This is a genomic window from Pseudomonas sp. FG6 (assembly GCF_057809015.1).
The window spans coordinates 1-57,010 of sequence record NZ_JBMDJD010000005.1; the positions used below are offsets into that span (position 1 = coordinate 1).

General features: G+C 63.4%; 48 protein-coding genes (1 of these 48 cut by a window edge). 25 read left to right on the top strand and 23 right to left on the bottom strand.

Annotation, left to right across the window (positions count from 1 at the left end; genetic code table 11):
• Nucleotides 1-247: 247 nt before the first annotated feature.
• From ACODSJ_RS04615 to ACODSJ_RS04650, 8 genes are all read right to left on the bottom strand, one after another.
• Entirely contained in the window at nt 248-1,012 is a 765-nt protein-coding gene (locus tag ACODSJ_RS04615) for a PIG-L deacetylase family protein (protein ID WP_489100603.1), read from the bottom strand.
• Nucleotides 1,013-1,257: 245 nt separating this feature from the next.
• A complete protein-coding gene (gene glgX, locus ACODSJ_RS04620; RefSeq protein WP_489100604.1) occupies nt 1,258-3,417 on the bottom strand; it encodes a glycogen debranching protein GlgX in 2,160 nt (719 codons plus the stop codon).
• Nucleotides 3,418-3,537: 120 nt separating this feature from the next.
• The gene (locus ACODSJ_RS04625; RefSeq protein ID WP_489100605.1) at nt 3,538-3,876 is read right to left on the bottom strand and encodes a DUF2934 domain-containing protein; all 339 of its coding nucleotides are present in this window, start codon (nt 3,874-3,876) and stop codon (nt 3,538-3,540) included.
• 19 nt (nt 3,877-3,895) lie between these two features.
• Nucleotides 3,896-6,682 (bottom strand): malto-oligosyltrehalose synthase, encoded by a 2,787-nt coding sequence (locus ACODSJ_RS04630; RefSeq protein WP_489100606.1) that lies wholly within the window; start codon nt 6,680-6,682, stop codon nt 3,896-3,898.
• Nucleotides 6,679-8,757: a 4-alpha-glucanotransferase gene (gene malQ / locus ACODSJ_RS04635; protein ID WP_489100607.1), complete on the bottom strand. Its 2,079-nt coding sequence runs from the start codon at nt 8,755-8,757 to the stop codon at nt 6,679-6,681. The genes ACODSJ_RS04630 and malQ overlap by 4 nt, the downstream gene beginning before the upstream one ends.
• Nucleotides 8,754-10,556 carry a malto-oligosyltrehalose trehalohydrolase gene (gene treZ, locus ACODSJ_RS04640; RefSeq protein WP_489100608.1) on the bottom strand — a complete coding sequence of 601 codons (1,803 nt, stop codon included), beginning with the start codon at nt 10,554-10,556 and terminating at the stop codon, nt 8,754-8,756. The genes malQ and treZ overlap by 4 nt, the downstream gene beginning before the upstream one ends.
• Before the next feature lie 7 nt (nt 10,557-10,563).
• Entirely contained in the window at nt 10,564-12,135 is a 1,572-nt protein-coding gene (gene glgA / locus ACODSJ_RS04645; protein WP_489100609.1) for a glycogen synthase GlgA, read from the bottom strand.
• A 729-nt stretch (nt 12,136-12,864) separates the two neighbouring features.
• On the bottom strand, nt 12,865-13,311 hold the full coding sequence (locus ACODSJ_RS04650) for a DUF411 domain-containing protein (protein WP_489100610.1): 447 nt from the start codon (nt 13,309-13,311) through the stop codon (nt 12,865-12,867).
• 224 nt (nt 13,312-13,535) lie between these two features.
• Between ACODSJ_RS04650 and ACODSJ_RS04655 the strand changes: the two genes are divergently transcribed.
• The gene (locus tag ACODSJ_RS04655; RefSeq protein WP_042731964.1) at nt 13,536-13,724 is read left to right on the top strand and encodes a hypothetical protein; all 189 of its coding nucleotides are present in this window, start codon (nt 13,536-13,538) and stop codon (nt 13,722-13,724) included.
• 9 nt (nt 13,725-13,733) lie between these two features.
• Here the strand turns inward: ACODSJ_RS04655 and ACODSJ_RS04660 are convergent, their stop codons facing one another.
• Complete coding sequence (locus tag ACODSJ_RS04660; protein ID WP_489100611.1) at nt 13,734-14,114, bottom strand: fe2+ zn2+ uptake regulation protein; 381 nt, start codon at nt 14,112-14,114, stop codon at nt 13,734-13,736.
• 443 nt (nt 14,115-14,557) lie between these two features.
• On the opposite strand from ACODSJ_RS04660, the gene ACODSJ_RS04665 reads away from it, so the two are divergent.
• Both ACODSJ_RS04665 and ACODSJ_RS04670 read left to right on the top strand, forming a co-directional pair.
• Nucleotides 14,558-15,589 carry an Ldh family oxidoreductase gene (locus ACODSJ_RS04665; RefSeq protein WP_489100612.1) on the top strand — a complete coding sequence of 344 codons (1,032 nt, stop codon included), beginning with the start codon at nt 14,558-14,560 and terminating at the stop codon, nt 15,587-15,589.
• 161 nt (nt 15,590-15,750) lie between these two features.
• Complete coding sequence (locus ACODSJ_RS04670) at nt 15,751-16,464, top strand: GntR family transcriptional regulator (protein ID WP_489100613.1); 714 nt, start codon at nt 15,751-15,753, stop codon at nt 16,462-16,464.
• Between the two features lie 82 nt (nt 16,465-16,546).
• Here ACODSJ_RS04670 and ACODSJ_RS04675 read toward each other — a convergent pair whose 3' ends face one another.
• Nucleotides 16,547-17,497: a PDR/VanB family oxidoreductase gene (locus ACODSJ_RS04675; RefSeq protein ID WP_489100614.1), complete on the bottom strand. Its 951-nt coding sequence runs from the start codon at nt 17,495-17,497 to the stop codon at nt 16,547-16,549.
• A complete protein-coding gene (locus ACODSJ_RS04680; protein WP_489100615.1) occupies nt 17,494-18,579 on the bottom strand; it encodes a Rieske 2Fe-2S domain-containing protein in 1,086 nt (361 codons plus the stop codon). The genes ACODSJ_RS04675 and ACODSJ_RS04680 overlap by 4 nt, the downstream gene beginning before the upstream one ends.
• A gap of 270 nt (nt 18,580-18,849) precedes the next feature.
• On the opposite strand from ACODSJ_RS04680, the gene ACODSJ_RS04685 reads away from it, so the two are divergent.
• From ACODSJ_RS04685 to ACODSJ_RS04695, 3 genes are all read left to right on the top strand, one after another.
• Nucleotides 18,850-19,275 carry a heme-binding protein gene (locus ACODSJ_RS04685; RefSeq protein ID WP_489100616.1) on the top strand — a complete coding sequence of 142 codons (426 nt, stop codon included), beginning with the start codon at nt 18,850-18,852 and terminating at the stop codon, nt 19,273-19,275.
• Nucleotides 19,276-19,544: 269 nt separating this feature from the next.
• The gene (locus tag ACODSJ_RS04690) at nt 19,545-20,381 is read left to right on the top strand and encodes an AraC family transcriptional regulator (RefSeq protein WP_489100617.1); all 837 of its coding nucleotides are present in this window, start codon (nt 19,545-19,547) and stop codon (nt 20,379-20,381) included.
• 52 nt (nt 20,382-20,433) lie between these two features.
• A complete protein-coding gene (locus ACODSJ_RS04695) occupies nt 20,434-21,036 on the top strand; it encodes a LysE family translocator (RefSeq protein ID WP_489100618.1) in 603 nt (200 codons plus the stop codon).
• Between the two features lie 3 nt (nt 21,037-21,039).
• Here the strand turns inward: ACODSJ_RS04695 and ACODSJ_RS04700 are convergent, their stop codons facing one another.
• Nucleotides 21,040-21,990 (bottom strand): class I SAM-dependent methyltransferase, encoded by a 951-nt coding sequence (locus ACODSJ_RS04700; protein WP_489100619.1) that lies wholly within the window; start codon nt 21,988-21,990, stop codon nt 21,040-21,042.
• 170 nt (nt 21,991-22,160) lie between these two features.
• Entirely contained in the window at nt 22,161-22,841 is a 681-nt protein-coding gene (locus ACODSJ_RS04705; RefSeq protein WP_489100744.1) for a murein L,D-transpeptidase catalytic domain family protein, read from the bottom strand.
• A 162-nt stretch (nt 22,842-23,003) separates the two neighbouring features.
• On the opposite strand from ACODSJ_RS04705, the gene ACODSJ_RS04710 reads away from it, so the two are divergent.
• From ACODSJ_RS04710 to ACODSJ_RS04725, 4 genes are all read left to right on the top strand, one after another.
• Complete coding sequence (locus tag ACODSJ_RS04710) at nt 23,004-24,566, top strand: L,D-transpeptidase family protein (protein ID WP_489100620.1); 1,563 nt, start codon at nt 23,004-23,006, stop codon at nt 24,564-24,566.
• 498 nt (nt 24,567-25,064) lie between these two features.
• On the top strand, nt 25,065-27,626 hold the full coding sequence (gene nirB, locus ACODSJ_RS04715; protein ID WP_489100621.1) for a nitrite reductase large subunit NirB: 2,562 nt from the start codon (nt 25,065-25,067) through the stop codon (nt 27,624-27,626).
• The gene (gene nirD / locus ACODSJ_RS04720; RefSeq protein WP_489100622.1) at nt 27,626-28,009 is read left to right on the top strand and encodes a nitrite reductase small subunit NirD; all 384 of its coding nucleotides are present in this window, start codon (nt 27,626-27,628) and stop codon (nt 28,007-28,009) included. Before nirB ends, nirD begins: the two co-directional genes overlap by 1 nt.
• A 202-nt stretch (nt 28,010-28,211) precedes the next feature.
• On the top strand, nt 28,212-28,652 hold the full coding sequence (locus ACODSJ_RS04725) for a CBS domain-containing protein (protein ID WP_489100623.1): 441 nt from the start codon (nt 28,212-28,214) through the stop codon (nt 28,650-28,652).
• 179 nt (nt 28,653-28,831) lie between these two features.
• On the opposite strand, the gene ACODSJ_RS04730 is transcribed toward ACODSJ_RS04725, so the two are convergent.
• Genes ACODSJ_RS04730 through ACODSJ_RS04745 form a run of 4 tightly spaced genes read right to left on the bottom strand, consistent with a single transcriptional unit; the run spans nt 28,832 to nt 33,451 of the window.
• Nucleotides 28,832-29,296 carry a response regulator gene (locus ACODSJ_RS04730; RefSeq protein ID WP_489100624.1) on the bottom strand — a complete coding sequence of 155 codons (465 nt, stop codon included), beginning with the start codon at nt 29,294-29,296 and terminating at the stop codon, nt 28,832-28,834.
• Nucleotides 29,293-31,605: an ATP-binding protein gene (locus ACODSJ_RS04735; protein WP_489100625.1), complete on the bottom strand. Its 2,313-nt coding sequence runs from the start codon at nt 31,603-31,605 to the stop codon at nt 29,293-29,295. Before ACODSJ_RS04735 ends, ACODSJ_RS04730 begins: the two co-directional genes overlap by 4 nt.
• On the bottom strand, nt 31,602-32,270 hold the full coding sequence (locus ACODSJ_RS04740) for a response regulator (protein WP_489100626.1): 669 nt from the start codon (nt 32,268-32,270) through the stop codon (nt 31,602-31,604). Before ACODSJ_RS04740 ends, ACODSJ_RS04735 begins: the two co-directional genes overlap by 4 nt.
• A complete protein-coding gene (locus ACODSJ_RS04745) occupies nt 32,267-33,451 on the bottom strand; it encodes a sensor histidine kinase (protein WP_489100627.1) in 1,185 nt (394 codons plus the stop codon). Before ACODSJ_RS04745 ends, ACODSJ_RS04740 begins: the two co-directional genes overlap by 4 nt.
• Nucleotides 33,452-33,622: 171 nt before the next feature.
• On the opposite strand from ACODSJ_RS04745, the gene ACODSJ_RS04750 reads away from it, so the two are divergent.
• The 13 genes from ACODSJ_RS04750 (at nt 33,623) to ACODSJ_RS04810 (ending at nt 50,523) form a co-directional block, all read left to right on the top strand.
• The gene (locus tag ACODSJ_RS04750; RefSeq protein ID WP_489100628.1) at nt 33,623-34,144 is read left to right on the top strand and encodes an SgcJ/EcaC family oxidoreductase; all 522 of its coding nucleotides are present in this window, start codon (nt 33,623-33,625) and stop codon (nt 34,142-34,144) included.
• A 212-nt stretch (nt 34,145-34,356) separates the two neighbouring features.
• On the top strand, nt 34,357-34,866 hold the full coding sequence (locus ACODSJ_RS04755; protein ID WP_489100629.1) for a sigma-70 family RNA polymerase sigma factor: 510 nt from the start codon (nt 34,357-34,359) through the stop codon (nt 34,864-34,866).
• The gene (locus ACODSJ_RS04760; RefSeq protein WP_489100745.1) at nt 34,866-35,810 is read left to right on the top strand and encodes a FecR family protein; all 945 of its coding nucleotides are present in this window, start codon (nt 34,866-34,868) and stop codon (nt 35,808-35,810) included. The genes ACODSJ_RS04755 and ACODSJ_RS04760 overlap by 1 nt, the downstream gene beginning before the upstream one ends.
• A 68-nt stretch (nt 35,811-35,878) precedes the next feature.
• Nucleotides 35,879-38,302, top strand: coding sequence for a TonB-dependent siderophore receptor (locus tag ACODSJ_RS04765; protein WP_489100630.1), 2,424 nt, complete (start codon nt 35,879-35,881; stop codon nt 38,300-38,302).
• A 315-nt stretch (nt 38,303-38,617) separates the two neighbouring features.
• Complete coding sequence (locus ACODSJ_RS04770) at nt 38,618-39,994, top strand: diaminobutyrate--2-oxoglutarate transaminase (protein WP_489100631.1); 1,377 nt, start codon at nt 38,618-38,620, stop codon at nt 39,992-39,994.
• A 152-nt stretch (nt 39,995-40,146) separates the two neighbouring features.
• On the top strand, nt 40,147-41,931 hold the full coding sequence (locus tag ACODSJ_RS04775; RefSeq protein WP_489100632.1) for an IucA/IucC family protein: 1,785 nt from the start codon (nt 40,147-40,149) through the stop codon (nt 41,929-41,931).
• Nucleotides 41,924-43,135, top strand: coding sequence for a type III PLP-dependent enzyme (locus ACODSJ_RS04780; protein ID WP_489100633.1), 1,212 nt, complete (start codon nt 41,924-41,926; stop codon nt 43,133-43,135). The genes ACODSJ_RS04775 and ACODSJ_RS04780 overlap by 8 nt, the downstream gene beginning before the upstream one ends.
• Before the next feature lie 32 nt (nt 43,136-43,167).
• Nucleotides 43,168-44,538: a DHA2 family efflux MFS transporter permease subunit gene (locus ACODSJ_RS04785; protein ID WP_489100746.1), complete on the top strand. Its 1,371-nt coding sequence runs from the start codon at nt 43,168-43,170 to the stop codon at nt 44,536-44,538.
• 16 nt (nt 44,539-44,554) lie between these two features.
• Nucleotides 44,555-46,420 (top strand): IucA/IucC family protein, encoded by a 1,866-nt coding sequence (locus tag ACODSJ_RS04790; RefSeq protein ID WP_489100634.1) that lies wholly within the window; start codon nt 44,555-44,557, stop codon nt 46,418-46,420.
• Entirely contained in the window at nt 46,414-47,187 is a 774-nt protein-coding gene (locus tag ACODSJ_RS04795; protein WP_489100635.1) for an HpcH/HpaI aldolase family protein, read from the top strand. Before ACODSJ_RS04790 ends, ACODSJ_RS04795 begins: the two co-directional genes overlap by 7 nt.
• A 6-nt stretch (nt 47,188-47,193) precedes the next feature.
• A complete protein-coding gene (locus ACODSJ_RS04800; RefSeq protein ID WP_489100636.1) occupies nt 47,194-49,077 on the top strand; it encodes an IucA/IucC family protein in 1,884 nt (627 codons plus the stop codon).
• A 19-nt stretch (nt 49,078-49,096) separates the two neighbouring features.
• Nucleotides 49,097-49,903 (top strand): IucA/IucC family C-terminal-domain containing protein, encoded by an 807-nt coding sequence (locus tag ACODSJ_RS04805; protein WP_489100747.1) that lies wholly within the window; start codon nt 49,097-49,099, stop codon nt 49,901-49,903.
• Nucleotides 49,900-50,523 (top strand): RraA family protein, encoded by a 624-nt coding sequence (locus tag ACODSJ_RS04810; protein ID WP_489100637.1) that lies wholly within the window; start codon nt 49,900-49,902, stop codon nt 50,521-50,523. The genes ACODSJ_RS04805 and ACODSJ_RS04810 overlap by 4 nt, the downstream gene beginning before the upstream one ends.
• Nucleotides 50,524-50,526: 3 nt before the next feature.
• Here ACODSJ_RS04810 and ACODSJ_RS04815 read toward each other — a convergent pair whose 3' ends face one another.
• The 3 genes from ACODSJ_RS04815 to ACODSJ_RS04825 all read right to left on the bottom strand — a co-directional run bounded on the left by ACODSJ_RS04815 (nt 50,527) and on the right by ACODSJ_RS04825 (nt 52,191).
• The gene (locus tag ACODSJ_RS04815) at nt 50,527-50,928 is read right to left on the bottom strand and encodes a hypothetical protein (RefSeq protein WP_489100638.1); all 402 of its coding nucleotides are present in this window, start codon (nt 50,926-50,928) and stop codon (nt 50,527-50,529) included.
• A gap of 155 nt (nt 50,929-51,083) precedes the next feature.
• Nucleotides 51,084-51,563 (bottom strand): nuclear transport factor 2 family protein, encoded by a 480-nt coding sequence (locus tag ACODSJ_RS04820; RefSeq protein ID WP_489100639.1) that lies wholly within the window; start codon nt 51,561-51,563, stop codon nt 51,084-51,086.
• A gap of 49 nt (nt 51,564-51,612) precedes the next feature.
• On the bottom strand, nt 51,613-52,191 hold the full coding sequence (locus ACODSJ_RS04825) for a TetR/AcrR family transcriptional regulator (RefSeq protein ID WP_489100640.1): 579 nt from the start codon (nt 52,189-52,191) through the stop codon (nt 51,613-51,615).
• A 325-nt stretch (nt 52,192-52,516) separates the two neighbouring features.
• Between ACODSJ_RS04825 and pssA the strand changes: the two genes are divergently transcribed.
• Nucleotides 52,517-53,860, top strand: coding sequence for a CDP-diacylglycerol--serine O-phosphatidyltransferase (pssA, locus tag ACODSJ_RS04830; RefSeq protein WP_489100641.1), 1,344 nt, complete (start codon nt 52,517-52,519; stop codon nt 53,858-53,860).
• An 11-nt stretch (nt 53,861-53,871) separates the two neighbouring features.
• Entirely contained in the window at nt 53,872-54,897 is a 1,026-nt protein-coding gene (locus ACODSJ_RS04835) for an AraC family transcriptional regulator (protein WP_489100642.1), read from the top strand.
• A gap of 4 nt (nt 54,898-54,901) precedes the next feature.
• Here the strand turns inward: ACODSJ_RS04835 and ACODSJ_RS04840 are convergent, their stop codons facing one another.
• The 3 genes in view from ACODSJ_RS04840 to arnE are tightly spaced (each overlapping or abutting the next) and all read right to left on the bottom strand, a layout consistent with a single transcriptional unit that may run on beyond the window.
• Entirely contained in the window at nt 54,902-56,278 is a 1,377-nt protein-coding gene (locus tag ACODSJ_RS04840) for a UDP-glucose dehydrogenase family protein (protein ID WP_489100643.1), read from the bottom strand.
• A complete protein-coding gene (gene arnF / locus ACODSJ_RS04845) occupies nt 56,275-56,676 on the bottom strand; it encodes a 4-amino-4-deoxy-L-arabinose-phosphoundecaprenol flippase subunit ArnF (protein WP_489100644.1) in 402 nt (133 codons plus the stop codon). Before arnF ends, ACODSJ_RS04840 begins: the two co-directional genes overlap by 4 nt.
• On the bottom strand, nt 56,673-57,010 hold the 3' portion of the coding sequence (gene arnE / locus ACODSJ_RS04850; protein ID WP_489100645.1) for a 4-amino-4-deoxy-L-arabinose-phosphoundecaprenol flippase subunit ArnE. Its footprint extends 7 nt past the window's final position; the window shows 338 of its 345 coding nt (coding positions 8-345); its start codon lies beyond the right edge, outside the window — the gene reads right to left on this strand; its stop codon occupies nt 56,673-56,675. The genes arnF and arnE overlap by 4 nt, the downstream gene beginning before the upstream one ends.

A 57,010-nucleotide genomic window follows, 5' to 3' on the forward strand; every position in this document is an offset into this window, starting at 1 on the left:
GAGAAACTGGCCTCGTGAAACCTTAACTGGTGTCCAGAATTACTTGACCAGTTCAAGCTTGCTCGCGATGGGTTCCCCGCACACTCAAGCGTTACACCTCCCCTGTGGCGAGGGAGCTCGCTCCCGCTGGCCTGCGCAGCAGGCCCCCGCATTGTTTCAGATAAACCGCATTGCCTGGGTTTACGACTGCTGCGCAGCCGAGCGGGAGCAAGCTCCCTCGCCACAGGTTTTGGGTGGTTTCAGTTATTCAGATAAAGACAATCTCATACGGCATGCCCATGCGATCCAGGATGACCCGCGGCACCAACGGTGAAATGCCGTTGGCGGGTTCGCCGTTGAGCTGGCTGGCGTAGGCATGCATCGCGTGGCGCTTGCGGGCGGTGGTCCAGACATCCAGGCGCAGCTTGCGGGCACGGTGCCAGGGTATTTTGTTCTGCTCGCGGATCGGCCAGTGCCAGGCCCACACCGGCAGTTCGTTGAACTGCGCCCCGACGTTTTCAGCCGCTTGGGCCCCGGCGTGGCCGACGGTTTCATGATCACTGTCGCCGTCCTTGCGCCAGGTGCTGAACACGACGTCGTCGGGGCGCAGGTATCGACCAATGAAGGCAGCCAGCTCGGCCTCGTGTTCGGCCAGGGCCTTTTCCGGGAAGCCGCCACGCACCCATTGCAGGCCATTGGCCGGCAGCCCCAGGCGGTGCAGGGCATCGACGCTTTCCTGGGGGTGAGGGCGGAAGCCACGCTGGCGTTCATCGGTCCACAACGGCGAGCCGGGGTGGCTGATGCTGCCGTCAGTGACCGAAATCAGCAGCACGGATTGGTCCAGGTTGCCCAGCAGTTGAAGCAGGCCGCCACAGGCGCCGATCTCATCGCCCGGATGCGGGGAGAGGATGACGGCACGGGCGCCGGCGGGCACGAGTGTCTGGGTACTGATGATGGGGATATCGGCCAGTTGTGGCGCGCTGTTCCAGATTTGAGGGTGCAGGCGGCCTTGCAAGCGAGAGGCGGGTTTCATCAGGGACGTCCTTGTTATATTCAATCTTGCAGCCGTGCACCAGGCTAACGGTCCGGCGATAGCCGAACGGCACGACTGCGATCTGCGGTGCTCCGAATCCTGGAATCACCCGCCTTCGAAGTATTGACCATGTCGGGTGATTCGTCGCGTTACAGGTGTATCTGAGCTGTATTTTTTTTGAGAATCTGATCTGGGATTCCACGTCCTTGTGGCGCCCCAGGGGCTGACCGTTTATCGCCAGGGCGCTATTCATCGTCCTCGCGTTGCAGCTCGAACAGCAGCAGCGAGCGGCCGGTCACGGAGTACTCGCTATCGAAATCGAAGCGTTCCTGGCCGCGCACCGCCGGTTGGTTGGTGTCGATCATGCAGGTCCAGAAACTGCCTTCCGGTACTTGCGGCAGGAGGAAATTGACGACGTCATGGTGCGCATTGACCACCAGCAACAGCGTCGCGTCGCCGCCCTTGCGGCGGATGCCGGTTTCCTGGGCGCGCCCGTCCATCAGCATCCCCAGGCATCGGCCATGATGGTCGTGCCATCGTTCGGTGGTCATTTCGCTGCCATCCGGGGCCAGCCAGGTCACGTCCTTGACGCCGATGTCCTCGTTGTAATTGCCCACCAGGAACCGTCCGCGCCGCAGGATCGGATAAGACAGGCGCAGCTTGATCAGGCGCCGGACGAATTTGAGCAGCGCCTCGCCGTCCTCGCTCAAGTCCCAGTTGACCCAGCCGATTTCGCTGTCCTGGCAATAGGCGTTGTTGTTGCCGTGTTGAGTACGGGCAAACTCGTCGCCGGCGACGATCATCGGTGTGCCTTGGGCCAGCAGCAAGGTGGCAAAGAAGTTGCGCATCTGCCGGTGACGCAGCGCATTGATCTGCGGATCGTCCGTCGGCCCTTCGACGCCGTGGTTCCAGGACAGGTTATTGTTGCTGCCGTCCTGATTGTTCTCGTCGTTGGCTTCGTTGTGCTTGTCGTTGTACGACACCAGGTCATGCAAGGTGAAACCGTCGTGTGCCGTGACGAAATTCACCGAAGCGTATGGACGGCGGCCGCGCTGGTTGAACATCTCGCCCGACGCGGTCATGCGGCTGGCGAAGTCGGCCAACTGGCCATCGTCGCCTTTCCAGAAGGCGCGCACGGTGTCACGAAATTTGTCGTTCCACTCGACCCAGCCCGGTGGAAAACGGCCCACCTGATAACCGCCAGGACCGCAGTCCCAGGGCTCGGCGATCATCTTCACCTGGCGCAACACCGGGTCCTGGCGGCAGGCGACGAGGAAGCTGTGGCGTTCGTCGAAGCCATCGTGGTAACGGCCCAGAATGGTCGCCAGGTCGAAGCGAAAACCATCGACGTGCATCTCCGAGGCCCAGTAGCGCAGGGAGTCGGTGACCATCTGCAAGACGCAGGGGTGGCTCAGGTCCAGGGTGTTGCCGGTGCCGGAATCGTTGATGTAGTAGCGTTTGTCGTCGGGCATCAGCCGATAGTACGAGGCGTTGTCGATGCCCCGCATCGACAGGGTCGGGCCTTGTTCGTTGCCCTCGGCGGTGTGGTTGTAGACCACGTCGAGGATGACTTCGAGGTTGGCATCGTGCAGGTGCGCGACCATCTCCTTGAACTCGGCGATCTTGCCGCTGGCCAGGTAGCGCGGGTCCGGGGCAAAAAAGGCAATGCTGTTATAGCCCCAGTAGTTGGTCATGCCCTTGTGCAACAGGTGCTGGTCGTTGACGAAGGCGTGGATGGGCAAGAGCTCCACCGATGACACGCCCAGCTTGCGGACGTGTTCGAGCACATCGTCCACCATCAGCCCGGCGAACGTACCACGCAGATGCTCTGGCACGGCGGGGTGACGCATGCTGAAGCCACGCACATGGGTTTCATACAGGATGGTCTTGTCCCAAGGCACGCTGACGCGATGGTCGTGGCCCCAGGTATGGGCCGGGTCGATCACCTTGCACTTGGGCACGAACGGTGCGCTGTCGCGTTCATCGAAACTGAGGTCGCCGTCGGGGTGGCCGATGGTGTAGCCGAACAGGGCTTCGGACCACTTCAGTTCACCCACCAGTTGCTTGGCGTAAGGGTCGATCAGCAACTTGTTGGGGTTGAAGCGATGGCCGTTCTCCGGGTCGTAGGGGCCGTAGACCCGGTAGCCATAGATCAGGCCCGGATGGGCGTCAGGCAGGTAGCCATGGTAAATCTCGTCGGTGTATTCCGGCAGTTCGATGCGTTCGAGCTCGACTTCGCCGGCGTCATCGAAAATGCACAGTTCGACCTTGGTTGCATTGGCTGAGAACAGCGCGAAATTGACCCCAAGGCCATCCCAGGTAGCACCGAGTGGAAAAGGCAGCCCTTCACGAATCCGCGAAGCCTCGATGACGGGCGGCGGTGTGGTTTTCTTGGGACGGGTCATGGTTGCTCCTGCAAAACAGACTAAAGACAGCGGCGTTGTTCAGGGGGGCTGAACGGGTGGCGAGGGGATGAACCCGTCGCCACGAAGAGGCGTCAGCTCGAGACCGAGGATGCCGGTGAGTCAGACCGCGGGTGGCTTGCGCGTGGCGCGGGGTTTCTTGTCGGCGGCCTTGTTCGCAGCTGGCACTGCGGTGGCAGTCGCAGCCGGCGGTTTGGCGGCAGGCTTGGCCTTGGGGGTGGTGTTTTTCGTCGCACTCTTGGCGGCTGCAGGCTTGGCGCCATCCAATTTGCTGGCCGTCGGTTTGCTCGCCGCCTTGGCTGGCTTGCTGGGTGCCAGCGCTTCGGCCTCGGCCAGCTTGCGCGCCATCTCCCAGTGGCGTTTCTCCTGGCCACTGGGCTGACCCTCGGACTCCCAGATCTGATACGCGAATTCGCGAATGCGTTTATCGTCGGTACTCATCGCTGTGCTCCTGACTGACTCAAGGTTGGATAAAGACGTTGACCGGGAACTCCCCCAATGCGGTGCTGAGCATCAGCTCCCCTTGGGGTGTGACTGCTTGGCTTGAAAAAAGTCCCTTCAGTTTTCCTTCCTCGGCGGCGAACGGTAACGACACGCGGGTATCGCCCCATTTCGACGCCGCCACCTGCGGTACGGCACCGTTTTCCAGCAGCGCGGCTGCATGGATCGGCACCACGATCACCGCCCGTTGTTGCCCGTGCTCACGCATGAACGCCAGGACCCGGTGAGCGTATTCGCCGATCACCTTGAGCGGCTGGTAGCGGCCCTGGCGAAACAGCATCGGGTATTCGGCGCGCAGGGCCAGCGTCCTGGCGATCAATGCCTGCTTGATCCGCCCATCGCGCCAAGCGTCGACCAGGGCCGGCGCACTGCTGTCGGCCTGCATCGCTTCGCGGCGAGCGTTGAAGTCCACCGGGCGGCGATTGTCTGGATCCACCAGGCTGAAATCCCAGAACTCGTTGCCCTGATACAGGTCCGGCACACCGGGTACGGTCATGCGCAGCAAGGTTTGCGCCAGGCTGTTGAGAGCACCTGCTGGCGCGATCGCTTGCACGGCTTCGGCGATGGCGCTGCGCAGCGGCAGCCCTTCATCGCATAGCAGGAGCCGTTCAAGGAACATCTGCGTCGCCTGCTCGTAGGCGTCGTTGACCGCCGCCCAGCTGCTTTGCAGCTTGGCTTCGCGCAGGGCCTTGCATTGCCATTGCCACAGGCGTTCGTTGTACTCGGTCAGGGCCTTGGGATCCTGGAGATCGAGGTCCAGGGGCCAACTGCCGAGCAGGGCCTGGTACAGGATCAGTTCGTCGCCGGCCGAGGGGGCCGCCGGGTCGCTGTGCAACGAAGGGGAGAGGATGCGCCATTGCTCCACGCAGGCGGTGTACCAGTCGGTGCGTTCGCTGAGTATCGCCAATCGGGTGCGGCTGTCTTCACCGCGCTTGTGGTCGTGGGTGGCGGTGGTCACAAGGTTGTCGGGGAAATGGGCAAGCCGTTGCGCACAGGCGTCGTGAAACGCTTGCTGGGCGGCGCTGAAGCATTCGGTGTTGAAACCCACGTCGTTGCGCGACAGCAGCACCGCCGAGCGATAGAGCGCCGTGTCTTCCACGGCCTTGGCGGCGGTCGGCGAGGTCAATTGCTGGAAGCGCACGCAGGCATGGCGCAAGCGCTTGCGCTGGCTGCCCCGAGGACGTTGTCGCCAGGGCAACCCGCCCAACCAGCCGGCCAGGCAGTCGAGCACCGGCCAGTCGGCTTCGCTGAGGGTTTGTCGGGCGCCTTCGAGCGCTTGTTGGAAGAACACTTCATCTTCGGCGCTGCGGCCCCGCGCGGTAATGTAGGTGCGATACACCGGAAAGTGCACGATCAATGCCTGCAAGGCCCGGCGAATGGCGCCCAGGGTCAGGTCGCGGGTCATGACATCGTCCCGTGCCACTTGCAGCAAGGCATGCGCGACGCTTTCGAAATCGCCGGCCAGGGAGCCGGCGAGAGTCTGCTGGCGGGCCAGGCGAGCTTCTTCGATGAAGTGCGCGGGCCGCTCGCTGTGGCGCGTCCAGAACTCGGCCAGGGGCGCGCTGCCGCCGGGCTCGTGCTGCAACAGCGAGATCTGGTTCATGAATTCGTAGCCGGTGCTGCCGTCGACGTTCCAGTCACGACGCAAGGCCTCACCCTCGCCGAGGATCTTCTCGACGAAGATCGGCAAGTGTCGCGACGGCGACAGCGAATCGACACGCCTGCGCAATTTCCGACAGTAACCGCGCGGGTCGGCCAGGCCATCGATGTGGTCGATCCGCAGGCCGTCCACCCAGCCTTGGTCGATCAGTTGGAAAATCTTGGCGTGGGTGGCTTCGAACACCGCCGGCCGCTCGACCCGCAGGGCACCCAGTTCATTGACATCGAAAAAGCGTCGCCAGTTGATGTCGTCCGCCGCCGTGCGCCAGCTGGCAAGTCGGTAGCTCTGGCGTTCCAGCAACTGGTGCAGGCGCTCGAACCCCGTCGGTTGAGTAGCATCGTAGCCACGCAGGTTGTCCTCGATGGCGGCGAGGAGGCTGCCCTGGGCTGCCAGATCGCTCAGTTCCGTCTGCAGCGGGCGGGCGAGGGTGTGGGCGTCGGTCTGGTAATTGAGCGTGGTGAAGCGCTCGGCCAATGCCTTGAGGGCCTCGGCCTGCTCGGTGGGCAGGTTCTCTGCAGGACGCAGCAGCTCGCCGTAATGCATCGGGCAGATGGGAAAATGATGTTCATAGTGCTCGACGTAGAAGCGGCCTTGGCTGGCGTCGAAACGCAGCTGCAAGGTCCCTTCCTGCAACGCCACCCCATAGTCGCTGCCGAGGAATGGCAACAGTAGTTGCCCCTCCATCAACGGGTCGGGGGAATGCCACTGGATGTCGAAGAATTCGCCATAGGGGCTCAGGCGACCCCATTGCAGCAGGTCCAGCCACCACGGGTTGTCGTTGCCGCCAACGGCCATGTGGTTGGAGACGATGTCGAGGATCAGGCCCATCCTGTGTTCGCGCAAGGTGGCAACCAGACGCCCGAGCGCCGCTTCACCGCCCAGCTGCGGGTTGACCTGGGTCGGATCGACCACGTCGTAGCCGTGCATGGACCCGGCCCGCGCCTTGAGCAGCGGCGAGGCGTAGACATGGCTGATGCCCAGCGAGGCGAAGTACGGCACCAGGGGAACGGCATCGTCCAGGGTGAAGCCTTTGTGAAACTGCAAGCGCAGCGTTGCACGCAGGGGAGGGATCAACGTCTGTTTCATCGGTCACGCTCATTCGCCTGAAGTCTCGCGCAGGCGAGTATTTCCAGACGTCGGGCAGCGTCCGGGTCATCCAGCAGCACCTGGCTTTCGTGCCCGAGACGGCGGCGCCAGTTGGGGTGGGTGTCGATGGTCCCGGGCAAGTTCGCCTGCTCTTCGATACCCAGGGCGTCTTCGAGCGGCAACAACACCAGCGGCGCGCGGGTGTGGCCGAGAAAGCGCACGCTCGCGTCGAGCACCTGGTCGGTTTCGCGATGCTCCTCGCGAAAGTTCTGCGGGTCCTGGTTCAACACCGCGCGCAGGCCTTCGCGTTCACGCTCACGGTGTTTGCGCCAGTCCATTTCCGTTGGCGAGTCGATCAGTTCGAGTCGGGCGGTCCAGTCGATATCGTGACCGTGCCACCAGCCATTGAGGGTCGGCAGGTCGTGGGTGCTGGTGGTCGCCAGGGCATTGTCCGGCCAGTCGAGGATCGGCTTGAAATGGGTGTTGTCCTGTTCGAACAGCAACACACGCATGCCCAGGATCGAGCGAGCGCTGAGCTTTTCGCGCAGGCCGTCGGGCACCGTGCCGAGGTCTTCGCCGAGCACGATCGCCTGGTGGCGGTGGGACTCCAGGGCCAGCAGGCGCAGCAGGTCGTCCAGTGGATAATACAAATAGGCGCCATCGCTGGGCGGGGCGTCGTTGGGAATCACCCAAAGCCGTTGCAGCCCCATGACATGGTCGATGCGCAAACCACCGGCATGGGCGAAGTTGGCGCGCAGCATTTCGATGAAGGCGCGAAAGCCGTTGCGTACCAGACCTTCCGGGGAAAACGCCGAGATCCCCCAACCCTGGCCGGAACGGTTGAGGATGTCGGGCGGGGCGCCCACGGTCAGTGATGCGAGCAGCTCGTCCTGGCGGCTCCAGGCCTGGCTGCCGGCACCGTCGGCGCCCACGGCGAGGTCGGCGATCAGGCCGATGCCCATGCCGCTGGACTTGGCCGCGCTCTGGGCGCGTTCCAGGCAACGGGCGATGAGCCACTGGCAAAAGGCGTAGTAACCGATCTCGTCGGCATTTTCCTCGGCGAAATGCGCCAACACGGCACTGCGCGGGTCTCGCCAGGTTTCCGGCCACTGGCGCCAATCGAGGCTTTCGCCACAGGCGGCGCGTTCGGCTTGCAGGGCTTCGAAGCGGCAGTGGTTTTCCAAGGCCTCGCCGCCGGCGTGGCGGAAGCTGGCGAAGTCTTCATGCAAAGGATGGGCGCCCTGGCTGAAACCGTCGTACAAGGCGCGCAGGATCTGCTGCTTGGCCTGGGCCGCCACCGGCCAATCCACCAGCGGCTGTTCTTCCAGGTGGCGCAGTTGCTCGGTCAGGCCGGTGGCATCGATGGCGGCGCGCAGGGCTCGCTCACCGAGGATCGCGCCTGGCGCGGCGTACAGACTGTTGAGAAACAGTCGGCTGGACGGCGAATACGGGCTGTATCGGCGGGTGTCGCTGCTGAACATGGCGTGCATCGGGCTGATGGCGATGGCATCGGCGCCGCGTTCGCCGGCCACCCGCGCCAGGTCTTCCAGGGCAAGTGTGTCGCCAAAGCCGCCGTCGCCGGGGCGTCGAAGCGCGTAGAGCTGTGCGCTGAAGCCCCAGGCACGCGGTGTCGGATCGTCCACCGCATCGGCCACGCTGTAGCAGCGGGCCGGTGCGACGGCCAGGGTGAAATGCTGGTCCTGGATGTGCACGTGCTGGTAACCGACCGGGATCATCCCGGGCAGCCGGGCCTGGTCATCGAGCTTGAGGTGCAGGGTCGCGCCGTCTTCAAGCTTGATTTCGCAAGCGGTCGCGGCCTCGAAATAGCGGCTCAGGTCCAGGCTCGCCCCGGCATCGATGGTGAGCAGGGGCGGCAGTCGGTGATTCTGTTGGGCCTGCTGCAACTGCAACAGGCTGGCGTCGATTTCCTGGGCCGTCCCGGCCGGATGGCCAAGGGCCGTGAGGACTGAGCGCAACACGGCCGGCGAGACTTTCTGGGGCCGGCCATTGGCGTCGATCCAGTCAACCGCCAGGCCCGCCTGGCTGGCCAGGATTTCCAGTTGCGCGTCGCTCATGGGCGCTCTCCGATGATGTTGGGCAAGATGGCCGCTTGGGTCAGGCTGACCAGCGCGCTGTAGGGCGTCAGGATCCCCTGTTGCAACAGACCCGTGGCCTGTTCCGGATGTTCGAAAAGAATACGTGCGTCTTCCGGGGCGGTGTGTTCGACAGGCTGGTCGCTGAGGTTCAGGTCGATGCGGAACACGCTGCCATCGCCCAGTTGCCAACGTGCACTGACAGCGCCGTGACCCAGCACCTCGGCGCCCAGGGCATGGGCTCCGGGCAGGCGCGGGATGATCTCTTCCCGGCGGATCTTCAGCAGGTGGCGATACATCGCCTCGTTGTCCAGCTGTTCCGGTTGCTGGGCCTCCAGGGTCGGGCGCGAGGCGTTGAAAGTACTGGCCGCGTTGGGGTCGGGAATCGCCTTGCGTTTTTCCGGGTCGGCGAATGCGCTGAAAGCCTTGAATTCGTTACGCCGGCCTTCGCGCACCCGCTCGGCCAGCTCGCCGTGGTGGCTGGTGAAGAACAGGAAGGGTTGCCTGGCGCCGACCTCGTCGCCCATGAACAGCAGCGCAATCATCGGCGACAACAGCAGCAATGCCGTCGCCGCCTGCAAGGCCTGGGGTTCGGCAAGTTGGTGCAGGCGCTCGCCCAGGGCGCGGTTGCCGATCTGGTCATGGTTCTGCAGGAACAACACGAAGGCGCTGGGCGGCAGGTGACCGCTGGGTTCGCCCCGGGCCTGGCCGTGGCGGTTGATGTGGCCCTGGAAAACGAAGCCCTGGCTGAGACAGCGCGCCAGTTGCTCGGTGGGTTGTTCGGCATAATCGGCGTAATAGGCGTCGGTCTCGCCGGTCAGCAGCACGTGCAACGCGTTGTGGCCATCGTCGTTCCACTGGGCGTCGTAGCCGTGTTCCAGCAGGCTGGCCTGGTTGTGCTCGTTTTCCACGGTCAGCCAGACATGCCGGCTAGGGTCTACCTGCTCACGTATCCGGGTCGCCAGCTCCTGGAGAAAATCCGGGTCCTCGATGGCGTGCACGGCGTCCAGGCGCAGGCCGTCGAAGCGGTATTCCAGGAGCCACATGAGCGCGTTGTCGATGAAAAAGTCCCGCACTTCGCGGCGTCGGAAGTCGATCGCCGCGCCCCAGGGCGTGTGCTTGTCCTCGCGGAAGAAGCTTTTGGCGTAGCGATGCAGGTAGTTGCCGTCGGGACCGAAGTGGTTGTAGACCACGTCGAGTATCACCGACAACCCATGGCCATGGGCGCTGTCAATCAGGTGCTTGAGCTGTTCCGGCGTGCCGTAGGAGGCTTGGGGCGCGTAGGGCAGGACCCCGTCGTAACCCCAGTTGCGATCGCCGGGAAACTGCGCCAGCGGCATCAGCTCGATGGCGGTGACACCCAGCCCGGCCAGGCGCGCCAGTTGTTGCTCGACGCCCTCGAAACCGCCGAGGGTGCCGACGTGCAGTTCGTAGATCACCGCTTCGTACCAGGGGCGTCCGGACCAGCGGGTGTGTCGCCATGGGTAAGCGTGGGGATCGACCACCACACTCTGGCGATCGATGTCACCGGCCTGGGCGCGGGAGGCCGGGTCCGGCACCTCCACTTCGCCATCGATGCAATAGCGGTAGCGGGTGCCGGCGGGGCAGCGGGTCTGGATCACGAACCAGCCGTCGGCTTGGGGCAGTAGCGGGATTGAATCCCCTGTGTCGAGTTCGACACTGACAAAAAAGGCATCCGGTGCCCAGAGGGCGAAGCGCGTGTGCTCGGCATCGAGCATGACCGCGCCATGGGTCCATGTATCTGGCGTCCTTGATGACATCGTTACCTCATGGTCTGGCCGATTTGCCCAGTGACTTGGCCACCAGCTGTTCGTAGAGTTCGGCGTAGGGTTCTACCGCCTTGCACCAGTTGAACGGCGCCGACATGGCTCGGCAGCGCATGGCGTTGAGCAGGCCGGGGAATTCGAAGACCTTGAAGGCCCGGCTCAGGGCTTGCTTGTAGCTCTGGACCGTGGACTCGTCGAAGAGGAAACCGGTGACGCCGTCCTCGATGGTGTCGGCCAAGCCGCCGGTGTTGCGCGCCACTGGCAGCGAGCCGAAGCGCTGGGCGTACATCTGGCTCAAGCCGCAGGGCTCGTAGCGCGAGGGCATCAACAGGAAGTCGCTGCCGGCGAACATCCGCCGCGCATCGGTTTCGTTGAAGCCGATGCGCACGCCGATCCGCCCGGGAAAGCGCAAGGCCAGCTCACGCATCGCCTGTTCTTCCTCCGGTTCGCCGCGTCCGATGATGGCGATCTGGCCGCCCGACGCAACGATGAAATCGGCGACGGCTTCGGTCAGGTCCAGGCCTTTCTGGTACACCAGGCGCGACACCACGGCGAACAACGGGCCGGTGGACTCATCCAGGCCAAACAGGTTGCGCACCTGGGACGCGTTGACCGCCTTGCCTTCCCAGTCGCCAATGGCGAAGTTGTGCAGCAGGTGCGTGTCGGTGGCCGAGTCCCAGCTCTCGTCGATGCCGTTGGGAATGCCGCTGAGCAAGCCTTGCTGGGTCTTGGACGCGAGGAAACCGTCGAGCCCGCAGCCAAAGGCCGGCGTGGTGATTTCCTGGGCGTAGGTGGCGCTGACCGTGGTGATGTGGCTGGAGTAGGCCATGCCGGCCTTGAGGAACGACAACTTGCCGTAGAACTCCATGCCTTCCTGTTGCAGGGCGTGCTCGGGAATCCCCAGTTCCGGGCAGGACGCCAGGCTCACCACGCCCTGGTACGCCAGGTTATGGATGGTGAACAGGGTCGGGGTGCGCTGCCCGCGCCAGTGCATGTAGGCCGGCGCCAGTCCGGCCGGCCAGTCGTGGGCATGGACCAGGTCCGGGCACCAGTGGATCTGCGCCAGGTTGGCGGCGATGTCGGCGGCGGCCAGGCCCAGCCGGGCGAAGCGGATGTGGTTGTCGGGCCAGTCGCGACCGTTATTGGCGCCGTACGGCGAACCTTCGCGGGCAAACAGTTCCGGGCAGATCAACACGTAGATGACCAGGCCGTCGGCCATGTCCATGCGCCCGATCTTGCACGGCGGCAATGCGGCGTGGCCACCCAGTTCGCCGATGATGTGGATCGGATTGCCGCTGTTCATGACCTGCGGATAGCCGGGGATCAACACCCTGACGTCATGCAGGCCGGCCATGGCCCGGGGCAGGGCGGACGAAACGTCGCCCAGGCCACCGGTCTTCACCAGGTCGGCGATTTCCGAGGTCACGAAAAGGATTTTCTTGCGATTGGGGTTCTGTCGAACGACAGGGAGCAGTGCCTTGCCTCCGGTGGACAGCACCGGTGCCGTCGGCGATTCGGCCGCCGGCGGGAGTTGCGAGCGGACTTGCTGTGGTTCCAAGGCAGCACTGATCATATATGACTCCTATTTTCGATCGGTTTCCGGCTAGCGCCAGAGCTGTTGTTTCATTGGCCGAATCCTGCGGCCAGGCGCACACACACATACTGCGCAAGGGGAGCAATGCACTGCCCAATGCGGCGAAGCAAAACAGGTGAAAGGGCTGCTTCATGGACTTGCAAGGACTGCACCAGCCACGGATGCCCTACCTCTAACCTGACCCGTCACCGTTGCGAAAAGTTTCGACTTTTTTTCATCGGGACGACCGGCCGGTTTTCCCCCCGGACAGGCAGTCTAGGTCAGAACCTAGAGCGGTGCGGCGCGCTTCGTCGCATTGTCGGACAATCGCGGTTTTTGTCGGCAATGTCTTACATGACAAAGGGAGATACGCGCCGACGAAGTGCATGGGGTTGAAACAAAAATGCGGTAGGGCGAGGGCGTTGTTCTATTGATGTGCGCGATGTGGTGGCCGGACGCACCATTACAGGGCGAGGCCCCCGTGGCTTTCGCCGAAGTCATGGGCGTCAGCCCGCAGTGCCTGACGAACTGGAGCTCCCGGGGCGTGCCGCGGCTACGGATGGGGCAGTTGGCGCGGTAGTCGTGAAACCGGACGAGGTGGCTCGGCTGAAGTAACGCGGGGGCCTGCTTTGCAGGCCAGCGGGAGTAAACTCCCTCGCCACGGGGGCTGGGCTCGGGTGGGAACGGATCGGTTGGCCGTTGGCCCAGGCCGAGGATCTGCTTGCCGCGTCAATGGGCCGGGTAATCGGCCACCACGGTTTGGCTTCCGTCCGGTTTCTGACCGATGACCTGATAGGCGTCGCTCATGCCGTCCATCTCCATGCCCGGTGAGCCCATGGGCATGCCGGGCGCCGCGATTCCGAGCAAGTCGTTGCGCTTGCTCAACGCCAGCACCTGGTCGGCCGGCACATGGCCCTCGACGAATTTGCCGTTGATCTCGGCGGTGTGGCAAGAGCGCAGGTTCGGTGCCACGCCCAGGCGTTGCTTGACCGAACTCATGTCGGCCTCGACATGGTCGTTGACCTTCAAACCATTGGCTTGCAGGTGGGCGATCCATTTCTTGCAGCAGCCGCAGTTGGCGTCGCGGTGCACATCGACGGTGAGCGGTTCGCTGGCCTGGACCAGGGTGGTGACGAACAGGGCGCTCAGGGCGAGCAGGTGCAGGGGATTAACCATGTGGGCAGTCTCGTGTAGAACGGTTGTGCGGGAGGATAACAGGTTAGCGAGTGCGAGCTGACAGCCGGCTGAGGGGAGGATTACAGCCGTGTAAGGTTTCAGCGTGCTCGCCGGATGCCGGTGTGCGGGCGGGGGGCTTCGGTTGTACCATGGCAACCCGCTCGCTGCCCGTCGACTACAGGGGGGGCGCGCGGATCCAGAACGCTACATTCGGGAAATTGGCAATGACTCATTCGCAACGTTTGAAATACTCGATCCTGATCGTCCTCGTCGTGCTGGCGATCATGCTGGGGCTGTCCTGGATGCAGGGCAAGGGCATGATCAGCGAGCAGCTGTTCCAGTACATCGCCATTGCCGTGGCGGTCATCGTGGTGGTGATCAACGGCGTGATGCGGCGCAAGGTCAAGCCCTGACCGTCTCGTTCATTCGCCCGCGTGGAGCAGGGCTATGGCATCGGGGTGCAGGCAGTAGCTTTTATCCGGGTTGAGGATGACCACCCCTTCGCTGCACAGACGCTTCAATACCTCGCGCACACTGAGAAAGGACAAGGGAATGTCCAGCTCCAGCAATTGGCTATGCACGCCCCGTACGCCCAGGTTGCGGTTTTCTTCGGCGGCGTTGAGCAACGCATCGATGACTTTCAGGCGGATCAGGCTGGTCCTGAGCCCGAAGCGCTTGAGCAAGCGCTTGATGTGTTCGTTGCCGCCTCGCTCGGCGCTCCTGTCCGACAGACGCTGGGAGGCGGTCATCGCGACGCCGGACGACCGTGGCTTGCCCTCCATGGGCAGTTGCGCGTTATGCATGCAAGAACTCCTTAGCAGCCTGTTCAGAAAAGATCACCGGGCACTCTCCTGTAATAGGACGAACGAGGGAGAACGATCATGAAGGCGTCGATGTGAAAAATTTGCCTGGGCACTGTCAAAACCCCGTGATCAAACGACCACGGGGCGACTACAAGGCCCGGCCCCCAGGTCTCGCTCTTGCTGCATCCCATGGACCGCGTGAAAAAAAGACCAATCTCTCCATCGCCCTGGCGGCCTCAAGCCTTTTCGTACAGAGCCTAGAGCGCCGGGGAAGGGGTGTGGCGGTGCATAGTTACCGCACGCCGGGCGCCTTTTTGCGGCATGCCGATGCCAGGGTGCGAACGCCCTCGCGGGCACGCTTTGCTCCCGCGCTGAAGCAGTGTTTAATCAGCGAGTTGATCCCTACGCTGTTGCTACCTCCAACAATCATTCTGGAGCTACAGATGTCTGCGCTATCCGAACAAGCGAGTCCTTACACCCTGTCCGTCGAGGAACTGGTGAGCCTGCTGGAGAAGATCTTCCTGCGACACGGCACGTCGGCCGACGTCGCCCGGACCCTGGCGCAAAACTGTGCCTTCGCCGAGCGTGACGGCGCCCACAGCCATGGCGTGTTTCGTATTCCCGGTTATGTCTCGACGCTGGACAGCGGTTGGGTCAACGGCAAGGCCGTGCCCGTGGTCGAAGATGTTGCGCCAGGGTTCGTCGCCGTGGACGCCGCCAACGGTTTCGCCCAGCCGGCCCTGGCCGCGGCGCGCCCGTTGCTGGTGGAAAAGGCGCGCAGCGCCGGGATCGCACTGTTGGCCATTCGAAATTCCCATCACTTCGCCGCCCTCTGGCCGGATGTCGAACCGTTCGCCAACGAAGGCCTGGTGGCGCTGAGCGTGGTCAACAGCATGACGTGCGTGGTGCCCCACGGTGCCGACCGCCCCTTGTTCGGCACCAATCCCATCGCCTTTGCCGCACCTCAGGCGAACGGTGAGCCGATTGTCTTCGACCTGGCCACCAGCGCGATCGCCCATGGCGATGTGCAGATTGCCGCCCGCAAGGGCGAACTGCTGCCGCCGGGAATGGGCGTGGACAGCCTCGGCCAGCCGACGCGCGACCCCAAGGCGATTCTGGAGGGCGGGGCGCTCCTGCCGTTTGGCGGGCACAAGGGTTCGGCGCTGTCGATGATGGTCGAGCTGCTGGCGGCGGCCCTGACCGGCGGCAACTTCTCGTTCGAGTTCGATTGGAGCAATCATCCGGGCGCCAAGACGCCGTGGACGGGCCAATTGCTGATCGTGATCGACCCAAGCAAGACCGCCGGGCACAACTTTGCCGAGCGCAGCGAAGAATTGGTCAGGCAGATGCACGGCGTCGGCCTGCGGCGGCTGCCGGGGGAGCGCCGGCATCGCGAGCGGCGCAAATCCGAGGAGCATGGGATTACCCTGGATGAGCCGGTGTTGGCGCAACTGCGGACGTTGGCAGGGGTTTGACTGGCCGGGCATGTTCCCAGGAGTCAGCGAGGCGGAGGTCAACGAGGCGTGCGGCAGTTTTCATGCAGGTCCAGGTGAGGATGAGCAGCGCCTGTCCCTGCCGTGACACGCTGCCCCAAGCCTTCTACTATGGCGGCTCCTTTTCGGTGGAAGTTGTCTGGATGAGTAAGCCCGGCCAAACGGTGCTGGTGGCGCTGCGCAAAATGATCGCCTCGGGCGAGTTGGCCGGTGGCGAGCGCCTGATGGAAATCCCCACGGCCGAATTGTTCGGTGTTTCGCGCATGCCGGTGCGCATGGCATTCCGTACCTTGGAGCAGGAAGGGCTGTTGGTTCGCTTTGGTGGCCGCGGTTTCCAGGTGCGCTCGGTCAGCGCCGAGGACATCGCCGGGGCCGTGGAGGTGCGCGGTGTGCTGGAGGGCCTGGCGGCGCGGCAGGCCGCTGAGCGGGGCCTGTCGCAAGAGGCCCGGGCGACCCTTGAAGAATGCCTGGTGCAGGGTGATGCGCTGTTTGCCAAGGGCTATGTCACCGAGGACGACTTGCAGGTCTATCACGACCTCAACATGCGTTTTCATCAGGTGATCGTCGAAGGCAGCCACAACCCGGCGATTGCCGACGCGCTGGCTCGCAACGACCATCTGCCGTTTGCATCGGTCACCGCGCTGGCGGTCGACCGCGAGAACATGGCCGGTGAGTTTCGCCGTTTCAACTACGCGCACATGCAGCATCATTCCGTGTTCGATGCACTGACCCACCGCCAGGGCGCCCGTGCCGAAGCGATCATGCGCGAACATGCCAACGCGACCCTGCGCTACGCCGAAGTGTTCGGTTCTACATTGGAGGATGAGCGGGTGAAGGTGATCCTGAAGCCAACTTGAGCTTCGAACCGATCCCTGTGGCGAGGGAGCTTGCTCCCGCTGGCCTGCGATGCAGGCCCTCCAACCCCCCCACTGAGCAGGTTTATAGATCCAGCACCAGCAACGGTGTCTTCGACCTGGAGCAACAAGGCGTGAACTGGTCGTTGCAAGCCTGTTCGGCCTCGGTCAGGAACATGTCCCGGTGCTCCGGCACGCCTTCCAGTACGCGGGTCAGGCAGGTGCCGCAGACGCCTTGTTCGCAGGAGATCGGGATTTCGATGCCGTGGCTTTCCAGCACCTGCACCACGCTGCGGTCCGCCGGTACGTCGAACACCTGGCCGCTGCGGGCGAGTTTCACCGAGAAGGTGCCATCGGTGCTGGCGTCAACGGGGGCGGCGGCGAAGTATTCGCGGTGCAGGCAGTCTTCCCGCCAGCCCAGGGCCTTGGCTGTGTCGAGGATGTGCTGCATGAACCCGCCGGGGCCACATACATAGAGGTGCAGGTCGTCGCCAGGCGCTGCAAGCACGCGGGCTGCGTCCAGGACCGTTGCGGGTTCTTCATCGAAATGCAGCGATACCCGGTCGGCGTAAGGCGACTGGCGCAGGCGGTCGACAAATGCGGCGCGCTCTCGGGAGCGTGCGCAGTAATGCAGCTCGAACGCCGCGCCGCTCTGGGCCAGGTGCTCGGCCATGCACAGGATCGGCGTGATGCCGATCCCTCCGGCGAACAGCACGCTGCGCCGGGCCAGTGGTGCAAGGGCAAACAGGTTTCGTGGCGCGCTGATGTGCAGGCGCATTCCCGGCTGGATCTGCTCGTGCAGGCTGCGCGAGCCGCCTCGCGAAGCCGGATCCTTGAGCACGCCGATGAGGTAGCGGTGCCGTTCTTCGGGGTGATTGCACAACGAATACTGGCGGATCAACCCACCGGGCAACTGCACATCGATGTGGGCGCCGGCCGTGAAGGCCGGCAGTGGCTCGCCGTCGACACGGGTGAGCTCGTAGCTGCAAATATTGAGGGCTTCGGGGTGTCGCGCGGTCACCTGGACTTCGATCATGGCCGCTGCTCCGCCTGTTGCGCCGGGCGGGTGCTGGCGATCAAGTCGACCTGCGCTTCGCGCTCGCGGGCAATCCAGCGTTCCAGCACCCGGCGTGACTGCACGCCACCGGCGTCGATGTTGAGCTTGAGCAGGTTGCGTTGCGGATGCTCCAGCAGGTTGCGTTGTTGGCGTTCGAGCATTTCCAGGTCTTCGCTGAAGATCTTGCCCTGGCCTTCGCGAATGCTGGCGGTAAGGGCTTCATCCTGGGGCTGGAAATGCCGGGCCATGCCCCAGAAATACCAGATGGAGGTTTCGGTTTCCGGCGTGATGAAATCGACCACGATGCTCGACGCCTTGAACTGCGGCGCGGCGTGGTAGCCGCCTTGGCCGGCATGGGCCACGCCGACTTCGATCATCACATGGCTGGGTGGCGTGAAGCGGCAGATCTGCCAGCGATCCACGGGCACATCGTCGGCCAGGTTGTTACCCCGCAGGGCCATGCGCCAGAACGGCGGGGCCATGATGTTTTCCATGTGTCGGGCGGTAACCACTTCATCGCCCTCGACTGTTGTCACCGGTGGCGCCTCGTCGATTTCCTTCTGGCCGATGCTGGAGGCATGGACGTAGGTCTCGTGGGTCAGGTCCATCAGGTTGTCGATCATCAGGCGGTAGTCGCACTGGATATGAAACAGGCCGCCGCCGTAGGCCCACTCATCATTGTCCGCCCACTCAAGACGGTGGATCAGTGCCGGATCGGCCAGCGCCTGGTCGCCGGGCCAGACCCAGATGAAACCGTGACGCTCCTGCACCGCAAAGACCTTGTTGCAAGGAAACCCTCGCACCCGTTGCCCCGGCATCTCGACGGTCTTGCCATCACAGCCCATCACCAGGCCGTGGTAGCCGCACACCAGGTTGCCGTTTTCGACATAGCCCAGGGAAAGCGGGGCGCCACGGTGAGGGCAAAAGTCCTCGACGGCGGCGACCTGGCCCCCGTGTCCACGGTAAAAAACCATTTTTTCGCCGCAGATCTGTCGACCCAGCGGCTTGTCGGCGATTTCATCGGGGGTGCAGGCAACGTACCAGGCATTCTTGGGGAACATGGGGGATCTCCAGATGGATATTGTTTTTATCTGTGGATCCATTAAGTCTCTTAACTAATTTGCTTGTCAATGTTTTGCTCATGAAAATGGATGTCTGGCGTATTTATGGATCCATTGAGTTGCGATGTGCATCGCTTCGGCTGGGTAGCCGCGCGCACTTACCTTCCATACAAGACGCTGAATTTCTGAATTTGTTGGCGCGGATTTCATCGAAGAACAAGACGGCGGGTCCGATCCCGGGCCTTTCTGCAGCACGGCACGGAGTGATTCATGAAAACCAAAACGGTACTCACGGAACAAGACGTTGCGCAATTGCTGGTGGTGGCCAAGGAAATCGCCCATCAGCGCCAGTGGGCTGTGTCGATCAGCGTGGTGGATGAGGGCGGGCATCCCCTTGGGCTGCTGCGCCTGGACGATGCTTCACCATTGTCGGCCTACATCGCCGGCGAAAAGGCCCGCACCGCCGCTGTGGGGCGGCATGACAGTAAGTTCTACGAGGACATGATCAACAGTGGCCGCTATGCCTTTCTCAGCGCCCCGCACCTGCAAGGCATGCTCGAAGGCGGCGTGATCATCCGCCATGACGGCCAGTGCATCGGGGCTGTCGGGGTGTCCGGCGTCAAGCCCGAGCAGGACGCCGAACTGGCCCGGCTGGCGGTGGAGACGGTGCAACAGGCCATCTCGCCGGATGCCTGAAAACACCAGGTCTAAACCGCCCTTTGTGGCGAGGGAGCTTGCTCCCGCTGGCCTGCGAAGCAGGCCCCGGCATTGCTTCAGGCAAATTGCATTGCCTGGCTTCACGACTGCTGCGCCCGAGGCGTCGGACCGGTCGAGCGGGAGCAAGCTCCCTCGCCACGGGTGCGCTGCGCCTGCGCTGGCGTCGCTCAGATCTGCACAAATCTTCCAGACGCAATCGCCCTGAACGGTTAACCTGCCCCAAGCGGATACACAAGATGGGGCAGGGCATGGCGACGCGTAACTGGATCGATCTCAAGCAGGACGCTACATCCGGCATCGAGACCGTGCGTGCGCATTTCGAGGGGCATGCCTACGATCCCCATTGGCACGACACCTACCTGGTGGGCGTGACCGAGCAGGGTGTGCAACAGTTTCATTGCCGTCGCCAGCAGCACAACAGCACGCCCGGCAAGGTGTTTTTGCTCGAACCCGGCGAACTGCACGACGGCAATGCGCCCCACGCCAATGGCTTCACCTACCGCACGCTGTACCTGGAACCGCAGTGGCTGGAGCGTGAGCTGCGTTCGCTGTTCGACGTGGCGCCGGACAATGCGCAGCTGGGTTTTGCCGCGACGCTGGCCGATGATGTGCGCCTGGCCAATGCCACCTCCATGGCATTCCAGAGCCTGCATGAGCAGGAAATCCGCATCGTGCGCCAGACCGCCCTCGACCACTTGCTGGGCAGCCTGACCGAGCATTTGCACTGGCGGGCGCGCATCGACCCTGATCCACGCCTGCCGTGGGTGGCGCAGCAGGCTCGCGATTACCTGCACAGTCACCTGAGCGAAGACATCGGCCTGGACGATCTGGCGCGGGTCACCGGCGTAGACCGTTTTCGCCTGAGCCGGGCCTTCAAGGCCGCGTTTGGCCTGGCGCCCCATGCCTATCTGATCCAGCTGCGCCTGGCCCGGGCCCGCCGTCTGCTGGCCAATGGCGAGAGCCCCGTGGTGGTGGCGGCCATGCTCGGCTTTGCCGACCAGAGCCACCTTGGGCGCTGGTTCAAGCGTGCCTATCGACTGAGCCCGGCGGACTACCGCAAGCGCTGCTCAAACGTTCCAGACTGAGCACGGCTTCGCAGGGATGATCCGGTATCGATCATCACCGGGAAGTCGTTCCATGGACCAGTTGCTGCCGTTTGCCTTGTTCGCATTTGTCGCCTCCATCACCCCCGGCCCGACCAACATCCTGGTCTTGAGCCACAGCTCGCGTTTTGGCCTGGCGACGACGTTGCCGATCATCCTGGGCGCCTGTGCAGCCGCTGCGTTGCTGGTGCTGCTGGTGGGCACCGGGTTGGGGGATGTGCTGGCGCGCCATGCCACCGTGCAGACCGTGCTGTCCTGGGCCGGCATCGGTTGGTTGAGCTGGATGGCCTGGCAGATTTTCAGCGCGCCGGCCCAGGCCATCGATCCTCAACGTCCGGTCGAAGGCCCGCGATTGGGGCTGGCCGGGGCGGCGGGATTGCAATTGGTCAATCCCAAGACCTGGATGATGGCCCTGGCGGTGGTCAGTGTGTTCGCCGGAACCGACGCCGACCGCACCGTGCGGGTGTTGTGGTTGTCGCTGGTGTTCTTCGCCATCTCGATTCCGTGCCTGATCACCTGGGCCTGCCTGGGGCGCGGGGCGGCGCGGTTCTGCCGTTCCGACGTGGCAATGAAACGGTTCAACCAGGTCATGGCGGTCTTGTTGCTGGGTTCGGCGTGGTTGACGCTGGCGGTGTAGCGGTCAGAGGACCGCTTCACCGCGCTTGAACACCAGTGCCTTGAGACCACATTGCTTGTCGGTGTCGGGGAACTCCGGCGGATTGGCCAGGCGCTGCTCGAAGATCATCCCCGGCGCTTCGCGCGTGACGCCCTCGATGAGGAAGTCCGAACCAGTGGCCGGGTCGTTGCTGCAGGCCAGCACCGTGCCCTGATCGGTGAGCAGCTCCGGCAGACGGCGCAGTACGCGCTGGTAATCCTTGGTCAGCAGGAAGCTGCCTTTCTGGAACGTCGGTGGGTCGATGATCACCAGGTCGTAGGGGCCGCTGTTGATCACCTTGCCCCAGGACTTGAACAAGTCGTGGCCCAGGAAGCTCACCTGGCTCAAGTCATGGCCGTTCAAGCGATGGTTGTCGCGACCTCGGCTCAGGGCCGCGCGCGACATGTCCAGGTTGACCACATGCCGGGCACCGCCGGCGATGGCCGCCACCGAGAACCCGCAGGTGTAGGCGAACAGGTTCAACACCCGTTTGCCGTCAGCGTTGGCCCGCACCCAGTCGCGGCCATAACGCATGTCCAGGAACAGACCGTTGTTCTGTTTCTTGCCCAGGTCGATCCGGTACTGCAGGCCACCTTCGGTCAGCGTCCACTCGTCGATGGGCTCGCCCACCAACCATTGAGTATCGCTGTGTGGCAGGTAACGGTGCTGCACGGCCAGCGTATGGGCCTGGCTCTGTTGCCAGGCTGGGGAACTGGCAAGGGCCAGCAGCGTCGTGATCAAGCCATCGAGTTGCGCGGGTTCCGGCTCCTTGAACAGCGACACCAGCACCACGCCTTGCAGCCAGTCGACAGTGATCTGCTCCAGGCCCGGCCAGCAGCGCCCACGGCCATGGAACAAGCGGCGGGTTTCTTCTGGAACCGACTCCAGGGCGGTCAGCAGATGGGCGTGAAGGGTTTGCAGGGCTACAGGATTCATCAGGCAACGCCAGGGATTCGAAAGGCCGGCATTTTAACCACTCGTTCATCCGCCGCAATCTCTGTGGCGAGGGAGCTCGCTCCCGCTGGACTGCGCAGCAGTCCCATCTTGTGAAGGTTCCGCACTGGAGCGTCAGTCCGGCCAAGCGGGAGCAAGGGGTTACCTAGTGGCTAGCCACCGCTGGTCGCTAGAGCGCTCGCCACCTGCTGCGGCTGGCAATTGAGATAGGCCGAACGCTTGAGCCAGCCCGGGTCCGGGTACCAGGAAAACATGAATTGCCCGCCCTTGAGCTTGTCGATCACCTGGCGCGCCACCTGTGGGCGGACGGCAGGGCAACCCTGGCTGCGGCCGATGCGTCCTTGGCGCGCGCTCCACAACGGGTTCACGTAGTCGGCGGCATGGATCACGATCGCACGGTCGCGGGCCTGGTCGTTGAAACCCGGCTCCAGGCCGTCCATGCGCAAGGAATAGCCGTGGGTGCCCTGGTAGCTTTCCTGGGTGCGGAACAGGCCCAGGCTGGACTGGTAACTGCCTTGGCGATTGGAAAACTGCGTGGCGAAGTTCTCGCCCGATTTCTGCCCGTGGGCCACCAGGTCGCGCAGCACCAGCTTCTTCTGGCGCAGGTCAAAGATCCACAAGCGACGGGCCGTGGAGGGTTGCGAATAGTCGATTACCGCCAGGTGCCGGGCTTGGGTTGCGCCATTGGCGATGGCGCACTGCATGGCGCTCAAGGCACTTTTGAGCGCCAGGGGATTGAGTTCCGGCGCGGCGTGGGCGAGGCTGTTGTAAAGCTGTTGGGGATTGGCCTTGTCGGCCAGCGCAGGCGTGCTGACCAGGCCCAGGCCAGTCATCAGCAGGCAGAGCCGGCACAACAACCGCAGGCCCGATGAAATATTTCTGCGGTGGTGTTCGTTTGCGGCATCCCGTCCGAGTTCGTTTGTGTGCATGATGGCGGGTCGTACCTGTCGCAAAGTTCACCGTCAGCGAGACGGCTATGGAGTGGAGTAAAGCAGTTGTTCAAAAAGTCCGCATGTTACCTGAGCCTTTTATTGCTCACGGCGCCATTGGTCGCCACGGCCGAGGACAGCGATCTGACCCCGGTGCAGAGCACCCTGGCGCAATTGACGGTCGCATGCCCTGGAATGGCCGTGGGTGTCGGCTTTCCGACGGTCCCCGACCTGCAGGCGTTCTACGAGCAAAACGCAGGCCAGCAAGTCTGGTCGGAAGACGAACGGCGGATGGCGTTGCAGGTCCAGTTGCAACAATTGGCCGACGACGGCCTGGATCCGACGCACTATAGCCTGCCGGCCGAAGGGGCAGTCCAGGACGCCCATTGTCTCGACATCGCCATCAGCCAGCGCTACCTGCACGCCTTGCACGACCTGCGTTTCGGCTACTTGCCTCAAGACGGATTGGAACCGGTGTGGAAGGCCAACCCGCAGCCACAGGACCAGCAGGCCGTGGTGCTCGCCATCGCCGTACCGGGGGTGCAGAACGTGGCCGGCGCCTTCGACCAGGCGCGCCCACGCCTGGACCTGTATCGCAACCTGCGCGCGCTCTATGCCCAACTGCGGCAGCAGCCGTTATCCGTTTGGCAACCGGTGCCGGGCGGTCCGCTGCTGCAACCGGACAAGCAGGACGCTCGCGTCCCGGCCCTGGCCCAGCGCTTGTTCAACGAAGGCTACCTGAGCACGCCGCTGCCGCCTGTCGATGAGCATTACAGTCCGGAACTGGTGCAAGCGATGAAAAGCTTCCAGCTCCATCATTCGCTGCAAGCCGATGGCGTGGTCGGGCCCTGGACGGTGACCGAACTGAACATCAGCCCGGCGATGCGCCGCGAGCAACTGCGCATCAACCTGGAGCGCATGCGCTGGCTGGCCCAGGACCTGGAGCCCGACAGCGTGCTGGTCAACGTCGCGGCTGCACAATTGACCGTCTACCAGGGCGGCGCGCCGATCTGGCAGACCCGCACCCAGGTCGGGCGGGCACAACGGCAGACACCGTTGCTCAAGTCCCATGTGACCCGGCTGACGCTCAATCCGACCTGGACCGTTCCTCCCACCATCATGCGGGAAGACAAGTTGCCCGAGATCCGCCGTGATCCCGAATTCCTCGAACGTCAGAACCTGCGCATCCTCGACCGCGAAGGGCTGCCGTTGGCCGCAGCGGACATCGATTGGGAACACCCGGGCGACCTCATGCTGCGCCAGGACCCCGGGCCGAAGAACCCGCTGGGCAAAATGGCGATCCGTTTTCCCAACCCGTTTTCCGTCTACCTGCACGACACCCCCAGCCAGGCGCTGTTCAGCAAAGGCCCGCGGGCGTTCAGTTCAGGTTGCGTGCGGATCGAACAGGTGATGCATCTGCGCGACCTGTTGGTCAGTCCGGCCGAACGCGAGCGCACGGACACGTTGCTGGCCAGTGAGCAGACCCATGAGTTCAGGCTGTCCAGGCCCGTGCCGATCCTGTTGGGTTACTGGACGGTGCAGGCTGACAGCCAGGGCCAGGCGGTGTACATCCCGGACATCTATGATCGTGACCCCACGCTGTCTGCCGCCCGTGGTCGAGCGCTCTGAGCGCGAGCCTGCGCGATGACGTCAGCATAATCAACACCTGAGTGGTTGTAGGCGCCACGGCCGGCGCCGCGGGTCGCTTGTGCAGCGTTGCACTTTTATGAAGCCGCAGGCGCAAGGGTCGCACCATCGCAAGGCAGTTGGCGTTGCTGGTGAAACCTCGGCTGGCGCAAGTCGGCTTGCGGTGACCGGGCCGTCGTCTTCGCGAGCAAGCCCGCTCCCACAGGGGCTTGTCGGCGAATAAGCGGTTGTGGATAGAGAGCGAATGGGGTTTGGCACGCTCGCTGCAAGAGGCTGGGCAGGCCCACCGCGAACACCGTCGAGTGGGCAGCCCCGTCGGTCAACGAAGATCGAGTGCCAGCAGGCCGGGGGACAACGGTAGATCGTGGCGCAGTCGCCGGATCGATACCGCACAGAACAGGCAAAGACGCCTGGAACCGCAAGGTTTCAGGCGTCTTTTTTTTGCTTTCAAAATCGTGATGGGCTTTTGTCGGGTGCTTTATGAATTCCAACGTTGCGTCTCTGAACAAGCTGCAAACGCTGATCGTGATCGGCAATGGCATGGTCGGCCATCACTGCGTCGAGCAACTGATCGAACGCGGCGCGCTCAGTCATTACCGCGTGCATGTGTTCAGCGAAGAGCCAATGCGGGCCTATGACCGCGTGCACCTGTCCGAATATTTCTCGGGCCGCGATGCCGAGTCCCTGGCCCTGGGCGAAGCCGCGTTGTACCAGACCCCCGGCGTCACGCTGCACCTGGGCGTACCGGTGTTGGAAATCGACCGCCAGGCGCGTGAAGTCGTCACCGCTCGGGAGCGCGTCAGCTACGACAAGCTGGTGCTCGCCACCGGTTCCTATCCGTTCGTGCCGCCGATTGAAGGCGCCGAGGGCGATTCGTGCCTGGTCTATCGCACCCTGCAGGACTTGGACGCGATCCGCGCCGCGGCCTGCAACGCCCGCCGTGGCGTGGTGGTCGGTGGTGGCCTGCTGGGCCTGGAAGCGGCCAATGCCCTCAAGACCCTTGGCCTGGAAGCCCATGTGGTGGAATTCGCCCCACGGTTGATGCCGGTGCAGTTGGACACCCAAGGCGGCTTGGCCCTCAAGGCGCGCATTGAAAAACTGGGCGTCGGCGTGCACCTGTCCAAGGGCACCCAGTCCATCAGCGCCGGTGAGCAGTACCGCTATCGGATGAACTTCGGTGACGACGACTTCCTGGAAACCGACCTCATCGTGTTTTCCGCCGGGATCCGCGCCCAGGATGCCCTCGCGCGCCAGAGCGACTTGCAGATCGGCCCGCGTGGTGGCGTGGTGATCGACGACCATTGCCAGAGCAGCGATCCGGACATCTACGCCATCGGCGAATGCGCCGCCTGGAACGGCAGTATTTTCGGCCTGGTCGCCCCGGGTTACCAGATGGCCCGCAACGTCGCCGCCCGGCTGTGTGGGCAGAGCGCTGAGGCGTTTACCGGCGCCGACATGTCGACCAAGCTCAAGTTACTCGGCGTGGACGTCGGCTCCATCGGCGATGCCCATGGCAACACGCCGGGTTCGCGCAGCTTCCAGTTCATCGACGAAACCAGCGCCAGCTACCGGCGACTGGTGGTGGACGCCGACGGCAAGCGTGTGATCGGCGCGGTGCTGGTGGGCGACAACAGCTACTACGACACCTTGCTGCAATACATGCAGAACGCCATCGCGTTACCCAAGGACGCGGCCAGCCTGATCTTGCCGTCGTCCGAAGGTGCGCCGACCCTGGGTCCGGCGGCACTGCCCGCTGCCGCAACCATCTGCTCGTGCCACAACGTCACCAAAGGCTCGATCTGCTCGGCCATCGACGGTGGCTGCACCGATCTGGGCCAACTCAAATGCGACACCAAGGCCGGCACCGGCTGCGGCGGTTGTGCGGCCCTGGTCAAGCAAGTGTTCGAGCACGAGCTGGTGGCCCGCGGCGTGAGTGTCGACAAGAGCCTGTGCGAACACTTCGCCTACACCCGTCAGGAGCTGTATGCCCTGGTGCGCGTGGAAGGCATCATCAGCTTCGCAGAACTGCTGGCCAAGCATGGTCGCGGCCACACCGGTTGCGACCTGTGTAAACCGGCAGTGGGCTCGATCCTGGCGTCCTGCTGGAATCAGCCGATCATGGACCCGTCCCTGGTGCCGTTGCAGGACACCAACGACACCTTCATGGCAAACATGCAGAAAAACGGTACCTATTCGGTGGTGCCACGGATCGCCGGCGGCGAAATCACCGCCGACAAACTGATCGCCATCGGCGTGGTCGCCAAGAAATACGACCTGTACACCAAGATCACCGGCGGCCAGCGCATCGACCTGTTCGGTGCCCAGTTGCACCAGTTGCCGGACATCTGGGCCGAGCTGATCGAGGCCGGGTTCGAAACGGGCCATGCCTACGGCAAATCCACGCGCACGGTGAAATCCTGCGTGGGCAGCACCTGGTGCCGCTACGGTGTGCAGGACAGCGTACAAATGGCCCTGACCCTCGAGGACCGCTACAAAGGCCTGCGCTCACCGCACAAGCTCAAGTTCGCGGTGTCCGGTTGCACGCGCGAGTGCGCCGAGGCCCAGAGCAAGGACGTCGGCGTGATCGCCACCGAGAAGGGCTGGAACCTCTATGTCGCCGGTAACGGCGGCATGCGTCCGCGTCACGCCGAGCTGTTCGCCACCGACCTGGATGACGCCACGCTGATTCGCTACATCGACCGCTTCCTGATGTTCTACATCCGCACCGCCGACAAGTTGCAGCGCACCTCGGTGTGGCGTGAAAGCCTGGAGGGCGGCCTGGACTACCTCAAGGACGTGATCATCCACGACAGCCTGGGCCTGGGCGCCGAGCTCGAAGCGCAGATGCAGCTGGTGGTCGACCGCTACGAATGCGAATGGGCCAACGCCCTCAAGGATCCGGACAAACTCAAGCGTTTCCGTACCTTCGTCAACGATGGCCGCAGCGACCCGGATGTTCATTTCGTCCGCGAGCGCGGCCAGCGCCGGCCGGTTCATGCCGGCGAACTCCACCTGATTCCCGTCACCGAGGAGGTGCTCTGATGAGCCAGTCAAACGTCGTTCGTATCACTCGTGAAGTCGCTCAAGAACCGTTGCAATGGCGCGCCCTGTGCAGCCGCGAAGACCTGGTGCCCAACTCCGGCGTGGTCGCCTGGCACGATGGCAGCCAGGTGGCGTTGCTGTACCTGCCCGAGCAGCAGGACAAGCCGCTGTACGCCATCGACAACCGCGACCCGAAATCCGGTGCGAATGTCATCGGTCGTGGCCTGCTGGGCAGCATCAAGGGTGACTTGGTGATTGCCTCGCCGATGTACAAGCAACATTTCCGCCTGGAAGACGGCCATTGCCTGGAATACCCGGAGCAACGCTTGCGGGTCTGGCCGGTGCGGCTCAATGGGGATGTGGTGGAGATTGGCGAAGACTGAAATAGCTGCCCGAAATTGACACACACCCGTGGCGAGGGGATTTATCCCCGTCGGGCTGCAAAGCAGCCCCAAAACCTGACGATGCAGCGTGTCGGTCCTATCGATGGGGGCGCTTCGCGCCCCAGCGGGGATAAATCCCCTCGCCACAGGGTTGTGGGTGGCTCGTGGATTGTTGTTGGTTAACTGAAGTTGGGGATTAGCAATGAAAACCGCCGCTCAACTGGTGAGACTCAAAAGTGTGCAGAACCAGCAGGTGCACAGCATCGCACCGGAGCAGACCGTGCTCGAAGCGCTGCAACTGATGGCCGAGAAAAACGTCGGTGCGCTGCCAGTGATCGAAGGCGGCCAGGTGGTGGGGGTATTCAGTGAGCGCGACTACGCGCGCAAGATGGTGCTCAAGGGACGGTCTTCGGTGGGCACACCGGTGCGCGCCATCATGAGCGCCCCGGTGATCACCGCCGACAGCCAGCAAAGCATCGATCGCTGCATGGAAGTCATGACCGACAACCACCTGCGGCATCTGCCCGTCCTGGATAACGGCCAGCTGATCGGCTTGTTGTCGATTGGCGACCTGGTGAAAGAGGCGATTGTCGAGCAGGCGAACCTGATCCAGCAGTTGGAACATTACATTCGCGGGCATTGATGGCCGCGCTGTACAGTTCCCGCTACAGCTACAGCTACAGCTACAGCTACAGCTACAGCTGTCGTGGCGAGGGAGCTTGCTCCCGCTGGGCTGCGAAGCGGCCCTCGCTTCTGCGGTCGCTACGCCCGAGGCGCCGGACCGACCGAGCGGGCGCAGCTCACAGGGGACTGCATGCACTTCTAGATGGAGTCGGCCGTTCGATGCTGGCGCAACAGTTCGATCTGCTGGGAGGGGATCAACTCGCGCAATGCCTTGTAGAGCGCGCGGGTTTCCAACAGGTTCCAAATGCGCAACATGGTTTCCAGGGCATCCAAAGGCTTGCTGATGAAGTCCCTGGCGCCGAGGGCGAGGGCGCGCAGGCGGGTGTCGCGGGTCGCGTCGGCGGTGAGCACTAGGATCGGCAGGTAATCGTTGGGCGGGATGCGCCGGTTGAGCTGCTCCAGTACGGCGAAGCCGTCGAACGCCGGCATATGCAGGTCGAGGATGACCAGGTCCGGCTCGAAGCTGTTGAACAGGTCGAGGGTGCGCAACGGCTCGGTGCTGCTCAGCACGTTATGCAAACCCTCACGAGCCAGCAATTGTTCCATCAGGTCCAGGTTGGGGCGCTGATCGTCGACGATCAGGATGCGCAAGTCGCGATTCATGCGGGCTCCGGCAAGTAGTGTTCAAGGTGGCCCAGGAAAGCCTGGATATGAATGGGCTTGGTCAGGATTGCCGTAGCGCCGGCGTCGTACAGGGCGCGGTGAGTCAGGTCGCTGGCATCGGCGGTGATCATCAGCACGGGCGTGGACGCGGTGACCTCGCATTGACGCAGCCGGCGCAGGACTTCCAGGCCTTCCAGGTCCGGCAGGCTGACATCCAGCAAGACCAGTTGCGGGCCATGCTGGCGAGCCAGGTCCAGGCCCATCTGGCCTTGCATGCTCGACAGCAACTGAATGCCGGGGCGGCGTTGCATCAAGGTCTCGATCAGCGCGAGGCTCGACAGGTTGTCTTCGATGCACAGGACTTTGCCGTGATACTCGACGGGTGGGCGCGGTTGTGCCAGGGCCGTGATGGCCGGCAGGTGCGTGTCGCTCACCTGGGCTGCGGGCAATTGCAGGGTGAAGCAGCAACCTTGTCCCGGCTCGCTGCGTACCTCGAGGGTGCCTTGCATCATTTCCAGCAAGCTCTTGCTCAGGGACAGGCCCAGGCCAGTGCCTTCGACCTCGGGATCGGCCCCGAGCCGTTCGAAAGGCTTGAACAATTGTTCCAGCTGTTCAAGGGCAATGCCATGGCCCGTGTCACTGACGGCGATGCTCACCCGTTGGCCCTGGGCGGCCACGGCAACGCGGACTTCGCCACCGGGCCGGTTGTACTTGATAGCGTTGGACAGCAAGTTGAGCAGCACCTGCACCAGGCGCTGGCGATCGGCAAGCACACCGCTGCCGTCTGCCAGCGTGGGCAGGCCTGCGAGGTGAATGCCGGCGTCGGCGGCCATGGGCGATACCAGCGTCAGGGCCTCGTGCAATACGCTCGATAGGGCAATCGGCTCGATGTTCAGCGGCAGGCGACCGGCCTCGATCCGGGCGATGTCCAACACTTCGTTGATCAGCGCCAGCAAATGCTGGCCGGCCCGGAGGATGTGACTGACCTGGGGCCGCTGGCCCGCCGTGGAGTCCATGTCCAGCAACTGCGCAAAGCCGAGGATGGCGTTCAACGGGGTGCGCAATTCGTGGCTCATACGCGAGAGGAATTCACTCTTGGCCCGGCTGGCACTTTCCGCTTCTTCGCGGGCCGTGCCCAGGGCGATTTCGGCGGCGCGCCGGTCGGTGATGTCCCGGGTGATCTTGGAAAATCCGCGCAAGGCCCCGGTGCTGTCGTACTGCGCCGTGATGACCACGCTGGCCCAGAAGCGGCTGCCGTTCTTGCGACAACGCCAGCCTTCTTCCATGTAGTGACCGTCGCGGGTGGCTTCGCGCAGGGCCATGTCCGGGTGCGCGGGGCATTCCTCGGCCAGGTAGAACAGGGAAAAATGCTGGCCGAGAATCTCCTGTTCGGTGTAGCCCTTGATGCGTTCGGCGCCGGCGTTCCAGGTGGTCACGTAGCCCTTGGCATCCAGGGCGAAGATCCCGTAGTCCTTCACGCCGTCGATGATCAGCCGCAAGCGCTCCTCGTTGTCGCGCAGGGCGCGCTCGCGTTCGGCAAGCAGTTGCCCGGCCTCCACCAGACGGGTGCCGAGTTGGCCGATTTCATCCTGCTCCGGGGGTTGCGGCAACAAGGGTTGGCCCAGCGCCAGGCGTTGCGCGTTGCCTTGTACCTGTTGCACCCGGGCGACGATGCCCTTGGACAGGAACAGCACTGCGACAATGGCGCCCAGCAGTCCGCACACCGCGGCCAGCAAGGTGGCGAACAACAAGCGCATGCGCGTGGCCGAGGCGGCGGCGCTGCGCTCGGCCAGCAAACCGTCCTCGCGAATGCGCATGGCGCTGATCTGCTCGCGCAGCACATCCAGCACCTGTTTGTTTTCGATCAGGATCCGGGTGATGGCCTCGGGGTCGTCGTGCTTGCCGTTGCGCAGCGCGACTAAGCCGTCGAGTTTGTCGGCGATCAACGGCATGATGGTCTTGAGGTGCTCGCGCATCCGCGCATCGCGAATGTTCTGGTCCAGCCGTTGCAACGCCGCGTGGATCAGGGGCGTGGCCTGCTCGTAGCTGGGCAGGAAATCCTCGCGCCGGGTCAAGAGGTAGCCACGCACGCTGGCTGCCGCTTCGGCTAGCAGGGTGTGCACCGTCTGGATATCGCCCTGGACCAGCAGGACCCGGCGCACGTCTTCTTCGGCGCGAGCGGTCTGGCGTTCGGTGATGTAGATCAGCACCAACGACAGCAGCAGGACCACCAACGGCAGGGAAATTACCACCAGCGCCTTGCCGCGCAAGGGCAGGTCGGCCCAACGACGGGCAGCCAGGAACCTCATGGCCATTGTCCGGCAGGTTGCGCGACCAAGCCCAGGGCAACACCGCGCACCGCCGCCTGGGTCCGGTCGGCAGCGCCCAGTTTGCCAATCACCCGCTCCACATGGGCCTTGGCGGTGCCGGGGGCGATGCCGAGTTTTTCGCCGATTTCACGGTTGCTGAAGCCGCCGGCCACCAGTCCCAGCACCTGGCGCTCCCGGCTGGTCAGGGCCTGGACCGGCGTCGCGCCCTTGGCACCACGCTCGGCCATGCGGCGCAGCAGGCGCGCGCTGACCGAACTGTTCAACGCCTCTTCACCCAAGGCGACCCGCCTGAGTGCGTCGAGCACTTCGTCGCGGCTGGCATCCTTGAGCAGATAACCGACCGCGCCCGCACCGATGGCGGCTTCCAGGTGGTCGGGGCTGTCGTCCATGGTGAAGATCACCACTTTGATCGCGGGCTGGCGCTGCTGCAGGATGCGCGCCGCGCCCAGGCCGTTGAGCACCGGCATGCGAATGTCGAGAATGGCGATGTCCGGCTGCAAGCGCTCGCACAATTCGAGTGCTTCCTGGCCGTCGCTGGCCTGACCGACGACTTCGAACCCCGGGTTGCCGGCGAGCATGCTGACGAACCCGGTGCGGGTGACTTCGTGGTCATCGGCCAACAACAAGCGTAAAGGCGCGGTCATGGGTGGACTCCGTGGGTCGGCAAAGGGACGCGGGCGAGCAACCGGGTGCCGGTGCCGGGCTCGCTGACGCAGGAAAAGTGGCCGCCCAGCAGGCTGGCTCGTTCCTGCATCGCCGCCAGTCCCAGGTGGCAGGTACCATTGCGTTCAAGCGGCGGCTCCAGGACAAACCCCCGGCCATCGTCCTCGACCCGCAGCGAGGCTTGCGCGTCATCCACCATCAGGCTCAGGTGGATGTGCCGGGCCCGGGCATGCTTGAGGATGTTGTTGATGCCCTCCTGGGCGATGCGGAACAGGGCGATCTCTACGTTCCCCGGCAGGCGAGCGGCGCTGTGCTCGGACCAGTCCACCACCAGGCCCGCCTCGCGCAAGCGATCGGCCTCCTTGTCGACGGCCTTGTACAGGCCAAAATCATCCAGTACGTGGGGGCGCAGGCCGCCGATCAATCGTCGGCCTTCACCGACGCTGCCTTGGGCCAGGTCGAGAATGCTCTGCAACTCAGTTGCCAGTGCGGGCGGTAGCGACGGGCAGCGACCGGCGAAGCCTTGCAAGCGCTGATGCAGGCCGGCCAGGTTCTGCGCCAGGCCGTCATGCAGGTCGTAGGCCACGCGCTTGCGTTCGTCCTCCTGGGCGCTGAACAAACGGTGGACCAGCTCGGACATGGTGCGCTCGCGGGCCTGGAGCGTTTCGAGCAGGCGGCTGTTCTCCTGGTGCGCCGCCAACAGGGTCGCGAGCAGTTGCAGCGACTCGATGTCTTCCTGATCCGGCGCGCCGAGGACCACGCTGTTGGCCAGCAGCAACGCGCCGAACTCCACGCCGTCGGAGGCTCGCAACGGAACCCGCAAGACCTGGGGCAGGGCACTGTCGGAAGACTCCAGCCATTGCGGGCCGGGCGTCGACGGCAGCGCCCGGCTGGCGAGCAGCTTGAGTCGCTCCGCGCTGCCGTGGCTGGCGAGGGTGCACAACGCCTGATCAGACGCCCATTCGAGCAGCAGGCCGTGGTCCATGGCCATGAACGCGCAGGCCCGTTGCAACGCTCGCTGACGCATGGTCGCCAGCGGCAACTGCGTCAGCTCATGGCCGGTACCCAGCAACAGGCCCAGGCGCGCTGCTCGGTTCTGCGACTGGCGGTACTGGGTACGGATGGCCAGGGCGCTGCCAGGGTCATGAGGAGGGCTTTGCATGGGAACTCCAGCGTGAAAGGGGACCGGTCCGGTTCTCGGCGGGCCATTAGACCGTGTCAACGACATCGGGCCTATCTGCCGAACGGCATAGGCAATGCGCACCGGTTGGCCGATGGCGCACGCCGCGTGGGCCGGCAAAGTGCAGGCATTGAAACCCAAAGGAACGCTCCGATGAAAATGAAAACCTGTGCCCTGGCTGCTTTTTTCCTGCTGGCCGCGCCGTTTGTCCACGCGGCTGACGCCACGCCCTACGTGTACCGCACCGTGGCCGAACAGCCGAGCAATGTGAATGACCGCGAGATCGCCGGGCTGTTCGATCGCTGGAACGCGGCCCTGCAAACCGGCAGCGCGAGCGCCGTGACGAGCCTCTATGCCCCGGATGCCGTTTTGCAACCTACTGTTTCCAACAAAGTGCGCAGCACGCCGGCACAGATCCAGGATTACTTCGAGCACTTCATGGCGGGCAAGCCGGTCGGCCAGATCAATTACCGCGAGATCCGTCACCTGGGCGCTGACGCGGCGATGGACAGCGGGGTCTACACCTTCACCCTGACCAATGCCGACGGTTCCAAGCGTGAGGTCCAGGCGCGCTACACCTTCCTCTACGAGCGTCTCGACGGACAGTGGAAGATCATCAACCATCATTCCTCGGCGATGCCCGAGGCGGCGAAGCCCCTGCACGCCAGCCACTGATAGCAACGTTCGGGGCGAGGGCGCTCGCTCGCGCAGGGTCGACCAGACGCCTGACGCGCAGCAGCCCCCGTCTCGAACCCTGTCAAAGACCCCTACAACCCTGGGTCTCCTGCGTATTTACACAATCTCCTGCACAAAGCACTTGGATTAGCCTGATAACATTAATTAGAATCAGTCTCATTTAAGACATTCCTTGCGCAGGGCTTCTTGACATGTTTGACGCAGCGACGCCGACGAAGCACTCCCTCCATGCGTTATACCGTGACCACGGCAGTTGGCTGGAAGGCTGGTTGCGGCGGCGCATGGGCAATGCCTGGGATGCGGCAGACCTGCGCCAGGACACCTTCCTGCGGGTGCTGTCCAGCGCCCAGACGCCGGCTGAACTGCATGAACCCCGCGCCTACCTGTTGACGGTCGGCAAGCGCCTGCTGAGCAATTTCTACACCCGGCGCAACCTTGAACAAGCTTATCTCGATGCCCTGGCGAGCCTGCCGGAAACCTGCGTGCCGTCGCCGGAGGAGCGTTGGTTGTTGCTGGAAACTCTTCAAGCCCTGGATGAACTGCTCGATGGCCTGCCGCCCGTGGTGCGGCGGGCTTTCTTATGGAGCCAGCTCGAAGGCCTGGGCTACCGGGAGATCGGCGAGCGCCTGCAGGTGTCCGAGCGCACCGTCAAGCGCTACATGGCCCAGGCGTATGAGCATTGCCTGTTGGTGGACTTTTGATTCGCCCGGCCCCGTCGCCCGAAGCCCGGGAAGTTGCCCGTGCGGCGGCCCGCTGGCTGGCGATGATGGAGTGCTATGGGGATGACTTCGACAGCACGGCCTTGCAGAACTGGCGGGACAGCAATGCCCTGCACGAAGCCGCCTGGCAAAAGGCCCAGCGGCTGCGTCAACGCTTCGCCAACGTCCCGGCGTCCCTGGGCATGGCGACCCTGGACCGCCCGCCGATGAGCCGGCGTGCAGTGCTCAAGCGTGCGTTGGGTGTCGCGGCGTTGCTGCCGACCGCCTGGTGGCTGGGGCGAGAGTTGCCGCTGGAGATCTGGCGCGCCGACCTGCATACCGCCACCGGAGAGCAACGGCGGTGGTCGCTGGCCGATGGCAATTCGTTGCAGTTAAACACCGACAGCGCCTTGGACCTGGACCTCAAGGCGCGGCGCCTGGTGCTGCTGCGCGGCGAAATGGCCCTCAAGGTCACGGGCGCCGCGCCACTGGTCATCCAGGCACCCTACGGGCTCATCACGCTCAGCCGTGGCGAAGTCTGCGTGCGCTTGAATGAGCGTGATTGCCGGGTGTCGGTGGTCAGTGGGTCGGTACGGTTGCAGCCGCTACAAGGGCCTTTGGTGACGTTGGAGGAGGGCGAGCAGGTCAACTTCCAGGCTTCAGGCGCGGGGACCATCAGCACCTTTGATGTGGCGCAGCCGGGCTGGCGTGACGGCGTGCTCGTGGCGCAGAACCAACCCCTTGGTGTTTTTCTTCGTGAGCTGGGCCGTTATCGCCCAGGCGTGTTGCACTGGGAGCAAACGCTGGAAACGTTGCGCGTGACGGGCAGTTTCCGCCTGGAAAACACCGACCGGATCCTCATGCTGCTCTCGGCCAGCCTGCCGCTGGATGTACAAGCCCGCACCCGTTATTGGGTCACCCTCACGCTTCGCAAAAATATTGCCTGAAGCCTGTCCCCTTTTTTTGTCTCGCTTGTCATTCAAGGCAACTGAACAAAAATGAGAGTGATTTGCAAATGCATACAGTAGTACCGTTGCGCTTGCGCCCGGCCCTTGCCGGCTGGCGTCCGCTGTTGAACCTGAGTCTTCTGCTGAGCCTGAGCGCCAGCCCTTTCTTCATCACATCCAGCCATGCCGAGGAAGCGGCCCGGCGCAGCTACCAGGTGCCCGCCGGTAGCCTGAGTACAGCGCTGACCCGCTTTGCAGGGTTGGCGGGTGTCAACCTGTCGGTAGACCCAGCCCTGGTGAACGGCCACAACAGCGCCGGCCTTTCTGGCGAGTATGGTGTGGAGGAGGGCTTCGCCCGGCTGTTGCAGGGTTCGGGTCTGCAATTGCAGCCCGTGGGTGAGCAGGCCTACATCCTGACTCCGGCACCCGAAGGTGCCAGCCTGCAACTGGCGCCCACCTCGATTTATGGCGCCGCGAGCGACACGCAGGGCGAGGCCTACGCCGGCGGCCAGGTTGCTCGTAAAGGTTCGCAAGGCCTGCTGGGGTCGCGGGACTTCATGGAAACGCCGTTCAGCATGACCACCTACACCAGCGAGGCGGTCAAGAACCAGCAGGCCCGTACCCTCGGCGACCTGATCGCCAGCGACCCGTCCGTGCGCTCCACCAACCCGGCGGGCGGGCGTTATGAGCAGTTCACCATCCGTGGTTTCAGTCTGTTCAACAGTGACGTTTCCTACAACGGTCTCTACGGCGTCCTGCCGACCTACACGATCGACATGGAAATGGCTGATCGCGTCGACATCCTCAAGGGGCCGAGCCAGCTGATCAATGGTATTTCGCCACGGGGCAGTGTGGGGGGTGGAATCAACGTGGTGCCCAAGCGCGCCACCGACAAGCCCATCACCTCGTTCACTGGCAGCTACGCTTCGGAGAACCAGATCGGCGGGGCCGTGGATGTGGGCCGGCGCTTTGGTGAAGACAACAAGTTCGGTCTTCGTTTCAACGGCGTGAAACAGTCCGGTGACACCGAGTGGGATCACCAGAGCGTGGACCGTGAGATGGCCGTGCTGGGCCTGGACTTTCGTGGCGAACGCCTGCGGCTGTCGACGGACATCGGTCGCACCGAGCGTGATACCGATGCGCCGCAGGAGCGCGTGCAGGTAGCTGCTGCCGCGCCGGTTCCCCATGCCAGTGATGTCCGCCACAACTATGCGCAGTCGTGGAGCAAGGCGCGCACCAAGGACACGTTTGGTACGGTGAATGCCGAATACGACGTAAGCGATTCCGTCATGCTGTATGGCGGCGTCGGGGCGCGAGAAAGTGAGCATGAGTTCCTCCGCCATGCTGTTTCGGTGCTCAATGCGGCGGGTGATTTTCGTGTGCAGCCCCGTGACTTCACCCGGGATGAAAGTGTCCGGACGGCCAACGTGGGAGTGCGCAACTGGTTCCATACCGGCCCGGTGAGTCACGAGGTCAACCTGGCCGCCAGCTATTTCTACATGGACTTTACCAATGGCGGCGCCCGCTACGGACAGACCAACAGCAACCTATATGACCCGGTGCAAACGCCGACGCCGAGCAGCATCTTGCGTTCCGACCCAAAGGTCTATACCGAGAACCATTTCAGCGGCGTGGCGTTGTCGGACACATTGGGTTTTTTCGAAGACCGTCTTCTGCTGACCCTGGGCGCTCGCTGGCAGCGGGTAGAGGTTGACGACTGGTCGGATGGCGTCAAGGGCAAGACCGCCTACGACGAAGAAAAGGTCTCGCCGTCCGGCGGCATCCTGTTCAAGGCCACCGACAAGCTGTCGCTGTATGCCAACTACATGGAAGGCCTGAGCCAGGGCAAGATCGCGCCGTCGACCTCGAGAAACGAGGACGAGATTTTCCCACCGTTCATCAGTCGTCAGGTCGAGGTCGGTGCCAAGTACGATGCGGGCCCGTTCGCGTTAACCGCTGCGGTGTTCCGCATCAAGCAGCCGGCCTACGCGACCGACGCCACGACCCTTATCTTCGGTCCGAACGGCAAGCGTGAGAACACTGGGGTGGAGTTGAGCGTGTTTGGTGAACCCGTCAAGGGCACCCGCCTGCTCGGCGGCGTGATGTACATCGACAGCGAACTGACCAGCACCACCAACGGCACGTTCGACGGCAACCGCGCACCTGCCACGCCGAAATACAACGTCAACCTGGGCGCCGAGTGGGACGTGCCGACTGTCCAGGGCTTGACCCTGACCAGCCGCGGTATCTATTCCAGCTCGCAATACCTGGACCAGTCCAACACCAAGGAAATCGATTCCTGGGTGCGCATGGACGTGGGGGCACGCTACGGCTTCAAGGTCGATGAAAAGAACATCACCCTGCGCGCCAACGTCGAGAACGTGGCGGACAAACGCTACTGGAGCTCGGCCGGTGCCTCGGATGACAGTGAGCCTGGCTTGACCCTGTCGACACCGCGCACCTATGTGCTGTCGGCCACCGTAGATTTCTAGGAAGAGGCACCGCTCCAAGGATGGAGCTTCTCCAAAATTATGTCGTTTTAATATTAGTTGATATTAATCTGAGATTGCCGAGGTAACTGAATCGAAATAAAAACTTGCCGTTAATGTCATCTTTGGCTGATAGCAAATCGCCTCTTTCTTATATGTGCATTTTTATTTATCCGCTGTTCTTTCGGAGGATTTTTCCTGCGCGTTAGTTAGTGAATCACCGCGCTGAAAAGAATTAATTTTTATTTGCGATTACTTGTTGCAGTAATTTGTAAATGATAATAATTTGCATGTCGGGACTTATCAGGGTTGATACTCATGTTGAATGAAAGTGTTTTGCGCAGCGACTCCTTGCACAACGACAATGCTCACTATCTGACACGCCAGGGCCGGTTCGAATCCAACGTTCGCAGCTACCCACGCAAGTTGCCCCTGGCCATTGCCAAGGCCCATGGCGTGTGGGTGACGGATGTGGAAGGCAAGAGCTACCTGGACTGCCTGGCCGGCGCCGGTACCCTGGCCTTGGGCCACAATCACCCAGACATTGTCGCCAGCATCGATCGCTTCATGGCCTCGGGCATGCCGATGCATACCCTGGACCTCACCACGCCGCAGAAGGACGCCTTCAGTGAAAAGCTGCTGAGCCTGTTACCGGGGCAGGGCCGTGACTATTGCCTGCAATTCTGCGGGCCGTCCGGTGCGGATGCGGTGGAAGCCGCGCTCAAGCTGGCCAAGACCGTCACGGGGCGCAGTCACATCATCAGCTTCAGCGGTGGCTACCACGGCATGACCCACGGCGCCCTGGCGGTGACCGGCAACACCGGGCCGAAAGATGCCGTGGCGTCGTTGATGCCGGGCGTGCAATTCATGCCGTACCCCCATGAATACCGCTGCCCGCTGGGCATTGGCGGCGAGGCCGGTCTCGAAGCGCTGACCCATTACTTCACCCAGTTCATCGAGGACGTTGAAAGCGGCGTGTCCTTGCCGGCCGCCGTGATTCTCGAGGCCGTGCAGGGCGAGGGGGGTGTCAATTGCGCGCCGACCCCATGGCTGCGGCGTATCCGCGAGGTCACCCAGCAGCACGGCATCCTGTTGATCATCGATGAAGTCCAGGCCGGTTTCGGTCGCACGGGCAAGATGTTTGCCTTCGAACACGCGGGGATCGAGCCAGACATCATCGTCATGTCCAAGGCCGTGGGCGGCGGGCTGCCCCTGGCATTGCTGGGGATCAAGCGCCAGTTCGACGCCTGGCAGCCGGGCGCCCACACCGGGACGTTCCGCGGTAACCAGATGGCGATGGCCACGGGCCTGGCGACCCTCAATGCGTTGCAGCAACAGGACCTGCCCGCCCAGGCGGAACGCCGCGGCCAATGGCTGAAGATGCAACTGCTGCAATTGCAGCAGCGTTTCCCCGCGCTGGGGCAGGTACGCGGCCGTGGGTTGATGCTCGGCATCGAGATCGTTGATGAGCGCCAGGCGCCGGATCACCTGAACAGCTTCCCTGGAGATCCGACCCTGGCCGTCGCCATCCAGAAACAATGTTTCGACCAGGGATTGCTACTTGAACGAGGAGGGCGCCAGGGCAACGTCATCCGGTTACTGCCGCCTCTGATCATCAATGACGAACAATGTGCACTGGCTATCGAGCGTTTTGAAAAGGCGCTGATAGCAGCGCTCTTGCAAGAGCGCGGTTAATTTCCAACGTAAGTTCGATAGCCTTAAGTATTTGATAACACACCAGACATTTTCCCGAATATGGGAAGACGGGCAGTTATTGTTCGCTAAAAGTTGTTTGAACATGCCCAGACATGAAGTCATCCGTAACCCGCCGGTTACGAGGAGCAACTATGCAATATCCTGATCGTACCGTTTTATCCCATCGCGTCAGTGAGTTGGCCAGTACCCGTGCCTTGCTCAACTGTTTGATCAAAGAGTTCGCCTTGCCTGAGAACTGCCTGGATTATCACTGGCCGCAGAACATGAACGGTATCGCGCCTGGAAGTTACCTCGAAGGGCTGCAATGCAAGGGTATCCCGCTGACTATCAGCCTACCCAACGGGCAACAGTTCTTCGTGATGGTGGACCGTCGCGATCGGCTGGGTAGCCATCGCTACCTGTCCGATGTCTATGCGCGCCAGGGTGTCGAACCCTGGAGCAACCTGGCGTTTCCCGAGTTCGTCGCGCAACTGCTCGCGGCCTGCGAACACATGACCCGCGCCAGCAACGACGAACTGCTCGACCAGGTGCTGCAAAGCCAGTCCCTCACCGCTGCCATCGTCGCCCACAACATGGAAGGCGATGGCCCTGCGCCCTTGAGCAACTACCTGGCCAGCGAGCAGGGCCTGTGGTTCGGTCATCCCAATCACCCGGCGCCCAAGGCACGGCTCTGGCCGGCCCACCTGGCCCAGGAAACCTATGCCCCGGAATTCCAGGCCCGCACGGCGCTGCACCTGTTCGAAGTGCCGCGCGAGGGGCTGCGCATTTCCGCCAATGGCCTGACCGAAGAGCAAGTACTGGCCGGGTTCGCCGACCAGCGTCGCGCCGGGCCGGGGCGGGCGATCATCTGCCTGCATCCGGTCCAGGCGCAGCTGTTCGTGCAGGATCGACGGGTGCAACAGTTGCTGGAACTGGGTGAGCTGCGAGACCTGGGCACCACCGGCCCGCTCGCGAGCCCGACGGCGTCCATGCGCACCTGGTACATCGAGGACCATGATTACTTCATCAAGGGTTCGTTGAACGTGCGCATCACCAACTGCGTGCGCAAGAACGCCTGGTATGAGCTGGAAAGCACCTTGATCATCGACCAGCTGTTCCAGCGCCTGCAACAGACCCAGCCGCAAACCCTGGGTGGCTTGTCCACGGTGGCCGAACCCGGTTCGTTGAGCTGGGCGCCGAAACACGCCAGCGAAACCGACAGCCACTGGTTCCGCGAGCAGACCGGGGCGATCCTGCGGGAGAATTTCTGCCGCCGCGCCGGGGCGGACGTCAGCGTGATGGCCGGAACGCTTTTCGCCCGAGACATTCATTCCCAGCCGCTGGTCCATGAGTTTCTCCAGGGCTTCAACGGCGGACCGCTGGGCGATCAGCAGTTGCTGGTCTGGTTCGCCCGCTACCAGGCGCTGCTGCTGCGGCCGGTGCTGGCGCTGTTCTTCAATCACGGCGTGGTCATGGAGCCGCACCTGCAAAACAGCGTGCTGATCCACGACAACGGCCAGCCCCGGCAACTGCTGTTGCGCGATTTCGAAGGGGTCAAGCTCACCGACGAACTGGGCATGGCCGGCATCGACGTTGGCCTGCATCCCCGCGTGCGCCAGTCGTTGCTCTACAGCCGCGCGCAAGGCTGGAGTCGCATCAGCTACTGCCTGCTGATCAACAACCTGTCCGAGGCGGTGCTGGCCCTGAGCTGGGAACGCCCGCACCTGGCGCCGCTGATGTGGCAACAGGTCCACCAGCAGTTGCGCAGCATTCGCGAGGAACTGGTGCGACCTGCGCCGGAGTTGGATGCGCTGATTGCGGGCGAGTCGATTCCTTGCAAGACCAATCTGAAAGTGCGCCTGGCCGCCCAGGCCGATCGCCAGGCCGGCTACGTCAGCCTGCGGGCACCTTGGAGCGAGGAGGCGCGTTATGCCTAATCTGCCCGCCACCGTGATGGCCGCCATCGAGGGCGCTCGTCGTCACAGCGAAGACCCGTTGGCGCTGTTTGTCTACGACCTGGACGCACTGACCCGCCACGTCGGCGAAGTCATGGCGGCGCTGCCGTCGGGCGTGGAGTTGTATTACGCGATCAAGGCCAACAGCGAAGCGCCGATGCTTGAGGCACTGGCGCCTTTGGTCAGCGGTTTCGAGATTTCCTCGGGGGGTGAAATCGACCGGGTCGTGGCCTGTCCGACGCCCAAGCCCTACGTATTTTCCGGCCCTGGCAAACTCGACTCCGACCTGCGGCTTGCCCTGGCGAACCAGGTTGAAGCGATCCACGTGGAAAGCCTCAACGAAATCGACCGCTTGCAGCGTCTGGCGCAGCAGGCCGGTCGGGTGCAGCCGGTGTTCATCCGCATCAACCCGCAGTTGCCGTCCACGCTGTCGAGCAAACTGGCGATGGCTGGCACCGCGACGCCGTTCGGCCTCGACGAATCGGAGCTGCCCGAAGCGGTGCGGCGGGTGCAAGCGTTCAGCCACCTGAGCCTCAAGGGCTTCCATGTTCACGCGATGTCCCACCAAAACTCGGTGGAGCGCCACGAACAGTTGCTGGATTTCTACCTGCAACGCTGGCACGAATGGAAAGCCCTGGCGACGGGCGCCGAGCAACCGACGCACTTGAATGTCGGCGGTGGAATCGGGGTCGATTACCTCAGCGAACGACGGTTCGACTGGCAGCGCCTGTGCCGCCACCTGGGCCAGTCGCTGGCGGCCCATGAACAACCGCCGGTGGTGCGCTTCGAACCGGGGCGCTTCATCAGCGCGTTCTGTGGCTACTACGTGATCGAGGTGTTGGACACCAAGACCAGCCACGGCGAACACTTCCTCATCTGCCGTGGCGGCACCCACCAGTTCCGCCTGCCGGCGGCCCAGAGCCACGATCATCCGGTCATGCACCTGCCACGCCGGCGCAAGCCGCAACCGGAAACGGCCAAGGCCTGGACCGTCGTCGGCCAGCTCTGCACACCCAAGGATGTGCTGAGTCGTGGTCGCCCACTCAAGGGTGTCGAGGTGGGTGACCTGCTGGTCCTGCCCATGGCCGGCGCCTATGGCTACAACATCTCCCACGCGGACTTTCTGTGCCATCCGCGCCCGGTGCAGCACTTTGTCAGCGCGACGTCATCTGGAGTGGCGCTGTGAAGGTGCCGCGCCATTGGGTGGTGGTCAACGTGATGTTGGGTACGGTCACGGTGAGCCTCAACAACAGCTCCCTCAACCCGGCGCTACCGGCGTTCATGACGGCGTTCGCCATCGGCCCGCTGATGGCGACCTGGATTGTCGCGGGGTTCATGACCGCGATGGGCATGACCATGCCGCTGACCAGCTTCCTCAGCCAGCGCATTGGTCGCAAGCGTTTGTACCTGTGGGGCGTGGCGATATTCATCGGTGGTTCGCTGATGGGTGCGCTGGCCGACTCCATTGCCTGGGTGATTGCCGCGCGGGTGATCCAGGGGATCGCCAGCGGCCTGATGATTCCACTGTCGCTGGCGATCATCTTCTCGGTGTACGCCAAGGATGAGCGCGGTCGGGTGACGGGGTTGTGGGGCGCGGTGGTCATGCTCGCGCCGGCGGTCGGGCCCTTGTGTGGCAGCCTGTTGCTGGAGTGGTTCAGCTGGCGCGCGCTGTTCCTGAGCAACGTGCCCATCGGCTTGCTGGCGTTGGTCATGGGCCTTGCTGTGCTGCCGGCGTCGCCAGCCCCCGAGCGCAAGCCCTTCGATTTTGCCGGCTATCTGCTGATCGCCTCGGGCATTGGTTTGTTGATGGTTGCCACCAGTCGCCTGCACCGTGCCGACGGCCTGGTCGATCCACTCAACATGGCCATGCTGATGGCCGGCGTGCTGTGCCTGGTGGCCTTTGTGCGGGTGGAGTTGAGCCGTCCGGAGCCGCTGCTCAACCTGCGTATTTTCAACCTGCGTGGCTATCGCTTGAGCGTACTCATCGCCGTAGTGCAATCGGTGGGGATGTTCGAGTGTCTGGTGCTGGTGCCGCTGCTGGTGCAGATGGTGCTGGGCTACGGTGCGGTCTGGACCGGGCTGGCGCTGCTGTGTACCGCGGTGTTCGCCAGCCTGTTCGGCCAGTGGGGCGGCACGCTGTTGGATCGTCACGGGCCGCGCATCGTGGTGTCGCTGGGCATGCTGTTGACCGGCCTGGCGACCCTGGCCCTGGGCATGCTGACCACGCAGGCGAGCATCGCCACGGTGTTTGTCTTGATGATGGTGCGCGGCGCCGGCCTGGGGCTTTCCTACATGCCGGTGACCACGGCCGGGCTCAATGCCTTGCCCGAGCCGATGGTCACCCAGGGCGCGGCCATGAACAACATTTCCCGGCGGCTGGTGTCGTCGCTGGCCATCGTGATCGCCTCGCTCTGGCTGGAAATGCGCATGGCCGTCGACACCGGCTCGGTGTCACTCGCCTCAGACGCCATCCGTGAAGTGTTCCTCGCTACCGGCGCCCTGATCCTGCTGGCCTTGCCCTGTGCCTGGCGTTTCCCCATGACCGAACGGGTGGCCGTCGCGCCATCGGCGGCCCTCGAACAACGTTAATCGATAAGGAATTCCCATGACGATTTTTGAACAAGCCCCTGTGTCGAACATCCCCAATGGGCCGGGCGCCTGGTTGGCGACGGTCGACGCCCATGTGGGCCTGCGCGTCCAGCAGCGGGTGGTGGGCCAGTTGTTGCAGACATTGCTCTACGAAGACGTATTGGCGTACCAGTGCCAACCGTTGGAAGGCGACAGGTATCGCTTCGTCGTGCAAGGCGTCGACGCCCATCGGCAACCGGTGCAATACCGCTGCAATGGCCTGCGCAGCACCAGCTTCGACCTGATCCGCCTCGATCACGCCAGCCTTGAGCGGGTGGATGATGCAGGCCACGCCCAGGCGCCGAACCTGCACCAGGCTTTGGCCGAACTGCTCGGCGACTTCGAAGGCAGCGCCCACCTGCCGCGCTTCATCCAGGAGCTGGAACAGACCCACCTCAAGGATTTGCAGGCCCGCAGCCAAAACTATCGTGCGCCCCATGCGGCCCATCGGCTGGACGTCGACGCGCTCGAACAGCATTTCATGGACGCCCACAGTTACCACCCGTGCTACAAGTCGCGCATCGGCTTCGACCTGCAGGACAACGTCAAGTACGGCCCGGAATTCGCCAGCTCCATCGCGATTGTCTGGCTGGCCGTGGCGAAGTCCTGCGGGGCGATGAACCACTCTCGGACGATGGATTTTGCAGCTTTCATCCGCCAGGAAGCGGGGGAGAATCGCGTCGAGCAACTGGCGAGCCTTCTCGCAAGCCGTGGCCAGTCGCCGGACGATTACTGGCTGATCCCGGTGCACCCGTGGCAATGGGAAAACACCATCGTCCCGACGTTCTACCCGGAACTGATCAGCGCAGAGCTGATTTACCTGGGCGTCTCGGACGACCACTACAAGGCCCAGCAATCGATCCGCACGCTGGCCAACGCCCGTCAGCCCCAGCGTCCCTATGTGAAGCTGGCGATGAACATGACCAATACCTCCAGCACGCGGATCCTGGCGCGCCACACGGTGATGAACGGTCCGATCATCACTGACTGGTTGCAGCAATTGATTGCCACCGACAGCACGGCCCGTGCCCTGGATTTCGTTATTCTCGGTGAAGTGGCTGGGGTCAGTTTCAGCTACGACCACCTGCCTGCCTCGCGCGCCGCACAAGCCTACGGCAGCCTCGGGGCGATCTGGCGCGAAAGCATTCACGCTTACCTCAAGCCTGATGAACAGGCCGTGCCATTCAATGGCTTGAGCCACGTGGAAAACCGCTACAGCCTGGGCGAGCAGGTGCCGTTCATCGATGCCTGGATCGCCCAGTACGGCTTGCAAGCCTGGACCCAACGGCTGCTGGAAGTCACGGTGCCGCCAATCATCCACATGCTCTACGCCGAAGGCATCGGCATGGAGTCCCACGGCCAGAACATCGTGCTGATCGTCAAGGATGGCTGGCCGCAACGCATTGCCTTGAAGGACTTCCACGACGGCGTGCGCTATTCGCCGGCCCACCTGGCACGTCCGCAGTTGTGCCCGACCCTGGTGCCGTTGCCCGCCAGCCATGCGCGGCTGAATCGCAACTCGTTCATCCTCACCGATGACGTCAATGCGGTGCGCGATTTCTCCTGCGACTGTTTCTTCTTCATCTGCCTGGCGGAAATGGCGATCTTCCTGCGCCAGCACTATCAGCTGGACGAAGGCCGTTTCTGGCAGATGACCGCTGATGTGATCACCGCCTACCAGGCTGCGCACCCGCAACACCGCGAGCGTTTTGCCTTGTTCGACGTGTTCGCGCCTTCCTATGAAGTGGAGGAACTCACCAAGCGTCGCCTGCTGGGCGATGGCGAGCGGCGCTTCAAGTCGGTGCCCAATCCGCTGCACGCGTTCAGGCCGCAGACATGCTGAGAACCAATCAACTGAAGCTCAAGCTCAGCGCAGGGCAGGCGGCCCATGGCCTGATCAGTTCGATCCCGTCGGCTTCGGCAATCGAACTGATCGCCGAGGCCGGCTACGACTTCGTGATCATCGACATGGAGCACGTGCTGATCAATCCGGAAACGGTGGAGCACATGATCCGCATGGCCGAGGCCTATGCCATCACGCCGTTGGTGCGGGTGGCGGACCTGAACCCCAAGACGCTGTTGCGCCTGCTGGACGGCGGCGCCCAAGGCATCGTCCTGCCGATGATCGAAAGCCCGGAGCAACTGGCCGACGCCATTGCCGCCTGCAAATACCACCCGTTGGGTCGACGTAGCCTGAACGCCGGGCGTCCCGGCTCGTTTGGCAAACGTAGCCTCGCTGAATACGTGGGCCTGGCCAACGAGCAGATCATGCTGGTGGCGATGATCGAGAGCGCCGAAGGCGCACGACGGGCGGCCGAAATCGCTGCGGTGCCCGGATTGGACATGATCCTCGAAGGCGCGGCCGACCTGTCCCAGTCCCTGGGAACGCCGTGGCAGATCAACACGCCTGCCGTGCAACAGGCCCTGCTGGACACCTGGCAGGCCGCGCGTGAAGCCGGCGTGCCGTATTGCGCGATTCCCCGCCAACCCGAGGACCACGCCCGCTGGCGTGAGCGCGGGGTGACCACTTTTGTGCTGGGCGACGAACGCGGGATTGCGTTCCGCGCCCTCCAGGGCCGCTTGGCCACACTTTCTTCACAAGGACAATGAATCAAGATGACTACCCTGACTTCACAGGCCCTGGGCCAAGCCGCCGACATCGTCATGCAGGACCTGGTGGACTGCCTGTTGGCCGAAGACTTCTTTGGCAGCGATCCGTTGCCGTTGGTCAGCGTCGCCGACTGGCAGGGCGCTCACCCAAAGGCTCCCGTATTGGGTGAATCAGCCCCTGGGCAGCGCATCTGGGAATGGTGCTGCGACCCGGCCGAGCAACGTTTCATCAGCATCGCCCTGCGCCCCGGCATTACCCAGCAGTGGGAGAAAGTCACGGGTACGCCAGTGCTGGCGCGCCAGGATGAGCAATGGACCGTGCTGTCTGCGGAGGACTTCATGAAGCGCGTGTTCGGCGCCATGACCGAGCGCTTCCAGGACAACGACAAGGGGCTGGCGTTGTTCCTCGACGTCTTGCACACCAGCGTCACCCAGACCGCGTTGTCCTTGGCCCACGGCGTCGACGAGCAAGACCTGATGGCCCAAACCCCTGCGACCTTTTTCCGGACCATGGAGCAATGGGCGTCGCTGCGGGACCGTCCATACCACCCGTTGGCGAAGGCCAAGCAGGGCTTGAACGATGACGAATACCGGCGTTACCAGGCCGAATTCGCCCGGCCGGTGGCCCTGAACTGGGTGGCGGTGGAGCGCACCTTGTTGCAATGCGGCGAAGGCGTGGGTGACCTGGCGCAGTGCTACCCGGCCCGCTATCTGCTGCCCCAGGACCTGCAAGCCCGGCTCGAACAGGAAATGCACCAGCGTGGCCTGGCCGACAGCCATATCGCGCTGCCGGTCCACCCGTGGCAATGGGAGCATGTGCTCGACGCGCAGTTGGCGGACGCGTTCGCCAGGGGCGATTGCCAGCGCCTGGCGTTCAATGACGGCGAGTTCTTCGCCACCTCGTCCCTGCGCTCCATGACACCGTGCTTCGACAGCGCCGACTACCTCAAGCTGCCCATGGCGATCCATTCCCTGGGCGCGTCCCGTTACCTGCCCGCGGTCAAGATGATCAACGGTGGCCTGAGCGAAGCGTTGCTCCACGAAGTGCTGGAAAAGGACGCAACCCTGCGCCAGTCGCTGCACCTGTGCGACGAAGGCAAGTGGTGGGCTTTCATGCCGCCCCAGGCGACGCTGTTCGATGAAGCGCCGCGGCACTTGTCGGCCATGGTCCGGGGTTACCCCGGCGCGTTGCTCGCCGACGCCGACACCCGCCTGCTGCCCATGGCTGCGTTGGGTACGCCGTTGCCGGGCAGCAACCGGCATTTCTTCGATGACTGGATGCAATACCGCAACCTGCCGGCGGACGCCGGGTCGGTCATGACCCTGTTCCGCGAACTGGCCCGCAGCTTCTTCGACATCAACCTGCGCATGTTCCGCCTGGGCATGCTGGGTGAAGTCCACGGCCAGAACGCGGTGCTGGTCTGGAAAGACGGCCATGCCGACGGCCTGCTGCTGCGCGACCACGACTCGCTGCGCATCTTCGTGCCATGGCTGGAGCGCAACGGCATGCAGGACCCGGTGTATCGCATCAAGAAGGGCCACGCCAACACCCTGTACCACGAGCGTCCGGAGGATTTGTTGTTCTGGCTGCAGACCCTGGGCATCCAGGTCAACATGCGCGCCATCATGGACACCCTGGCGCAGGTCTACTCGATGCCGGTAACCGGCCTGTGGCTGGCGCTGCGGGAAGTGCTGGATGAGTTGATCGAAACCATCGACTTCGACGACGAGGCGCGGGCGATGATCAAGCGCCAGCTGTTCGAGGCGCCGAAATGGCCGCAGAAGTTGCTGCTCACGCCAATGATTGCGCGGGCGGGCGGGCCGGGCAGCATGCCTTTTGGCAAGGGCGAGGTGGTCAACCCGTTCCGCCGGCTGTCACTGGAGGCCTGAGGGCATGGCGGCCAGAAGCATGCTTGGGGCCGTGCCTGAGGTCAACGCCTTGAGCGGCGGTTTTACCGAGGGTGAATGGACGGTGCTCAGCGGTGCCTTGCGGCTGAAACCGGCAGGGGCGCGGGATGTGGCGCGCTCCTTGCCGGCCCATGAACTGTTGAACGGTGGCGTGTGCCTGCGCTTGCTGGATGAGCTGACCCCGGTACTGGGGTCGCCGTCCAGGGCGATTACCGCGTCGTTGTTGAGCAAACGGATTGCATTCCTGGCGACCCATGCCTGCCTTTACGCCCTGTCGGCGTGCGACAAGGGGTTGCGGTTGTCCCCGGACAATTGCTTCATCGAATACGGTCACGACGAGGGCCTATGGACCTCGTCGATGCCATTGCTGGACCTTGAACCGCTCGCGTATGCCCACGGTGCACGAGAGGCCTGGCGTGAAACCCTGGTCAGCAGCCTGTTTGCCGGGCTGCTCAAACCGCTGTGGGACCTGTTTGCCCAGGTCAGCGGCATTTCCCGGCGCATCCTCTGGGAAAACACCGCCGTGCGGGTGTATTCGCTGTATGACAAGCGCCTGGAAAGCCTGCAGGACCCGCTAGTACGACGGCGTATCGCTGCCGATTTCGATTGGCTGCTGAACCAGGCCGAGCCGGCGCTGTTTGGCCTGGACTACAACCCACTGCGGCATTTTCGCCGTGCCCCCATGCCCTTGGAAAACGGGCTGGGCTGTCGGCGGTTGCGGCGTACCTGTTGCTTCTATTACCAGGCCAGCAACCCGGTCGAATACTGTTCGGTCTGCCCGTTGCTGCGAAAGAGAAAAAAGTCATGAATCAATCAATCGCGCCCCCGCGAGCCGGTGTTACCGATTCGCTGGTGGCGCAATACCAGAACATTGCGTCGTCCACCCTTGGGCACTTCACCGAAAGCGGATACCTGCGAGGCATTCGGCCGCTGTTCGACAACCTGCACATGGTGGGCAGAGTCGTCACGGTCAAGCTGTTCACGCCCGACGGCAGCGTGCTGCGCGAGGCGTTGTTGCTCAGCGAGCCCGGGGATGTGTTGGTGGTGGAATGCGTGGGTGATCCCGACTGCGCCTGTTGGGGCGAGCTGCGTACCCTGGCCGGCCTGATCAAGGGGCTGGCCGGCGTCGTGGTGTGCGGCGCGGTCACCGACGTGGCGGCCTTGCGTGCCCATCGTTTGCCGGTGTTCAGTCGCGGCGTCAGTGCTTTTACCACCCGCAGCCTTGGCCTGTCGGGAGAGGTCAACCAGACGATCCGGGTCGCGGGCGTCACGGTGCGGCCCGGGGACATCGCCCTCGGCGATGATGACGGGGTGTTCATCCTCGATCCGCAACAGGCCTCGGATCTATTGCCGCAACTGCTGGCGAAGGAACAGGCGGACCAGGCGAAAAGAACCGAGTTCCTGCACCGTCTGCGCAAAGCGGGCTGACCGTCAGGCGTCGCGAAACAGGTCGTGTGCGTCCAACAGTCGCCAGGCGATTTCGGGACGTTTCTCCAACCCGCGGCGGATCGCGGCCGGGATCGACTGACGGATCTTGCGGCACAGACCGGGTTGCGCCTGGAACTCGATGGCGATGCCACGCATGGTGCGGACCTCGTTGTAACCCGGCTCGATGGTCACGCGGATCCCCAGGTTCTCGTGCATCCGTTGTTGCAAACGCTCCAGCTCGTCGAGGCTCTGGATGTTTTCCAGTCGTTCGAGCAGGCGTTTTTCTTCCTGGCGATTCAGGCAGAGGATACGCAGGTCGCTGCCAGGCGCCTGCAACAACGCATCGCGCCCGCAGTCGCAAACGCCGGGCGGGCAGGGGGGACGAATCGGAATCGACGCAGTCATGGGCTCCACAACGTCTGCAACACAGCGAACGACCTCGGACCAAAGGGGCGCTTACGCAATGTGATGCCTGGCGAACCGCCGGTCAACCCTCGCCATGGGCCGCTTGTCTACCAAAAACTGTGGGAGCGAGCTTGCTCGCGAAAGCGGCGGTGGGGTTACAGCCCCAGTTCAGACAACCCCGGATGGTCATCCGGCCGACGCCCCAGCGGCCAGTGGTATTTGCGTTCGCTTTCCTTGATGGGCAGGTCGTTGATGCAGGCGTAGCGATTGCGCATCAGGCCGTGCTCGTCGAACTCCCAGTTTTCGTTGCCGTAAGAACGGAACCAGTTGCCCGAATCGTCGTGCCATTCGTAGGCATAACGCACTGCAATGCGGTTGTCGGTGAAGGCCCAGAGCTCCTTGATCAGCCGGTAGTCGAGCTCCTTGGCCCATTTGCGTGTCAGGAATGCCTTGGCTTCCTCGCGGTCATGGACGAATTCGGCGCGGTTACGCCATTGGGTGTCTCGTGTGTAGGCCAGGGAAACCCGTTGCGGGTCACGCGAGTTCCAGCCGTCCTCGGCCAGGCGAACTTTCTCGATCGCCGATTCACGGGTGAACGGCGGCAACGGCGGACGAACTTCAGAAGAGGCAGGCATGGCGAATCTCCAGTGAGTCATTGAATGAATGGCACGGCGGTTCAGCGGGTCAAACGTGTGGCATGGCCACAGGCAACAACACTTTCAGCATGTCCTGGGCGCGGTCGGCCGCGCTGTGATCACCCATCACCAGCGCGACGGTAATGGCGCCGTCAATCAGAATCAGCAGCTGGTGGGCCAGTGCGTCCGGGTGCTCGACACCTTGCTCCAGGCACAGCCGGGTCACGTATTCGAGCAATTTTTGCTTATGCAACTTCGCCACCTGGCGGACCGGATCCTGCGCATCGCCGGTTTCACCGCTGGTGTTGATGAACGCACAGCCGCGAAAACCTTCGCTGTCGAACCAGCCTTTGAGCACCGTGAACAGGTTGAGCAGTCGGGCGGCCGGGGTCGGCGCCTTGTCCACCTCGGTGCTGAACCACTGCATCCAGCGCTCATCGCGCCGCTTCAGGGCGGCCACGACCAGCTCGTCCTTGTTGGCGAAATAGCGGTAGACACTTTTCCTGGAGACGCCGGCGGTTTTCACCAGAAGGTCCATGCCGGTGGCAGCGATGCCACTTCTATAGATCAACTTCTCGGCGACATCGAGGATGATGTCTCGTGTTTCATTAGCAGTTACTTCGTTCATGGAGCGACAGTAGAACGATCGTTCTCCTTGGTCAACTTTTTTTCTTGTGGTAGCCAGACTTGCTGGCAACGAAGCCACTCCAGACAACCCGGTCCCTGTGGCGAGGGAGCTTGCTCCCGCTGGCCTGCAAAGCAGGCCTCTGCATTGCTTCAGGCAAACCGCATTGCCTGGTTTACGATTGCTGCGCCCGGGGCGTCGGACCTCGCCACAGGGTTTGGGCGTCTGGAGTGGCCTCATCGCCATCAAGCTTTGCTCCTACAGGTCCAAACCGACGCGTCATGGTGTAAGCTCATCCGCTCTTCGGAATCGACCTATTGCGAGCCCTATGCCGTCGCTCTTCAAACGCTCCCTGCTGCCCAAGCTGCGCAGCTTTGCCCTGACCGCCGACGCAGTGACCATCCTCGATGGCGCCGCCGAGTTTCGCCGTTGCCTGCTGGAGAAAATCGCCCAGGCCACCCAGCGCATCTACATCGTCGCCCTGTACCTGCAACAGGATGAGGCCGGCCAGGAAATCCTCGATGCCTTGCACGCTGCCAAAGCCGCACGTCCCGAGCTGGATGTGGCGGTGGTGGTGGACTGGATGCGGGCCCAGCGTGGGCTGATCGGTGCCAAGAAGCAGCCGGGCAACTCGGCGTGGTATCAGGAACAGACCCGTACCCATGCCAGCGAAGTGCCGATCTACGGCGTGCCAGTGCAGACCCGCGAGTTGTTCGGCGTGCTGCACTTGAAGGGCTTCGTGATCGACGATTGCGTGCTGTACAGCGGTGCCAGCCTCAATAACGTGTACTTGCACAAGTTCGACAAGTACCGCTATGACCGCTATCACCTGTTGCAAAACGCGGCACTGGCCGACTCGATGCATCATCTGGTGCAGCACGGTCTGGTCGCGTCCAAGGCGGTCCATCGCCTCGACCTGCCGAACCTCCCCAGCACCCGCAGCCTGCGCAAGGACATCGGTGACCTGCGCAGTCGCCTCAAGTACGCGGCGTATGACACCACCGCAGGCAGCCTCGACAAGAGCGGCCTGTCGGTGAGCCCGTTGCTGGGCGTGGGCAAGAACAACCCGCTGAGCCGGGTGATCGGCGAGTTGATCGCCAGCAGCCGTCAGCAGCTGACCATCTGCACGCCATATTTCAACCTGCCACTGGCCGTGACCCGCGAACTGAACCGTGCGTTGGCGCGCGGCGTGAAGATCGACATCATCGTCGGCGACAAGACTGCCAACGACTTCTTCATCCCGCCGAGCGAACCGTTCAAGATCATCGCCGCGTTGCCGTATCTCTACGAAATCAGCCTGCGACGCTTCGCCAAGCGGCACCAGCGCTTCATCGACAGCGGGCAGTTGAACCTGCACTTGTGGCGCGATGGCGACAACACCTATCACCTCAAGGGCATGTGGGTCGATGAGCGCTACACCTTGCTGACTGGCAACAACCTCAACCCACGGGCCTTCCGCCTGGACCTGGAGAACGCCCTGTTGCTGGACGACCCCAAGGGGGAGTTGCTTGCACCGCGCCAGGCCGAACTCGAACAGATCATGCGACACACCCGCCGGATCCAGCGCTTCCTGGACCTTGAAAGCCTGCCGGACTATCCGGCGGCGGTGGCCAAGTTCCTCAAGCGGGTCAGCCGGGTGCGGATCGAGCGACTGCTTTACCGGATCTTGTGATCAAGCGCGTCATGTCGGAAAAAGACACCATCTCCATCCAGTTGGTCCGTGAGGCGTTGCTGCAAAGCTGCGCCCCGGGACCGGCCACCGATGAAGTGCTGGGCAAGGTCGGCATCGATCCCGGGTGGCTCGACGACCCACTGGCGCGCGTGCCGGCCCCTGCCTACGCACGGCTCTGGCGCTTGCTGGCCAGGCGTTTGGACGATGAGTTCTTTGGCATGGACCCGCGCAAGCTCAAGTCCGGCAGCCTGGCGTTTCTCTGCCAGTGCGCCATGGCCCAGCCAACCCTGGCGGCGGGGTTGACGGCGGGGCTGGGCTTTCTGTCACTGATGCTCGAACACTTGCCGGCCCAGTGGGTTCGCCAGCAGAGCCTGGCCGAAATCGTCCTGCTGGAAGACGACAAGGACCCGCGCCGGGCCTTTACCTATTTCACCTACTGGATGATCGTCCACGGCGTGGCCTGCTGGCTGGCCGGGCGGCGCATCCCGATCCTGGCGGTGGAACTGCGCTGTCCGGCGCCGGATTTTTGCGACGACTACCGCGTGATGTTTTCCCAGAACCTGCGCTTCGACCGGCCGCGCACACGGATGATCTTTTCCGCCGAATGCCTGGACCAGCCCATCAGGCGCACCCCGGACGAGCTCAAGCGCTTCCTGGCCCAGGCGCCCGCCAACATCCTGGTCAAATACCGCGACCCGCAAAGCCTGGCCAGCCGCATCAGGCAGGACCTGCGCCAGCTGCCCGCCGAACGGTGGCCGGAAACCGAGGCCCTTGCCCAGCAGTTGTGCGTGTCCGCCTCCACCTTGCGCCGACGCCTGGCGGAGGAGGGGCAGACGTACCAGGGCATCAAGGACAGCGTGCGCAAAGAGCTGGCAATCGGCTGGCTGGCCGAGCCCTCCGTCAGTTTCGTCGAGATTGCCAGCCGCCTGGGTTTTGCCGATGCCAGCTCATTCTACAAGGCGTTTCGCAAGTGGTCCGGTTCCAACCCGGGGCACTATCGCAGCCTGATTCTCAACGAACCTGCGTCAGTGCCCTGAGGCGTCAGCTGGCGATCCGGGCATTCCATTTTTGATGCGGGATAGGCAGCTTGCACGAATCGCCGCGCCCCATCGGGAAGTACTGGAAACCCCGTTGGGCCAGGCGCTCGGCGTCGTACAGGTTGCGCCCATCGAAGATCACCGGGGCTTTGAGCCGTTTGTGGATCAGGTCGAAATCTGGCGCCTTGAACTGCTGCCACTCGGTGCAGATGATCAGCGCATCGGCACCGCTCAAGGTCGCTTCCGGCGTGCCCATCAGGCTCAGGCCAGGGTGATCGTGGTACAGCGATTGGGTTTGTTGCATCGCCTCGGGGTCGTAAGCCCGGACATGGGCACCGACGTCCCACAGGGCTTCCATGAGCACGCGACTGGGGGCGTCGCGCATGTCGTCGGTGTTGGGCTTGAACGCCAAGCCCCACACGGCGAAAGTCCGGCCACGCAGGTCGCCCTTGTAGAACGCATTGATGCGCTCGAACAACTTGTGCTTCTGCCGTTGGTTGATCGCCTCCACGGCCTGCAACAGGTCATCGGAGCAATGGGCTTGCTGGGCGCTGTGGATCAGTGCGCGCATGTCCTTGGGAAAGCACGAGCCGCCGTAGCCGCAGCCGGCGTAGATAAAGTCATAACCGATGCGGGAGTCGGCGCCGATGCCCAGGCGCACGGATTCAACGTCGGCGCCCAGGTGTTCGGCCAATTCGGCGATCTGGTTGATGAAGCTGATCTTGGTGGCCAGCATGCAGTTGGCGGCGTACTTGGTCAGCTCGGCGCTGCGCAGGTCCATGAACATGATCCGGTCGTGGTTGCGGTTGAACGGCGCATACAGTTCGCGCATCACCTCGCGCACTTCATCGCGCTCGCAACCAATGACGATGCGGTCTGGCCGCCGGCAGTCGGCCACGGCCGAACCTTCCTTGAGAAATTCCGGGTTGGAAACGATATCGAAATCCAGTGTCCGACCGACGCGTCGCAAGGTTTCGTCGATCCGATCGCCCAAGGCGTCACCGGTGCCAACGGGTACCGTCGACTTCTCGACGATGATGACGGGCTTGCTGCGGTGCCGGGCGATTGCGTCGCCGACGGCGAACACGCTGCTCAAGTCTGCCGAGCCATCGGGACGCGACGGGGTGCCCACGGCAATGAACAGCACCTCGCCGTGCTCCACGGCCAGCGTTTCCTCGCTGGTGAAGTGCAGGCGTCCGTCAGCCAGGTTCTCTTTCACCAGGTCTGCCAGGCCCGGTTCGAAAATGCTGACCTGCCCTTGGTTGAGGGCCGCGACTTTACCTGCGTCGATGTCCATGCAGATGACATCGTGACCGACTTCCGCCAGGACGGTGGCCTGGACCAGGCCGACATAGCCACTACCGAACACACTGATTTTCATGATGCACTCCTGGGGTCCGTCTCAGGGACAGGTCGAAAATTGATGGTGAGGACGCCAAGGATGACCAAGGCCACCCCCAGGCTTTTGGTCAGGTTGAACGTTTCGTTGAAGGCCGGGAGCGTGGCGGCGAGCAGGTACACCAACGCGTAGCTGATACTCAGCAGCGAATAAGCGCGACCCAGCGGCAGGTCCCGCAAGGCAAGCAGCCAACTGAGCATCGACAAGGCATAGGCGCCGATGCCCAGCACGACCACGGCCACTGCCATCGGATCGACGCTGGCGCCAGGCCAGGCACCGGGCAGCGGCAGGCGACTCATGCTCCAGCGCAGGCCCAATTGCGCGGCGCTGACGAGCGCTACGCTGCCCAGCGCAAAAAAGAGGCCGCGACGCAGGTTCATGCGTGTTGCCCCAGTAGCACGACACCGCCCAGCACCAGGGCCACGCCCAGCCAATGGCGGCGGTCGACGGTTTCGTGGAAAACGAACCGGGCGATCAGGGTGATCAACACGAAATTCAGGCTCAGCATCGGGTAGGCGATGCCGACTTCCAGGCGTTGCAGCACCAGCAGCCACACCAGCAGGCCGGCGCCCAATGCGGCCAGCGCCAGCCACAACCATGGCGAGCGCAGTTTCTCGGCCCAGCCCGTCGACTGGCCGCGCCAGCCTTCGACGGCGCACTTCTGGGCAATCTGGCCCAGGCACGTCAGAGCGCAGGCGGCCAATAACAGCAACA

Bases quoted from the DNA above. Each gene is read 5' to 3' on its own strand.
- ACODSJ_RS04840 (WP_489100643.1), bottom strand. From the start codon at position 56,278: ATGAAAATCAGTGTGTTCGGTAGTGGCTATGTCGGCCTGGTCCAGGCC.
- ACODSJ_RS04810 (WP_489100637.1), top strand. From the start codon at position 49,900: ATGAATCAATCAATCGCGCCCCCGCGAGCCGGTGTTACCGATTCGCTG.
- ACODSJ_RS04770 (WP_489100631.1), top strand. From the start codon at position 38,618: ATGTTGAATGAAAGTGTTTTGCGCAGCGACTCCTTGCACAACGACAAT.
- nirD (WP_489100622.1), top strand. From the start codon at position 27,626: ATGAGCCAGTCAAACGTCGTTCGTATCACTCGTGAAGTCGCTCAAGAA.
- ACODSJ_RS04790 (WP_489100634.1), top strand. From the start codon at position 44,555: ATGACGATTTTTGAACAAGCCCCTGTGTCGAACATCCCCAATGGGCCG.
- ACODSJ_RS04815 (WP_489100638.1), bottom strand. From the start codon at position 50,928: ATGACTGCGTCGATTCCGATTCGTCCCCCCTGCCCGCCCGGCGTTTGC.
- ACODSJ_RS04695 (WP_489100618.1), top strand. From the start codon at position 20,434: ATGGACCAGTTGCTGCCGTTTGCCTTGTTCGCATTTGTCGCCTCCATC.
- ACODSJ_RS04630 (WP_489100606.1), bottom strand. From the start codon at position 6,682: ATGAAACAGACGTTGATCCCTCCCCTGCGTGCAACGCTGCGCTTGCAG.
- ACODSJ_RS04740 (WP_489100626.1), bottom strand. From the start codon at position 32,270: ATGACCGCGCCTTTACGCTTGTTGTTGGCCGATGACCACGAAGTCACC.
- ACODSJ_RS04775 (WP_489100632.1), top strand. From the start codon at position 40,147: ATGCAATATCCTGATCGTACCGTTTTATCCCATCGCGTCAGTGAGTTG.
- pssA (WP_489100641.1), top strand. From the start codon at position 52,517: ATGCCGTCGCTCTTCAAACGCTCCCTGCTGCCCAAGCTGCGCAGCTTT.
- ACODSJ_RS04615 (WP_489100603.1), bottom strand. From the start codon at position 1,012: ATGAAACCCGCCTCTCGCTTGCAAGGCCGCCTGCACCCTCAAATCTGG.
- ACODSJ_RS04675 (WP_489100614.1), bottom strand. From the start codon at position 17,497: ATGATCGAAGTCCAGGTGACCGCGCGACACCCCGAAGCCCTCAATATT.
- ACODSJ_RS04670 (WP_489100613.1), top strand. From the start codon at position 15,751: ATGAGTAAGCCCGGCCAAACGGTGCTGGTGGCGCTGCGCAAAATGATC.
- treZ (WP_489100608.1), bottom strand. From the start codon at position 10,556: ATGTCATCAAGGACGCCAGATACATGGACCCATGGCGCGGTCATGCTC.
- ACODSJ_RS04825 (WP_489100640.1), bottom strand. From the start codon at position 52,191: ATGAACGAAGTAACTGCTAATGAAACACGAGACATCATCCTCGATGTC.
- ACODSJ_RS04655 (WP_042731964.1), top strand. From the start codon at position 13,536: ATGACTCATTCGCAACGTTTGAAATACTCGATCCTGATCGTCCTCGTC.
- ACODSJ_RS04680 (WP_489100615.1), bottom strand. From the start codon at position 18,579: ATGTTCCCCAAGAATGCCTGGTACGTTGCCTGCACCCCCGATGAAATC.
- ACODSJ_RS04700 (WP_489100619.1), bottom strand. From the start codon at position 21,990: ATGAATCCTGTAGCCCTGCAAACCCTTCACGCCCATCTGCTGACCGCC.
- ACODSJ_RS04785 (WP_489100746.1), top strand. From the start codon at position 43,168: ATGTTGGGTACGGTCACGGTGAGCCTCAACAACAGCTCCCTCAACCCG.
- glgX (WP_489100604.1), bottom strand. From the start codon at position 3,417: ATGACCCGTCCCAAGAAAACCACACCGCCGCCCGTCATCGAGGCTTCG.
- ACODSJ_RS04665 (WP_489100612.1), top strand. From the start codon at position 14,558: ATGTCTGCGCTATCCGAACAAGCGAGTCCTTACACCCTGTCCGTCGAG.
- ACODSJ_RS04835 (WP_489100642.1), top strand. From the start codon at position 53,872: ATGTCGGAAAAAGACACCATCTCCATCCAGTTGGTCCGTGAGGCGTTG.
- ACODSJ_RS04705 (WP_489100744.1), bottom strand. From the start codon at position 22,841: ATGACTGGCCTGGGCCTGGTCAGCACGCCTGCGCTGGCCGACAAGGCC.
- ACODSJ_RS04750 (WP_489100628.1), top strand. From the start codon at position 33,623: ATGAAAATGAAAACCTGTGCCCTGGCTGCTTTTTTCCTGCTGGCCGCG.
- ACODSJ_RS04735 (WP_489100625.1), bottom strand. From the start codon at position 31,605: ATGAGGTTCCTGGCTGCCCGTCGTTGGGCCGACCTGCCCTTGCGCGGC.
- ACODSJ_RS04685 (WP_489100616.1), top strand. From the start codon at position 18,850: ATGAAAACCAAAACGGTACTCACGGAACAAGACGTTGCGCAATTGCTG.
- ACODSJ_RS04690 (WP_489100617.1), top strand. From the start codon at position 19,545: ATGGCGACGCGTAACTGGATCGATCTCAAGCAGGACGCTACATCCGGC.
- ACODSJ_RS04660 (WP_489100611.1), bottom strand. From the start codon at position 14,114: ATGCATAACGCGCAACTGCCCATGGAGGGCAAGCCACGGTCGTCCGGC.
- malQ (WP_489100607.1), bottom strand. From the start codon at position 8,757: ATGAGCGACGCGCAACTGGAAATCCTGGCCAGCCAGGCGGGCCTGGCG.
- ACODSJ_RS04820 (WP_489100639.1), bottom strand. From the start codon at position 51,563: ATGCCTGCCTCTTCTGAAGTTCGTCCGCCGTTGCCGCCGTTCACCCGT.
- ACODSJ_RS04780 (WP_489100633.1), top strand. From the start codon at position 41,924: ATGCCTAATCTGCCCGCCACCGTGATGGCCGCCATCGAGGGCGCTCGT.
- ACODSJ_RS04755 (WP_489100629.1), top strand. From the start codon at position 34,357: ATGTTTGACGCAGCGACGCCGACGAAGCACTCCCTCCATGCGTTATAC.
- ACODSJ_RS04795 (WP_489100635.1), top strand. From the start codon at position 46,414: ATGCTGAGAACCAATCAACTGAAGCTCAAGCTCAGCGCAGGGCAGGCG.
- ACODSJ_RS04650 (WP_489100610.1), bottom strand. From the start codon at position 13,311: ATGGTTAATCCCCTGCACCTGCTCGCCCTGAGCGCCCTGTTCGTCACC.
- ACODSJ_RS04725 (WP_489100623.1), top strand. From the start codon at position 28,212: ATGAAAACCGCCGCTCAACTGGTGAGACTCAAAAGTGTGCAGAACCAG.
- ACODSJ_RS04765 (WP_489100630.1), top strand. From the start codon at position 35,879: ATGCATACAGTAGTACCGTTGCGCTTGCGCCCGGCCCTTGCCGGCTGG.
- arnF (WP_489100644.1), bottom strand. From the start codon at position 56,676: ATGAACCTGCGTCGCGGCCTCTTTTTTGCGCTGGGCAGCGTAGCGCTC.
- ACODSJ_RS04625 (WP_489100605.1), bottom strand. From the start codon at position 3,876: ATGAGTACCGACGATAAACGCATTCGCGAATTCGCGTATCAGATCTGG.
- nirB (WP_489100621.1), top strand. From the start codon at position 25,065: ATGAATTCCAACGTTGCGTCTCTGAACAAGCTGCAAACGCTGATCGTG.
- ACODSJ_RS04805 (WP_489100747.1), top strand. From the start codon at position 49,097: ATGCTTGGGGCCGTGCCTGAGGTCAACGCCTTGAGCGGCGGTTTTACC.
- glgA (WP_489100609.1), bottom strand. From the start codon at position 12,135: ATGATCAGTGCTGCCTTGGAACCACAGCAAGTCCGCTCGCAACTCCCG.
- ACODSJ_RS04730 (WP_489100624.1), bottom strand. From the start codon at position 29,296: ATGAATCGCGACTTGCGCATCCTGATCGTCGACGATCAGCGCCCCAAC.
- ACODSJ_RS04745 (WP_489100627.1), bottom strand. From the start codon at position 33,451: ATGCAAAGCCCTCCTCATGACCCTGGCAGCGCCCTGGCCATCCGTACC.
- ACODSJ_RS04800 (WP_489100636.1), top strand. From the start codon at position 47,194: ATGACTACCCTGACTTCACAGGCCCTGGGCCAAGCCGCCGACATCGTC.